Origin of the sequence: Rhizobium sp. BK538, from assembly GCF_014197575.1 — a bacterium.
In the GTDB taxonomy this organism is placed as follows: Bacteria; Pseudomonadota; Alphaproteobacteria; order Rhizobiales; family Rhizobiaceae; genus Rhizobium.
This window is the reverse complement of record NZ_JACIFT010000004.1, coordinates 170,406-226,941: the sequence shown is the minus strand read 5'-3', so window position 1 is coordinate 226,941 and position 56,536 is coordinate 170,406. Positions and strand designations below refer to the sequence as shown.

The window sequence follows — 56,536 nt, the reverse complement described above, 5'->3', positions numbered from 1 at the left end:
GCCTGTATCAATTCGGAATAGGATGCGATACGACAGGAACGCTTAAGTCAAGTCTGCAGGAGCCAGGGAGGGGAGAATGCAGTCGCTGGTAACGCCGGTGCACAAGCCGGTGGCCGTAGAGGTTCTGCAGGAGGAAATCCGGAAAGTTTGCGGTGCGTTCGATGTCGAACCCATGGCCCGCACCAATGTGATGGCCGGCGATGTGGCAACGCGTCGTATGGGGCTTTTCGATACTGCGATCGTCGCACTTGATGCCCGCCACGTGCAGCGTGGGATGAAATCAATCCGGCAGGACCCCGGTGAGCATCTGTTCTTGCTGATCCAGGACGAGGGACACTGTCGCGTGGAGCAGGGCGAGCGTTCAGCCCGGCTGGCCCCGGGAGACATGTTCCTTGTCGATTCCGTTCGGCCGTCGTCGTTCGTTTATGACGGTGAGCGCTCCAGCCAGTTGTCAGTCCATATGCCACGCGCCGAGATGCTTCATCGGTTTGGCAAGCCCTGTACTGATGGCGTCGCCATCAGTCGGGACGATCCCCTTTGGCTGGCAATGCGGGCCGTGATTACCAAGATGCTCACAGAGCCTGGAGCGTCGGCGCAGCTCGGTGAGGCGATGTTGTCGCTTTTGGGCGCCTACCTTCACAGTACCAAGACAGCCGAAGCTGCGGGACCCAGCGAAACCCTGCTGTCGCGAGCGCTCGCCATGATTGATCGGCACCGTGCCGATCCGACGTTCGGGCCCGGCGAGTTGGCAAGGCGGCTCAATGTTTCGGAGCGCATGTTGCAGCGGCATTTCCGCCTGCTTGGCGAGACGCCAGGCCATCGGCTGCTCAGCCGTCGCCTGGAACTTGCGCATGCAACGCTGACGCAGCCGCGTACCACCAAGCCTGCCGACGGGATTGCCGCAGTCGCCTACGACGCCGGTTTCAACGACCTTTCCTATTTCTATCGCGAGTTCCGAAAGAAATACGGCTGTGCACCGGGCGTTGTTGCGCGCCGCCACTGACGGATTTGTCCATAGATGCAGACGGCTCAGTCCAAGTCCTGATGCCTGTAATCGCCTAGTCTCCGCTTCCAGTCCTGCCCGATGGTCGGACCTCATTCGGAGGAGGTGAGAATGACGATCCATAGCGCCACGATCGACGGAAAGCCGATGACCGGCGAGCACAGTTTCAGCGTGCTCAACCCGGCCACGGGAGGCGAAGTTGGCCGTGCGCCAAACATGGGCGCTGCCGAGCTCAACGCTGCCGTTGCTGCCGCCAAGGCAGCTTTTCCCGCATGGTCGGCCAAAAGCGAGCAGGAATTGCAAGCCGCCTGTGCGGCCGCTACCGCCCACATTGAAGCACACGCCGACGAACTCGCGCGGCTGATCACGCTCGAGCAGGGCAAGCCACTGAACGGGCTCGGCTCGCGCTGGGAGCTGGGAGGTGCTGTTGCCTGGGCAGGCTATACGACCGCGTTGTCGCTGCCGCCGAAAATCCTCCAGGACAACAACGAAGGGCGTATCGAACTTCATCGCAAGCCGCTCGGCGTCGTCGGCTCGATCACCCCTTGGAACTTCCCGGTCATGATCGCCATCTGGCACGTCATGCCGGCTCTGCGCACCGGCAACACCGTCGTCATCAAGCCGTCGCCGCTGACGCCGCTTGCGACGCTTCGCCTGGTCGAAATCATGAACGAGGTGCTGCCGCCCGGCGTACTGAATGTCGTGACTGGCGACGACGGCGAGTTCAACATCGGCGCGGCAATGTCGGCCCATCCCGACATCAGCAAGATCGTGTTTACGGGCTCGTGTGCGACAGGCCAGAAAGTCATGCGCTCTGCCGCAGAGACGATGAAGCGCCTGACGCTCGAACTCGGCGGCAACGATGCCGGGATCGTCCTGCCCGATGCCGATCCGCAGGCAATTGCCGAGGGCCTGTTCTGGGGCGCCTTTATCAACAACGGCCAGACCTGCGCGGCGATGAAGCGCCTCTATGTCCATGAGTCGATTCACGATGCCGTCTGCGATGCCCTTGTCGCCTATGCACGCAACATTCCTATCGGTGACGGCATGGAGGAGGGCAGCGTTCTCGGCCCCGTGCAGAACCGCATGCAGTTCGAAAAGCTCTCGCGTCTCGTCATGGATGCCAAAGAGCGAGGAGCGGTGTTGCTGGGCGGTGAGCCGGGCGAGGGGCTTTTCTTTCCGCCGACCATCATTGCTGGTTTGAAGAACGGCGATCCGCTTGTCGACGAGGAACAGTTCGGTCCTGCGCTTCCTGTCATCAAGTACAGCAGCGTCGACGAGGCAATTGCACTTGCAAACGACAGCGCCAATGGCCTTGGAGGTTCCGTCTGGTCGTGCGACATCTCAGCCGCGAAGGTGGTTGCCAGCCGCATGGAGTGCGGTTCGGTCTGGATCAACAAGCATGGCGCCATTCAGCCGAACGCACCGTTCGGCGGCGTGAAGGCTTCCGGGTTCGGCGTCGAATTCGCCGAGGAAGGGCTGCAGGAATACACGAATATCCAGGTGGTATTCGCTTGATTAGTGAAGGCATGCAATAGGGAGGATGCAATGAACATAAAGCGATATCTGGCTTCGGCCGGCTTGCTTCTGGCGCTGGGCGCGCCAGCTGCTATCGCTCATCCGTTGGATGGGCTGACGGCAGAGGAATATCAGAAGATCAACAAGATCCTGCGCGACCAGAAAGTGGTCGACGACAATACGCTTTATCCGCTGATCGAGCTCAAGGAGCCCAGCAAGGAGGAGGTTCTCTCCTTTAAGGAAGGCGACGACCAGATCGACCGCGAGGCGAAGGTCCAGTTGACGAGCCCCCAGGGGTTCAAGGAGACAGTCGTCAACATCACCAAGGGCACGGTTGAGAGCACGACGCCGATCAAAGGGCAGCCGATGGTGCTGTTCACCGAGTTCATGGACGCTCTTCAGGGTGCGCTTGCCAATCCGGACATGATCGCCGGCCTGAAGAAGCGTGGCCTGACGCCGGAACAGGCTTTCTGCTTGCCGTTGACTGCTGGTAACTTCTTCACCGATGAATACGAGAACTCGCGTCTGATGAAGGTGCCTTGCTACAAGGTGCCCGAGGGATCGAACTTCTACGCAAAGCCCATCGAGGGCCTGTTTGCCGTTTACGATATCGGTAAGAGGCAAGTCCTTCGCGTCATCGACACCGGTGTGATCGACGGCCCAAAGGACAATTGGGGTTACACCGAGAAGGAAGTTGCCGAGCGCGAGCCGCTGCGCCCTGAGATGAACCCTGCGAAGCTGTCCCAGCCCGGCGGCCCGAACTACAAGATCACAGGCAGCCACCTCGAATGGGATATGTGGCGGATGAACTTCCGCGTTGACAAGCGCCCCGGCCTCGTCGTCTCCAACCTCGACGTGAAGGATGGGGGCACGTGGCGTTCGGTGATCTACCAGTCGCATCTGTCCGAGGTGTTCGTACCTTACATGGATCCGACAGAAGGCTGGTATTGGCGTACCTATATGGACAGCGGGGAGTATGGCTTCGGCTTGTTCTTAAGCCCGCTGCGCTCTGGCGTCGATTGCCCCGACTATGCGACCTTCCTGCCCGCAACGATTGCCGACGACAAGGGCAATCCGCTGACCATTCCGAATGCAATCTGCGTCTTCGAGCGCAGCATCGGCGATCCGGCATGGCGCCATTTCGAAGTCTTCGCACAGACTCCCGAAAAGCCGATCCCGGCCGAAGGCCGTCCGGCGAGCGAGCTCGTCGTCCGCACTGCCTCCGAAGTCGGAAACTATGACTACCTGATCGACTATCGCCTGCAGCAGGACGGTCAGATCAGGATCATGATCGGGGCAACGGGTCTGGACGCAGTAAAGGGCGTTGCATCGACCTCGATGAGCGATCCGACAGCCGCGCAAGACACTGCGCATGGAACGCTGATCGCACCGAACCTGGTGGCGGCAAACCATGACCATTACTTCAACTTCCGCATCGACTTCGACGTCGACCAGCCGGACAACCATTTCGGGACGATGGATATCGTTCCGGCCAAGGTCGACGCGAAGAACCCGCGGCGCTCGATGTGGACGGTGCAGCACACGATGCCGAAGACCGAGATGGAGGCGCGCTATCAACTGTCGGCGATGAAGCCGCGCTACTTCATGATTTCCGATCCCTCCCGCGAAGGCTATCTCGGCCAAGAGCCGGGCTGGATGATCCATCATGGCGACGTTGCCTACGGCCCGTTCGACTTTGCCAAGGACCCGCCGATGAAGCGCAACGCCTATATCGAGTATTCGGTCTGGAACACCGTCTACAACATCGATCAGCAGTATGCGGGCGGCAAGTATGCGATGCAGAGCGATGGCTCGGATACGCTGCCGCAATGGGTCAAGGCCAACAAGCCGCTGATGGGCAAGGATATCGTGACCTGGTTCACGGCCGGCTTCCACCATATCCCGCGCATGGAGGATTGGCCCGTGATGTCGACCGAATGGAAAACGATCCATATCGAGCCGCACAATTTCTTTGCGCATAATCCGGCGCTGACGATCCGCAACGCCAGATGATAGCAAAGGGGCGCCTCACGGTGCCCCATTCCTTTGCGCGGCCGCCGGCGCTATGCCGGCCAGCCTTCGAGGGTTTCGACGAAACGCGTCAGCCAGGCGTTTGTCTGATGAGCGTCCAGCGCGCGATGATCGATCGTCAAGGACACATAGGTCATTGGTCGGATTTGGATAGTATCGACGCCATCGACCTCTCGCACGACGACACGCTTTTCCATTTTTCCTACGCCAAGGATCGCCGATTGCGGCTGATTGATGATGATGGGTGCAGCGATCAGGGAGCCTGACACCCCGTGGTTTGAGATCGTGAAGGTACCGCCGCGCATATCGGCGTTGGTGAGGCCGCCGGCCCGCCCACGGATGGTCAGGTCCTGAAGTCTGGCGGCAATCGCAGCCAGCGAGAGATCCTGGACTTGCCGAACGACCGGAACGACCAAGCCCTTGTCGCCAAGCGCCATGCCGACGCCGATGTTGATATCGTCGAAGACCTCCAAATGATCGTCATGCCAACGGCTGTTGATCTCAGGCACAGCCCGCATCGCCGCGACGCAGGCGGCGATGATATAGGCCGTAAAGGAAAGATTGATGCCGTCGGCGGCAAATGCCGCCTTGCTCTTGTCGCGATGCTTGATGATCGCGCTGAAATCGGCCTCGAAGATCGCCGTGACATGTGGGGCAGTCGTAACCGATTCCAGCATGTGCCGGGCGATGGAAAGCCGCATGGGAGTATGAGCAGCCATGTGCGAGCGGTGAGTGATCTGATCGCGGGTGATCGGGGTCCTGATGGAAGATGGCATCTCATCGCGCTCGATCTTCTGTTTCAGCGCGAACGCCGCATCCATATCAATGCGCGTAACACGTCCATCCCTGCCGGTGCCGACGACCTCAGCCGGGTCGATGCCGTATTGCTCGCCAGCACTGCGAACTGCCGGCGAGAAGCGGTCGCCGCTCTCATTGCCAGTCTCGCCAGATGGCAAAGGTGGAAGCTCCGGCGCATGGTCATCTCCGGCAGTGCTTGCCCTCAGACGAATGCGGCACAGAACCGCGCCGGGCGCTGCATCCGTGCCTGATGCCATGACGATCTCGTCGAGGATTCCTGCTGCGGGTGCGGAAATCTCCTGCGTGACCTTGTCCGTTTCGAGCTCGACGAGCGGGTCGTCCACGGCGACGATCTCGCCTGGCTGCTTCAGCCAGTTGCGGACAACTGCCTTCGTTCCCTCCTGTTCGACGGGGACGAGGACTTCGGAAAAATCGGCCATGTCTTAGTACTCCACGAGCGTCGTGATCTTCTGCCTGATGCGGTCGACCGACGGCACCGCCCAGTCGAGCAAGGCCGGGTTGTGTGGGCTTGGGATATCCGGCATCGTCAATCGCGACACTGGTGCGTCGAGATCCATGAAGGCCTCGTCGGCAACGATGGCGGCAATTTCCGCGCCGAAGCCACCGGTCCCAAGATCCTCATGGACGATGAGACACCGTCGCGTGCGACGGACGGAGGAAACGATGCTTGCGCGGTCGAAGGGCATCAACGTGCGAAGATCGATGACATCAGCAGAGATGCCTTCCGCCGCCTCCTCGCAGCGGGGAACCATGGCACCCCAGGTGACGATCGTGATCGCATTGCCCTTGCGCGTAAAGCGTGCCTTGCCAAAGGGCAGGGCGTAGTTGTCACCCGGGTAAGGGCGGCGTGCCCACGGATGATCGAGCATGGCGCGATGCTCGAAGAAGATGACAGGATCGTTGCCGCGCAAGGCGGTGCGCAGGAGCCCGACGGCATCTTCCGCATTCGAGGGTACGGCGACCTTCCAGCCCGGCTGGTGGACAAAGGCGACCTCGTTCGTCTGGCTGTGCCAGGGATCGCCACATTTGAAAAAGCCGCCCGGCATGCGCAGGACAACAGGTGCGGCGAACCGGTTGTTGGTGCGCCAGCGGATCGTGCCGCAATCATTGATCTGTTCGGTCGCGGGTTCGGCATATTTGCGGAACTGAATTTCAGGAACGGGAACGAGACCCGCAAGCGCCATCCCGACGGCGCGGCCGACGATGCCTTCCTCCGAGAGCGATGTGTCAAAGACCCGTTCCTTGCCGAACTTGTCCTGCAGTCCCAGCGTGACGGCATGAACGCCGCCCTTCGGGCCAATGTCCTCGCCGAACAGCACCACGCGCTCGTTGATCGTCAATTCGTGATCGAGCGTACGCCTGATCGCCGTGACCATATTGATACGCTGGCCGTCCGGTGCCGCCTCGTCGCTGCATTCCGGGGCACGATAGCCGTCGCAATGCTGACCACCCATCGCCTGCATTTCGCCGTCGAAGAAGACATGGCGGGTGACCGTTTCGGGAGCGGCAACAACCCGGCCTTCGGCCTCGGCGCGCGCTTTTTCTGCCACGCCCTCCGCCTCAAGCCGGCAGGCTTCCCACTCGTTAGAGCTCATCACTGCGGGAACCAGGTAGTCTCGCAGGCGTGGTAGCGGATCGCGAGCCCATTCAGCCTTGACCAGCGCTTCACTCTTATACGACTGGGTGTCTTGGAAGCTGTGCCCCTCCAATCGGGGAACAGTAAGCCGCAAAAGAGCAGGCATTCTACGCTCGCGGACGAAGCCGACTGCCTGCTGCGTCAATCGCGCGACCGCTGCGGGATCGCACCCATCGCCTTCAAAGATCGTCAGGCCGCGCCAGCTCGCGAGATTGGCCGCGATGTTTCCGCCAGGCGTCTGCACGTCGGAAGGGACCGAGATTCCGAAGCCGTTATCCTCGACGTAAAACAACATCGGCAGCGACTGCGTCGTGGCAATCGTCAGCGCAGACCAGAAACCGTTCGATGCGACCGAACCGTCGCCGCCAAGCACGACGGCGATCGCATCACGATAGTCATGCTCGTGAAGCACGGTTGCGTAATATTGCAGCGCCTGGGCCCAGCCCGCCGTCGGGGTGTATTGAGCTCCGACACCGCCGCACATCGGCAGAGCCGAAGCGCCGTTGCGGTTCGGATAGTTGAAGACCACGCCGATATCGCGGCCATCCGAATAGCCGCCGGCGCGGCCCATGGCGGAACCGAGCGCATCGGCCGGGTCGACGCCGAGCGAAAGAAGCAGCGGGCGCGACCGATAATAGCCGCAGGTGGCGTCGTGGTGGTTCGTCAGCTGCAAGCCGAGCATGATCTGCGCCATGTCATGGCCACGGGCGGAGAATTGATAGAGGACCTTCTTCTCCGGGACGAGCCGCGTCTCCTCCATCTCGTCAAGAATTCGCGAGAGGTGCACAAGGTAGGTAACGCGTTGCCAGTCGATTCCCTCATCGGGTGCGTTCCTGCCGCGCAATAGAACCGCTGTTGCCTGCGCCATCGTCGATCCTCCCAAATCTCTGATCTCTGAAGAGTTTAGTGCGATTTATCGGGGACTGCGTTTCAGTTTTGAGAGAAAAATGCGGCAAGGTGAAACGTTCATTTCGCCGGAGCGCGAAACTGCGATGAATCAATTCGAAATCTTTGTTCTGGTTTGCTGATTGGTTCGCTGTCCGACGGGTGCTGAGTCGGGCGGTGAGGGTGACGGCAAATCGGGCGTGAGGCGCGCCAAGTGCCTTGCCCCCGTGCTTCTCCTCAACCTGCATGTCGAGATTGCAATTTCGAGATGCCTCTTATGCGGTTTTCGAAGTGCTCATTGAGGAAGCAATGAGCTATATAATTGTGCAACGCACAAGGAGATATGACATGAAAATCGGCAACAGGATCGGAGAGTTCCTTCAGCTCCGTAAGGCATACCGGGATCTTTCCAGACTCGACGACGCAGCACTGAAGGACATTGGCGTCACCCGTGGCGATATCAAGCGCCTGGTTTACGGTCGCTAAGACCTCCGGAAGACCAAGAGATCAAGGCCCGCTCGAGCGGGCCTTTGCTATTTTGGGGTGCCGCGTCAGCTCCAGCGAATACGCTTGTTGCGGATCTCACCCGATGCGCCATTTCAGCCCGATCCTTCGCGGCAGGGGGCAAGCTTGAGCCTCTCGAGGCGAGTTTCGTCTCGCTTGTTCACGCGAAGCGTTTCGACCTGGCATCTAACCCAAAGATATGGCTGCCTGATACGATGTGTCGAGCGCTAATCAGACGCTCAGTTGCGAGTTTTGGGAGTGTGCGAACTGAGATTTGTTAACGATCCGGGCATCGGAAATTAACCATTTGTTAACCAAATCAGACGTAGAAATGTTCAACGATTTCTTAACCTAGATGACCAAAGTGCTAACAGACGCTCGCTCGATCCGCATCAAGGGCCGCTCTTTCCTGGCGGTCATGCTTTCGCCAGATCTTCCCTTCGATGACTGGCTCGTAAGACTAGACGATCTTGCCGCGCGCTCCGCCGGCTTCTTCCTGGGGCGACCGGTCGTCCTTGATGTCAGCGACCTGGAGATTGACCGGGCGCAGCTCAAGGGTTTGATCGCTGAGCTGGCGCAGCGCAACGTCAGTATCATGGGCATCGAGGGGTGCCGGCCTTCGCTGATCGGGCCTGGGATGCCGCCGGCTCTCAAGGGCGGGCGCCCGGTCTCGGACTTCGAGGTTCCGCAACAGGAACCGGTCATCGATGTTCGCACGCAGTCAGCGGCCGTCGAGACACGGCCGGCGCTGCAGTCGATCGTCATTCGCGAGCCGATTCGCTCGGGTCAGTCGCTGATCTTTCCGGAAGGCGACGTCACGGTCATCGGCTCCGTCGCATCCGGTTCGGAAATTATCGCCGGGGGCTCGGTCCATGTCTACGGCACGCTCAGGGGGCGCGCGATGGCGGGATCGGTCGGGAATACTTCGGCGCGCATCTTCTGCCGCAAGCTTGAAGCCGAACTGGTCGCGATCGACGGTATCTACAAGATGGCGGAAGACATAGCGCCGAACCTTCGCGGACAGGCCGTCCAGCTTTGGCTGGAAGGCGACTCGATCAAGGCAGAGAAACTTATCTAGGCCCGAAGCTGGCTATCACACAGGAGAGAAAGATGGGGAAAGTCATCGTCGTCACTTCGGGCAAGGGCGGGGTGGGCAAGACCACATCCACTGCAGCCCTCGGAGCGGCCTTAGCACAGAGGAACGAGAAGGTGGCCGTGGTCGACTTCGATGTCGGCCTGCGCAATCTCGATCTCGTCATGGGCGCTGAGCGCAGAGTCGTTTACGACCTTGTCAATGTCATCCAGGGCGACGCCAAGCTTTCTCAGGCGCTGATCCGCGACAAGCGGCTGGAGACACTCTTCCTGTTGCCGGCTTCGCAAACGCGGGACAAGGACAACCTCACGGCCGAGGGTGTCGAGCGCGTGATCAACGATCTGAAGCGTCATTTCGACTGGATCATCTGCGATAGCCCCGCCGGGATCGAACGCGGCGCAACGCTTGCCATGCGCCACGCCGACGTCGCCGTGGTCGTCACCAATCCCGAAGTCTCTTCAGTCCGTGATTCCGATCGCATCATCGGGCTGCTCGACTCGAAGACTGCGAAGGCCGAACGCGGAGAACGGATGGAAAAACATCTGCTCTTGACGCGTTACGACCCCAACCGCGCTGAACGCGGTGATATGCTGAAAGTCGATGACGTGCTGGAGATCCTCTCCATTCCACTCCTCGGCATCATTCCTGAAAGCACGGATGTGCTGCGTGCGTCCAATATCGGTGCCCCAGTCACCCTGGCTGACAGCCGCAGCGCACCCGCCATGGCTTATTTCGATGCTGCGCGCAGACTGGCCGGCGAAGAGCTGCCGGTCACCATCCCGGGAGAGAAGCGGGGCATCTTCGGCAAGATCTTCGGACGGAGGGCCGCTGCATGAGCATCTTCAACTTCTTTGGCAAACAGAGGACCGCGCCGGCGGCCCGCGAACGCCTGCAGGTGCTGCTCGCGCATGAGCGCGTCTCGGCGGGATCCGATCTCGTATCCTTGCTGCGCGAGGAAATCCTCGCCGTTATCGCCAAGCACGTACAAGTCGATAGCGAAAGGGTTCGAGTGACGATGGATCGCGACGAGCATATGTCCATCCTCGAAATCGATGTGGAAATTCCGTTGGGCGCGAGCGTTCGGGCGGCCTAAAAGACGAGAGCGGCGCCACGAGCGCCGCTTCTTTTTTGCCTCGAGAGAGCACATATGCAATCCGGCGGTGCCACGTCGTCTCACGGAGAGTGAGGCGACTATTTTTGTGTCCGCAACCCGTCCATCAGCAAGCCGATAAGCCGGTTCGAGCGGTCCCGCCAATCTGGCGACGCCGGTAGCGAGTAGATGCTCGAAAGGGCATGCAGAAGGTCGGTCGTATCGATATCGCTTCGAACGAGGCCTTGCTCAGCGGCTGCCTTGAGGAGCCCGTCGACGGCACCTCGCAAAAGGCCGCTGCCTTCAGCAAACAGAGAGGCATTGGAGTTCATCAGGATCTTCAGGCTGGTCGCCATCCCGCGCTTGGCGGCGATATAACCGACAAAGCGGCGCATCCATTCTTCGAGTGCAGCATCAGGCGCATGGCTTTCAGCCAGTTCCCTTGCTGCAGCCGCTAGGCTTTCCAACTCACGGCGGTAAACCACCTCAACCAGATGCTCACGCGTCGGAAAATGCCGGTAGAGCGTACCGATGCCGACGCCGGCCCTGCGGGCAATGTCTTCCAGCGAAGTTTCGACGCCTGCCTCCGCAAAGGCGGCTGCTGCGACGTCGACGAGTTTCTCGCGATTGCGGCGTGCATCCGCGCGCATTGGCGGCAGTGTGGACGGTTCCGTCTTCGGCGGGGCCGAGGCCAAAATAAGCTCCAAGCACATTCTGGACTTGACGCTCGGCGGCAAGTCACTAGATTAAACGGAGGCGCCTCCGTTTATGTGGAGTGCCTTTTACCTCTTAATCCAGAACGGGGCGGGATGTCATGCCCAAAGGTGCCCAGGCTTGCTTCCCATGAGCTTAGCTAGCGCGCTGATCCTGAGCGGCCACCCCTTTTTTGGATTTCGACCTCCAATCTCGTGACGATAGCAGGAGCTTATCATGACACGAACGGTTCATCTCTCCTTGGACATCAATGCGCGGCTGCATGAGCTCGATGTCGATGCGCGCACGACGCTACTCGACGCGTTGCGTGAGCAACTCTGTCTTACCGGAACAAAGAAGGGCTGCGACCAGGGACAATGCGGTGCCTGCACCGTCCATGTCGACGGCAAGCGCGTGCTTGCCTGTCTGACGCTTGCCGCACAGGTTGAAGGGCGCAACATCACGACGATTGAAGGGCTTGCGGCCGAAAGCGGCGACCTGCATCCGGTCCAGGCGGCCTTCCTGGAGCATGACGCGTTCCAATGCGGCTATTGCACACCTGGCCAGATCATGTCGGCCGTTGCCTGCATCCGTGAGGGGCGGGTCGGCTCGGACGAAGAGATCCGAGAATACATGGCCGGCAATCTCTGTCGGTGCGGTGCCTATAATCACATCGTGGCGGCAGTGCGCGAAGCGGCGGAGATGGCGTGATGAGAGACTTCAGCTACTTCCGAGCTGGCTCGCTCGACGATGCCCGCCAGTTCGCTATGCAATCAGGCGCAATGTTGCTCGCCGGTGGTACGACGCTTCTCGATCTTGCCAAATGCGGTGTTGCCGAACCCGATTCCGTTGTCGACATCACTCACCTTTCCGGCCTGTCGCAGATTTCGGCCGATGCCGATGGCATTACGATCGGCGCGCTTGCGAAAATGGAAGATGTGGCCGGTAGCCCGGGGATCCGGGCAAATTATCCCGCCATTTCGCAGTCGCTTTTGCTGGCAGCATCTCCGCAGTTGCGCAACATGGCGACGATCGGCGGTAATCTTCTGCAGCGGACGCGCTGTCCCTACTTCCGCGATCCCGGAACGTTTTCCGCGTGTAACAAGCGTAATCCCGGCTCCGGTTGCTCTGCGATCGGTGGTGTGACCCGCAATCACGCGGTGCTTGGCACCAGCGGGGCCTGCATTGCCTCCTATCCGGGTGATCTTGCCGTTGCACTGGTTGCCCTGGAGGCAACGATCGATCTCAGTGACCGCAAAGTCACTGCGGAAGACTTCTTCGTGCTTCCCGGCGACACACCAGAACGTGAGACGATCCTTGAGCGTGGCGAGATGGTGATGGCCATCAACATTCCTGCGTCGCCGGTCGCCAGAACCTCGACCTACCTCAAGGTTCGCGATCGGCAGTCCTATGAGTTCGCTGCCGCAAGCGCAGCCGTCGGGCTGGAGTTGGAGGCGGACGACAAGACGATCTGCGACATCCGCGTTGCATTGGGTGGCGTTGCCACCAAGCCGTGGCGCGCACGGTCGGTCGAGAAGGCGCTGATCGGTAAGGTCCTCGATGCCGGCACAGTCGAGAAAGCAAGCCGACTGGCCATGGAAGGCGCCGTCGCTAACGGCGGCAATCGTTACAAGATCGAACTTGCGCCGCGTGTCGTTGCGCGCGCCATTCTGAATATGGGAGGTCTCGCATGACCATCATGGAACCCCGCAAACGCGGCGACGCCTCTGACGGTACGATCGGCAGTCGCCTCTCGCGCTTCGATGGAAGGCTGAAAATAACCGGCGGAGCGACCTATGCTTTGGAACAACCGGTCGAGGGTCTGGTCTACGCGGTCCTCGTGCAGAGCCGGATCGCCGCCGGTCGGGTTGTGAAGGTTGACGCCACAAAGGCGCAAGCGGCGCCCGGTACGCTGTTGGTGCTGACACCCGATGTCGAACTCGGCTTGAAGATGGCTTCCGACTGGTACGGAAACCGGCCCGACAACCAGCCTTACTCTCCTCTGTCCAACGATATCACCTTCAACGGCCAGGCCGTCGCTGCCGTGATCTGTGAAACGCTGGAGCAGGCTGCCGAAGCTGCCCGGCTGGTCGACGTCACCTATGAGGAGGTGTCGGCGATCGTTGACTTCGATGATCCCAAGGCGAGTGAGGAAAGGCCGCTCGATGCGCTTACGGTGACTTGGGGCGACGCAGAGACCGCGCTTGCCACTTCGCCGGTCCGCATCGAGGCTGAGTACCGAACGCCGCGCGAATATCATGTGGCGATCGAGCCGCATGGCCTCGTTGCGAGGTGGGAAGGCGACCAACTGACCATCTGGGAACCCAGCCAGTGGACGCACGGGATGGCGCGCACCTATGCCGAGTGGTACGGGCTCCCATATGAGAATGTTCGTATTGTCTCGCCGTTTATCGGTGGGGGCTTCGGTTCCAAGGCCACAGCCTACGCCTATGGCGCTATCGCAACGGCTGCAGCCCGCAAGCTTGGCCGGCCGGTGAAGCTCGCTGTAACGCGCCCGCAGACGTTCACGGCTTATGGCGGCCGCGCCGCGACAAGACAAACGATCGCGCTCGGCGCCAATGCCGATGGCGTGCTGCAATCGATCGTACATGAGGGTGCCAGCGAGACCGCCACCTATGCGGATTTTCCCGAGCAGACAAGCGCGGCGACCCCATTGATGTATGCCGTGGAAAATTTCAGCGCGAAACACAGCCTCGTGCGGGTGAACACGGTCATGCCTGGAGCCCTGCGCGCGCCCGGCAAGAACCCCAGTGCCTTTGGCCTGGAAAGCGCCATGGATGAGCTTGCCTATGCGGTCGGGATCGATCCGGTTGAGATTAGGCTTCGCAATTACGCGGAGCGTGATCCGCAATCAGGCAAGCCGTGGTCGACCCGCCGGTTGCGCGAGGCGCTTTCCAAGGGCGGCGAGGCGTTCGGTTGGTCACACCGCAGCTTTGCCCCGCGCTCGATGCGGGATGGCAGGCAACTGATCGGCTGGGGCGTTGCGTGCGGCACATTCCCCGTCCTGCGCGCATCCAGCGAGGCACTGATCCGGATCCTCGCCGATGGTTCCGTGGAAGTCGTCAGCGGCGCGATCGACATGGGGCAGGGTACCTATACGATACTCGCGCAGACCGCCGCCGAGGTGCTCGGCGTCCCGGCCGAGAGCATCAATGTCCGACTTGGCGATTCATCGCTTCCCGGCGCCACGGTCGCTGGCGGCTCGATGCTTGCCGGCGCCATCACCGGAGCCGTTCACAAGGCGGCATCGGCTGCTCGCGACGAACTGATCGAACTTGCTCTCAACGACGGCGCCTCTCCCTTCCGCGATACGGGCGCCAATACGCTGATGGTCGCGGATGGCCGGATCTTTGTGCCCCGCGATGGGGGACTGTCCGTCTCCATTTCGGAACTCATGACGGCCCTTGGTCGCGACAGCATCGACACACGGCGAAACACCCTTCCAGAAGGAGAGCAGGGGCCCGAGGGTCACAAGAAGGCCTGGACGACCATGGGAAGCATCCAAGGGCCGACCGCGGGTGAATTCTCCATGCACAGTTGGTGCGCGCATTTCGTCGAGGTCAAGGTGGACGAAGACTTCGGCACGATCCGCGTGTCGCGAATGGTCTCGGCATTCGATTGCGGCAGGATCTACAACCCCAAGCTTGCCGAAAGCCAGTGGCGCGGCGGCATCATCATGGGGATCGGTCAGGCGTTGCTCGAAGAAGGTTTGGTCGATTCGCGCAACGGACGAGTCATCAACAACAATCTCGGTGACTACCTCGTTGCGACGAATGCCGACATCCCGCCGATCCAGGTGATCTCGGTTGGTATCCCCGACCTCAATGCCTCGGTTCTGGGAGGCAAAGGCGTTGGCGAGGTCGGAATCGTCGGTGTCGCGCCGGCAATCGCCAATGCCGTCTTTCACGCAACCGGAAAACGCGTCCGCGACCTGCCGATAACACTCGAAAAGCTGCTGTGACTTGAACGTTTCATCGGTTGCGTTGATACTCGGGCGATGGAGCGTGCAGCATAAAGTCGTACGCAATAGCGAGTTCTCGCGCGCCATGATTGGAGCGCGCGGGAGCAAAATTTAATACGGAATAAAGGAACGGGTAAGTCAGCGCCTTTGCTTGCCGACCGTCGGGCGACCCGACCCCAAGGGATCACAAGAGCCGGTGCTTTCAGCCTCTCAGAGGCCCTCTACAAGCTGTAGTATCTGGGGAGAATCGACGGCGCTCGGCATCTGCGATCTGCAAGATGCCCCTCAGCTGGGATCGACAGGGTGGGCATCTTCAGCGAGCTTGAGTTCATGCCGGGCATCGTGCCGATGATGGAAATCGGCGCGCGCTATCACAACGAACAGAGCGCGTCACTCCAGCGTGCCAAGAGCCTCATCGCGTTGAACGGTAACCGCAGCCGCAGTGCGGGGCTGCCGAATATCCCACTTATTGCCCTTTCTCCGGACATGAATGCGTCGCGCGGCCTGTCCGAAAGTCCCGCTTCAAGTCAGCTGCGGTGACTGAAGGTCAAGCGTGAGTTGCTGGCCTCGGACTGTCGGTCGCGGGCGGCTGACATCGAGTTTACCGAAGACCCGCTTTCGCCTTTCGGCATCTCGCTCCCGCTCGGACCGGATGTTGGCAACCACAGCCAGGGCCTTCGCAATGACTTGTTCCGTATGGGTCATGAGAACCTCCGTCTGAATGTTCTCAGTTTGTTCTTATCTTGGCACGTCGTCAAACGTGATGTTGCGCAACGGCACTGGACGAAACGAATCGCTTTTCCATTTACTGGATTCTGTGATGTCAAGGGGTTTAGGAGATGGCCAGCGAGATTCCCGTTTTTATCAACCCGATGGAGGTTGGATTTGAAGGCAATACCGGCCGCTATCGGCATGCTGATACAGTCGAGGACCTCGCCGCCATTCTCCTAAGCAGCAAATGGGATTGGTCCAATGTCCCATCCTTCCATCACGCACTCATGTCGGTTCTGGAAGCCTTGGAATTCTATACGGACGCGGCAAGCGCTCGAGCGGCCTTCGTTGTAGCCGCCCACGAGGCAGGTCTTAAGGTCTTGCCGGATGACGCAGCAAAGGTGCGGAAGGCCGGCTGAAAAAGAGAGCCCTGCAGAGGGCAGGGCTAAAGAATGATGAGCAGTGCCCTAGAGCGGGCAACAAACGGACGATACGCCTCGCATTCGAGGCCTTCAAGGTAAGCAGTTCTCATCTTTGTTTCGTGACAAGCATCAATGATCAAATGTTCGCTGCTCAGCCAAGGGCATGGCTGCCGGCAGAGCGCGATGAGTAGGCGCCTTTCTCAGCCAAGAAAATGCAACGGCATGTCGGCTCCCGACCGCTGCAGTGGTTTCAAGATGACACTGCGTTTCGGGCTGTCTGATGAAGGCTCTGATCTCGTCGAGGCTCGTGGAAAAGAGAGGGGTTGGTCGAGCAACCTTGGGGACGTCCTGAAAAATAGAGCTTGTTTTGAGCCTTCGCCAAGGCCTCGCGGTCGTTCCACTACCAGCGCGCCTCCTCGGTGCCCGTTGTGCAAAGCGAAAGAGGGAAATTGCACTCAGCCGTGTTTGATGGATGGCTGCACTTTAGTGCCGTCTTAAATAAAATCGTTGCGTTATGCATGATATCGCGTCACGTTTGCTGGTGCCGCAAAGGATTTGACAACTAGTCGGCGCGCACGGGCGTCCTATTTTGAGGGAATGCGATGTCAATTGAAGGTCGGCGCGCAATTATCGCTAGGGCATTCAACCGTGCCAAAGAGGTTGGGCTGCCCTGGAGGGATCCGCGCAATTCGAAAGTTGGTTGGAGGAGTGGACAAAAGGCGCCATTGACATCCCGATCCTTCGACGCAGGTACGTCGAACTGCCGCGAGCGCGGGACATTGCATGGCGAAACAGACACGTCTTGGTGGAGTAGACGTATTTGAAAGGTCGTCTGAGGAGGGGACATTAATGAGTGATCGCGCGATTGGCTACTTGGTGGCGGCAGAAGTGTGTGCGCTGTTCTGGATTGCCATTGGAATGTTGGTGCTTGGGAGTATTTAGCCGTCTTCCAACGCGAGCGATGGCCGGAGCGGTTTGCAGGAACACTGGGCTGATACCCCAGCGCAGGAAGACTGCGCGCAGAACGGTGGATACAACTGATCCCATCAGAATTCCGATCTTGACGTGATCCTGCACGCTTGGATCGCTGAACGCCAGCAGGCCGATGAAAAGGGACATTGTGAGGCCGATACCACACAGCAGAGCAACTCCGGTCATCTGACCCCAACTGGCCTTTGCAGGAAGATCGGCCCGGCCAAGCTCTACCAGGACTGCCACCGTTCCCGGAACGCCGACCAGCGTCGAGGAACTGACGGAGAGTGGTCGAATGCGGCCCTTGGAACATGTCGAAGACATGGGGTCGCGCTCCTTGTGAGAGGTTGATCGAAGTCTCCGTCGATTTCGGGGGAACCCGCAGCACACGCTATCAACTTGACCCTAGGGTAACTGCTACTCGATTTCCAGAGAATTAGACCCCCTCAAGACCCAAAATGATTAGGGTGCGGTACTGCCTGACCGCGTGCGCTTGGGATCTTGCCAAACGGGACTTTCGTCATGACGCATCATTCGATCACAAACGAGATCGGCAAGTTTTTCGAAGCATCGGATGTGCGCAGGAAAATCTCTAGCCGCTGACACGCGGCACGCAAAGGCGCGCATCGTTTGGGGGCGATCGCCTGCCCCGACCGCCAAATGCTCCAAGGCCCGAGGCCGTCTCTGCTTACTCGAGAATCTTGGGGACCAGGAAGAAGTTGCGCTCACTGAGCGGTGCATTCGCCACGATCTCTTCGGCATTATTGCCTTCGGTCACGACGTCCTGGCGCATTTTCATGGTTGTCGGCACAACCGAGGTCATCGGAGGGATACCTTGGACATCAACCTCCAAAAGTTGCTCGACAAAGGTCAGAATTTCGTTCAGCTCGCCGCACATTTTTTCAGCCTCGTCTTCGCTGAGTGCGAGGCGGGCAAGGCGGGCAATACGTCTAACGGTCGCGATATCTATCGACATAGTCTGCGTCCGATTTGATGGCTGACCCCGATCAGCTTGCCGTCAAGCGTCATCAGCGCTCCGCCTGAATTGCCGGGATTGATCGAGGCATCGGTTTGGATGAAGTCTTCATAGCCTTCGATATTGAGCCCGCTGCGTCCGAGCGCACTGACAATGCCCGAGGTGACCGTCTGGCCGAGTCCGAATGGGTTGCCCATGGCGACGACATAATCACCGACCTTGAGAGCATCGGAACCTCCGATCTGGATCGCGGTGAGGTTCTTCGCGTCGATCTGCAGCAGCGCAATGTCGGTCTCCTTGTCGCTGCCGATCAGTTTTGCGAGCAGCTGCCGGCCATCGGCGGTCTCCTGGAGCGCAAGTTCGCTGTCATTTATGCCCGGCAGATCGAGCCTTAGCTTCGCACCACGGTTGAGGGCGCGGCAGCGCGCGGCTGCCGTAACAGCTAGCGCGAACTTGTTTGGCAGGATCCTCCGGCAATCGAAGCCGACATGTGGGTCCATGGGCGCACCTCACGCGGCTTTTCGACCGACCATACTATCGTCCCGCCTGTTCGCGGTTTCTCGGTCGAGCGCGAGCAGCGCCTCCTCGATCTCATGAAGGCGCGAGGACCGGTTGTTCTCCGGCGTGCCTTCGTTCATCGCGTGACTGGCTAGATATTCTGTCCAGGCCCAGTTCATCAGGATCGAACGCTTCGCTTCAAGGGACAGCGTTAGATCGCGGGCGACGCCTATCAGAAGTGACCACATCGACGGGCCGCAGGCATCGTCCTGGTTCGCCTTCCCATCCAGTGCCCGCCTATAGTTTTGCTGAAGCGCGGCAAGGCCAAGCCCCTCCAGTGTCGCATCAGCGAAGGCATCAGACGGTTGGTGCGACCGCTGGCCGATGCCTTGCTTTATCTGTGCAGCCGCTTTGCTTGGCTGGCGTTGCACCACGTAGGTAAGTCCCTGCCGCTCGGCATAGTGGATGGCGGATTCGAGCGTGAGGAATTTCAGCTTCACCTGGGTAAGCGTGTCGGCACTTCCCGTGTAGCCCATCAAAGGTTCGATGAATGGCGCGCTGCGGCGGTCGAAAACAAGCCGCCAGCCCTTCGTCCGCGCGGTCCCTGATGTTGTCACCGAGCGCGACGGTTTGAAGATCCGGGCAACGGCATTGTCGGGAAAACGTGAGTGCCCGAAACAAGGATGGCTCCACCGGTTGTCGTTCGAGACGCGCAAACCGGAAGCCGTTGCTATTCTCTCGTTATGTGTGTGTCTGACAGTCTCCATCATTTGTCCTCCCCATGTTGGCGAAGGATGCGCGGCCGCCGCCAGGTGGCCGGCGCCGCGCATTCGTCTCGATCAGCTCTTGATGGCGATGCGCTTGACCTGCGACTGCGCCTTCTCGGTCTTCGGCAAGGTGACAGTCAGCACGCCGTTCCTGAAGGTGGCGTCGACTTGGTCTTCCTTGACCTCGACACCGAGCGGAATGCGGCGCTCGAAGCGGCCGTAGTAGCGCTCGGAGAACTGCCGATCCTTATCCTCGCTCTCGGAGCGCTTTTCGCCCTTCAGCGTCAGCACGCCATCATTGAGCAGGACCTCGATGTCCTTCTCTTCAAGGCCGGGGACTTCGGCGGTCACCTTGATCTCCTTGTCGGCGTCGGAGATCTCGACACTCGGCCAGCCGCCCCTGAACGTGGCGCTGTTGCCGAAGGAAGGCAGGCCGGAGCCAAAGCCGCGGAAGACATCATCGAACAGACGGTTCACCTCGCGATGAAGCGACAGGAAGGGATCACGGTCGTCATCGCGCAAGAGACTTGGAACCTGGTTGCCATTGTTGCGGCCCCAGGGAATCAGATCACGAACACTCATGTTTCTTCTCCTTTCTGTTGGGTCGGTTGGCGAAGCTTTCCTCCCGGCTCCGGACCATGTCCGGTGCCTTGTTTGCGCTCTGCTGGGGAAGGCTTAAGCCGCCTGCTGCTTGGCCTCGATCTGCTTGGTCTCGGCCTTCGGCATTATCTGGCCCGTTCGGATCTCGATCTGGCGCGGCTTCATCTCTTCGGGGATTTCGCGCTTGAGATCGATGGTCAGCAAACCGTTGACGAGACCCGCACTCACGACCCTGACATGGTCGGCTAGTTCGAAGCGACGCTGGAACGAACCGCTGGCGATGCCGCGATGCAGATATTGGAGGTCATCGCCGCTTGCCTTCTGTCCCGAGACGATGAGCATGTTCTGCTCTTGGGTCATCGCCAGTTCGTCCTTTGAGAAGCCCGCCACTGCCATGACAATGCGGTAATCATTCTCGCCAGCTTTGACGATATCGTAAGGCGGCCAACTGTCGCTCGTCTCGGCGCGGCTTGCAGCCTCGAGCGCGTTCAACATCCGGTCGAAGCCGATGCTCGACCGGAATAGGGGGGAGAAATCGAGGTTTGTCCTCATAGCCATATCCTCCTTATAAGCAACATGGATACAAGGAGACGCCAAGAGCGACCGGCGTCTCCTGGACCTTATGTCGATCCCCATTGGGCAATCGACTAATATTGATATAATTCAGGGAGTTAATGTTTCAAGGGGAGTGGATTTTCTCGGTGGAAAAATTGAATTTTTCCGAGGCGCCACCATATTTGAGCCGAGGTATAGAAAGGGAGCAGTGGCTATGCCCATGACTTCAGACCACGTCATTGCCGTCCTTGGGCCTGCCGACGAAACGCTGGTGGCCGAGGTCATCGCGACAGGTGCTACGCAGGCTGAGCTTGCCGAGGCATTTGCGTGGGCCAGCAACGACGAAGCCTTGTTGGGTGAAGGCCGGCATCTGCCGACAGGCAAGGTTGCCGCGCTCGTTGATCTGCTGTCTGCCGACCAGGAAGAGCAGGACAAATAGCATGGTTGGGACTTGACCGCCGGAGCGGTCGATCCAACCGGTCATGCCGTCGTGAGTACGCGGATATCGCCCTTGCGATCGATCACGTCCACCACGACATTGCGACCGGAGCGTCGAATGGCAATATCGGCCGAACCATTGCCGATCAGCAGGTGCCGCAACGTGACCTCGTCGAGGAAGCTCGGAAGCCGCGGTTCGTTCAAACTGATCTGCAAGGCGTTCGGATCGAACTCGAGACCGAGGCACGATCGCAACAACGACAAAGGCGTTGCCGCCGCCCATGCCTGCGGCGAGCAGGCGACCGGATAGAAGGTCGGTCCCTGCGGGCGCCTGCGCGGCAGGCCGCAGAAGAGTTCGGGAAGCCGCCGCAAGTCGATATAGGTCGAAGCGGCAAATAGTCCCTCGAAGATCCGCGCGGCTTCAGCCCGATAGCCATAGCGAGCAAGACCGCTGGCGATCAGAGCATTGTCATGCGGCCAGATCGAGCCGTTGTGGTAGCTCATGGGATTGTAGCGCGCCTCTGTGGAGGCAATAGTGCGGATGCCCCAGCCACAGAACGATGAGGCACTCATCAAAGTAAGGGTGAGCTGTGCGGCCCGTTCGGGATAGGCGATGCCGGTGTACAGGGCATGGCCGGCATTGGAGGAGCGGACCCTGCAGGGTCGCTTGTCCCCGTCGAGCGCCAGCACGTATGTGCCAAGTTCCTCGTCGAAGAAGCTCGTATCGAAGGCGCGACGCAGGCCCTCCGCCCGCGCTAAGAAGCCGGCGGCCCGTTCCGGCCGGCCGAGGACGAGAAAGATCTCGGCCGCCGCATGCCAGGCGCCATAGACATAGGCCTGAACTTCGGCGATCGCGATCGGACCCTTGGCCAGCGTACCGTCCGCGTGGAAAATGGAGTCGTGGCTGTCCTTCCATGCCTGGTTAACCAACCCTTCTTCCGTCTGCCGCCCATATTCAATGAAGCCGTCGCCGTCGCGATCGCCATGGTCGTCAATCCATGTCAGTGCGGCTTCGATATGCGGCTGGAGACGGTCGATGGTTAAAAGATCACCAGTTCGTCTGAGATATTCGCCGGCCAGCATCACGAACAAAGGCGTCGAATCGATGCTGCCATAGTAGCGGCGAAAAGGAACCTCGCCGAGCTCGGCCATTTCGCCACAGCGCACCTCGTGCAGGATCTTGCCGGGTTCCGCATCCGCGACTGGATCGATCTCCGCTGCCTGGTTGGCTGCCAAGTGGCCAAGAACTCCGCGGGCGACCTCCGGGTCCAGCCAGAGCGTCTCCAGCGCCGTAATCAGAGCATCGCGCCCGAAGACCGTGCTGAACCAGGGAATGCCGGCATAGGGATAGGGGCCTTCCGGCTTGTCGGTCATCAGCATGTAGAGGTCGGAGATGCTGCGTCGGGCGACTTCGTTGAAGATTTCGTTCGACGTTGCGATCGAGGCGGCGCGCGACGAAGAAGCGCGCAGGGCTCTGCGTGAATCCCGCAGGGCATGGAAAAACGAACGGTGGCCGGGTTTTCGAGGTTCCCTCTGGTCACAGCCGATTTCTATGAACAAAGAGCGGCTCTCATGCGGGGCCAAATGGAGATCATAAATGACATGGTCGGTGCCAAGTTCGTCCGGCTGCGGATCGAAGGAAAGCCGCGTCGATCGACCTCGGTTGTCGAGGCCGATATAGCAGAGAGAGACACAATCCTGCCCGATGACAGGGGAAAGATGGCGCCCTCCTTTCGCCCTGACCGTTCCGCGAACTTCGAACAGATCGGCGAAATCTGCTCCGAAAGCAATCTCGATACGAATAAGCTGCGGCCGGTCGTCAAAATTCCTTATCGATAGTCGCTCGTAGCAGTGAGCATTCCAGAGGAAGCGAGACCTGCGCAGGTGGATGAGGTCGTGGCCGAGGACAAGCCGTTCCTTGTCGTCGAAGAGGTCGGGATTGGTGAGATCGCAGGTGAGCGTCGCGTTGTCGTCGCGCAGTGCCGACGACAACAGCATCGGCCGCTTGCCGTTGATCGTCAGGGAGAGATGCGAGAGATATCGGGTATCGCAATGAAACAGGCCTTCCGGGCTGCCTGACCCGGAAACTGCGTCGCCATTGTGATCAAAGACGGCGAAGGTATCGCCGTGCTTGAGAGTGCGCGGCCGGCGCTCTTGCAGCGATGTGGTAGCCGGAATGAAAAATTGCGCGACCGGTGCCGCCGGGCCGGCCGATGCGGGCGCTGGACTGTTGCCTGCGGAAGCGATCGACATTGCTCCTCCTGAAGTCTCAGGCGACCACCTGCAGGTCGAGTGGCTGCCCATTCGACCGGCGAAGTGGAGCGGCTTTGGTACGGACGCCGGGTAGGTTGCGGTAGAGGTCGAGGTAGTCGCGCGCCATCCGTTCCGCGGTGAAGCGCTTCTCGAATGTGGCCCGCACTCTGCGGCGATCAATCCGAAGCGCCCATTCGACGTTCTCGGCCGCCTCGGTGACGCTGTCGACCATAAGGCCGGACACGCCGTTGTCGATCACCTCCGGAACCGAGCCGCAGCCGAAGGCGATGACCGGGGTGCCGCAAGCCATTGCCTCGATCATCACCAGTCCGAACGGCTCCGGCCAATCGATCGGAAAAAGCAAGGCTCCAGCATTTCCAAGGAACGCTGCTTTCTGATGCTCATTGATCTCGCCGAGGAACTCGACATTGGAATGACGTTTCACCATCGGCTCGACGACCGTTTCCCAGTAGGCCCGGTCGGCATTGTCGATCTTGGCGGCGATCTTCAGCTGCATGCCGACTTTTGCCGCGATCTCTATGGCGCGATCGGGTCGCTTTTCTGGCGAAATGCGCCCGAGAAACGCGAGGTAATTGCCCTTTGGTTTTTCCGTGAAGGGCAGCAGATCGGCGGGTAGACCGTGGTAAACCGTCCCCGCCCAGTTGACCGGTGGCATAGGCCGGCGCTGGTCATTGGAGATCGATACGAGCGGAATATCTGCGAAGGCCTGGTAGAAGGGCTTGAGATCCGGCAGATCGAGACGGCCGTGCAAGGTCGTCAACGTGCGGTCGGCAAAATCCCGGATCAGCGGGAAATGCAATAGATCGATGTGGAAATGCAGCACGTCGAACTCATGGGCGCGGCGGCGAATTTCCTCAAGCATCACGACCTGATGCGGCAGGTGGTCCTTGATCGCCGGGTTGAGCCGCAGCGCAAGGTCGCAGCAGGGCACCAGTCTTGCATCTGTGACGGAGTCGCCACTGGCAAAGAGCGTGACGTCATGGCCCTGTGCAACAAGCTCTTCGGTGAGATAGAAGACAATCCGCTCCGTTCCTCCATAGAGTTTGGGCGGAACGCTTTCGGCGAGCGGTGCGATCTGAGCGATCTTCATCGGCAAAACCTCCTCAAGTGAGCAAAGAATCGTCGGTAAAAATCTTCTCCGCGTCCGAAACAGGCACGCGGCGGTCAGAGGGAATGGCTAGATCTCGAATGGTTGCTTGCGACGCCCTCCTTTCCAGTAGCTGCACAGGCCGAAGCCGCCGCCAGATCGGTGCGACAGGGGTCTGCGGCGGCGGCTTTTGCTGTCATTAAAGAAAACCATAGGCTTCTGCGTCGACGTGCTTTGATCGTCATCATCGAGGGCCTTCAAGGCCGCAAGAACCTCATCATAGGCGACGATCCGTTGCGTACCCGGATAACTTCGCCAGGCCGGCATGGATTCGATTGCACATATATCGGACGCCCATGAGGCCAGAATGGCCCGCTTCTCGTCCTTGCTGATATTGCCCGCCATCAGCACGTCGCGGGGATGATCGAAATGCATTTCCGGGTGCAACAGATGAGCGGCGCTGGTCGCGGCTACGGCATCGTGCTGGGATTTAATATTGTTGCTGTCCTTTCTCATCTCCTGGCTCCATGGATAAATAGATGGCACCTGGATTCCTTTTTTCGCGGCTCAGTAAGATGCGCCGCGATCATCATGAGTTCTCGGTATCTCGGCTACTCTTATCGCCTCTGACAAAAGTGTGTCGCGGTCTCGCACGCCCTTATTGTATAATCTGGCGACCGTTATCGTCAGCGTTCCGATAGCGGTTGGATTGTCCGCTATGCCCGTCATCCGGACAATCTCCCTAAGGACACCTGCGCATAGACGTGCATCTTCTTTTGACGGCAAGCTCATGTTTTACTCCGCAGGTGGCTCGCCCCCTCGAACAGGGGCGAGCCAGAATGATCGTTTAGAAATCCATGCCGGCGCCGGCGGGGATCGCCGGAGCGGCTTCCTTCTTGGGCTTTTCGGCGATCATGGCCTCCGTCGTTACCAGCAGGCCGGCAACGGAGGCTGCATCCTGAAGCGCGGTGCGCACGACCTTGGCCGGATCGATAACGCCCTGCGCATAGAGATCGCCATACTCTCCGGTCTGGGCATTCCAGCCGTAGGAGAAGTCGGACTTTTCGCGCAGCTTGCCGACGATGATCGAACCTTCGGCGCCGGAATTCTCGGCGATCTGACGGACAGGTGCCTCGATTGCGCGACGGACGATCTCGACGCCGACCCGCTGATCCCGGTTGGCCGTGTTGAGATTGTCGAGCGCTTTGACGGCCCGCAGCAGCGCGACGCCGCCACCCGGTAGAATGCCTTCCTCGACGGCCGCACGGGTGGCATGCAGCGCATCGTCGACGCGGTCCTTCTTTTCCTTCACTTCGACTTCCGTCAAACCGCCGACGCGGATGACGGCAACGCCGCCGGCGAGCTTGGCGAGGCGTTCCTGCAGTTTCTCGCGGTCATAATCGGAGGTGGTTTCCTCGATCTGCGCGCGGATCTGGGCAACGCGGCCGTCGATCTCGGCCTTGGAGCCGACGCCATCGATGATCGTGGTGTTTTCCTTCTCGATCGCGATCTTCTTGGCACGGCCAAGCATGTTCAGCGTCACGTTCTCCAGCTTGACACCGAGGTCTTCGGAAATGACAGTGCCGCCTGTCAAAATAGCGATGTCTTCCAGCATGGCCTTGCGGCGGTCACCGAAGCCCGGAGCCTTGACGGCAGCGATCTTCAGGCCGCCACGCAGCTTGTTGACGACGAGCGTGGCGAGAGCCTCGCCTTCGACGTCTTCGGCAATGATAAGGAGCGGCTTGCCGGACTGCACGACGGCTTCGAGAACCGGTAGCATCGATTGCAGGTTCGAAAGCTTCTTCTCGTGGATGAGGATATAAGGATCCTCGAACTCGACGCGCATCTTCTCGGCATTGGTGACGAAGTAAGGGCTGAGGTAGCCGCGGTCGAACTGCATGCCTTCGACGACTTGGAGTTCGGTTTCGGCCGTCTTGGCTTCCTCGACGGTGATGACGCCCTCGTTGCCAACCTTTTCCATTGCCTCGGCAAGGTAACGGCCGATCTCTTCGTCGCCATTGGCCGAAATCGTGCCGACCTGGGCGATCTCCGAATTGTGGGAGATCTTGCGCGCGTTGGTCTTCAGTTCGTTGACCACGGCGTCGACGGCAAGGTCGATGCCGCGCTTCAGGTCCATCGGGTTCATGCCGGACGCCACCGCCTTGGCGCCTTCCTTGACGATCGCCTGGGCGAGAACGGTCGCGGTGGTCGTGCCGTCGCCGGCGCGATCATTGGTCTTGGAGGCGACTTCGCGCAGCATCTGGGCGCCCATGTTCTCGAACTTGTCTTCCAGTTCGATTTCCTTGGCGACCGAAACGCCGTCCTTGGTTATGCGCGGTGCGCCGAAGGACTTGTCGATAACGACGTTGCGGCCTTTCGGGCCAAGCGTCACCTTCACAGCATTGGCAAGCACATCGACCCCACGCAGCATGCGTTCACGGGCATCGGTGTGGAACTTGACTTCTTTCGCAGCCATTTCTTTAACTCCTCAATAGGCAGCTAATTTAACTGATCGGTCGGCCTTCAGGCGGCCTGCTTCTGCTCTGCCGGGGCTTCGATGATGCCCATGACATCGCTTTCTTTCATGATCAGCAGGTCTTCGCCGTTGATCTTGATCTCGGTGCCGGACCATTTGCCGAACAGGATGCGATCGCCAGCCTTGACGTCGAGCGGCTGGACCTGGCCGGCATCGTTACGCGCGCCGGGTCCGACGGCGATGACCTCGCCTTCCTGCGGTTTTTCCTTAGCGGTATCGGGAATGATGATTCCGCCCTTGGTTTTCTCTTCGGACTCAACCCGGCGGACAAGAATGCGATCATGAAGCGGTCGGAACGACATGTTTTCCTCCGATGGACAAACAATGATGACGTTGTTCCCCTGGCCGGACCGGATGACCAGTCCGGGTGGGTGCAAAACCTCAGTCGAGCGTTTTGCGCAAAATGATCTGGTTTGGCGGTTTTTTGATTTCAAGAGGTCAAAACAAAAAAATCAGCACTCCTCGGAGGCGGCTGCTAACTTTCTGGAAAGAAACAAGAACCTGGCCTCGAGCGTCTAAAAATTCGTTGATGGCCGCAAAAAATTACGCCACGTTCAGGCTGTCACGAAACGGAGATGAAGCATGCGATTTTCATCGGATCTGGAGCGTCAGCTCAACGGTTATGGCCTTACCACCGCGCATATCCTCTACCGCATTCCCGATTTCGAATCCGTCCTTCAGACTTATGTCTGGCAGGATTACGATCTGGCTCCCGATTTCCCTGAGATGCAGAAGTTCCTCAATTACTGGCAGGCCAACCTCGACGGGCCGCTGCATTCCGTCCGCTATACGCATCAGCGCCTGATCGGACCGAACGAATGGTGCCGCGTCGAAGGCGAGTTCAAGCTGCACTGAGACTTGAATCCGGATTTTTCGTTTCCTGGTTCTTTTTCCGACCGAGGCTTGATGAGCTCGGCAGCACGTCATCCCGGTCTCCGTTTGACGATGTCAAAAGCGAGTCGGGATCGCGCAAGCCAGTTGCTCCCAGCGCTGCAAAATAGAATTGAGTGGCAAAGCCTCGAAGCATCGGAGCACCAGAGATGGCCTGAAGACGAGATCGCTGATTGTGCCGTTGAAGGGTAAGCGTTGTTTTTCTGCGCAGCCCACGTTTGATTGCCGGCTTTGAATTCCGCAGTTGGACCGACGGCGGCAATCTGCGCCCGCCTGTTGTGAAAGCCTGCGCGATATACAGAATATAGCTGCAGGTTAGGAGCTCGATCGAGTGGTTCGCTAGGACTGAAGACACCCAAATTTTTCTCAGGCGCAGCCCTTGAATCCGAAATTCTCAAAAACCAAATCGATAGCTGCCAGCCGCTGAGGATAGGGCTGGCCTTGCTGGAAGCGCCATCTTTCGGCGCTCCGTACCCATGTTGCTTCAAGGAGGATATGGCTATGGCAACATCCTACGACTATGCACCGCTGTTCCGATCCAGCGTCGGTTTCGATCGGGTCTTCAATCTCCTCGAAAATGCTCAGCGCGCCCGCTCGATCAGCGACTGGCCGCCCTATGACATTGTCAAGACCGGCGATGACAGCTATCGGATTTCGATAGCGGTGGCAGGTTTCGCTCAAGACGATCTCGACATCACATTCCAGTCCAACCTTCTGATCGTGGCCGGCAAGAAGCAGGAGGCGGCTGCCGAAGCCTACCTTCATCGCGGCATAGCCGGCCGGCCGTTCGAACACCGGTTCGAGCTCGCCGACCATGTTAGGGTGAACGGAGCGGATCTAAAGAACGGTCTCCTGTCCGTGGATCTCGTTCGTGAGGTTCCCGAGGAAATGAAGCCGCGGAAAATCGCCATCGAGACTGCGCCGACTGTTGAGCCGTCGGCTCCTTGCGCGCAGATCGACGCGCAGAAGGCCGCTTAAGCAGAACCCATCAAGGAGGGCGTCGCGGCGGCGGCGCCCGTCAACATCGCGGGTTGGGAAGGAGAGCGTAATGAAACCCGATATGTTCAAAGAGCCAGTTTCTATTCTTGTCGGCCTCGGCTTTCCGGCGGAGGTTCGCAGCGTGATGGACGCCTACCGGCATCTCGTCGAGTGGCCGGCGGCGCTCAGAGATAACGCGCACTCAGTTGCGCTTAAGGCGTGTGGAGCTGCGCTGCGCGGTGAAATCGAAGCGGAGACCGCCCGCGGCCTATTTGCCGCCTTTGCGGAGAAACACGAGCTGCTGGCTCCGGAAACCAACGTCAACGTTGCGTCTCGCCTGCGACGGGACAGGGATCCGCACGTACGCTGAGGTAAATCCGATGATGGACAACATGTTGGAGCAGGCTGCCAGCAATGCCATGACGATCGGGCAAACAGTTCTAGCGCCGCAAGGGCTGCTGTTTCGACGGCCAATCGATGTGGTAAGGGCGCCAGCACTTTCTGCCTGTCGACGATAAGCGAACGATCCTCGCGGCATGGGCTTCGGACTTTTATGCGATCGATTCGACCGATCGCCATGAAGAGTTTTAACCCGCCGCGAAACAGATCAAGCACGATCGCGCTCCCGGCACTCGTTAAGGCGGCCGCGCGTTTCGCCACGGTCGCGACGGTTCAACGGAGTGAGGATGTTCTTCGAGTTTATCGGTGCGAGTGCGCATTGGGGTAAATCTCCACTGTGCCGCCAGCCTAAGGCTTCCAGCGGCGATGGGCGTCGGTCGCGACATCGTGCTCGATCCACCGCGGGACGCGGATACAAGCGATCCGTTCCTCTCGATCGCGGTCGAGATACGGCCGCACGTGTTCAAACAGATGATCCGTCACGGGCTACCAGTCCTCCACCGGTAGCCGACGCTTCGGGCGTGCCGGATGTTCGGTGGGATCCGGTGCTTGTGGCCCCATGGCTTCGTACGGCTTTGCGGCCGGGGCAGCGTGCGCGTTGCGCACTGCGCACACGCAGCTGACGCTTTGTGGGTTTCGCGGCTGCCGCAATTGCCGTGATCTCACGCCGTATGACGTTTGTCGGTTTGAAATCACAAACTAAAAGCCACAGAGGTTGACAACGTCGAAGCCGGAGAGCCAGTCCTGCGCAGCAACGCTAGGGCCTCCAATGAATGGGTAGCCAAAACCGAGCAGGAACGAACCCGTCCCTGGTGGTTGACGCCTTCTATGGCGGAGAACGTCAAACCTTGCGACGATAAGACCGGACGAACGTACGTCATTTCTCACTTCGCACCTGCGGTAATTGTCATACGATTTAAAACGCTAAATAATGACAAAAATCAGTTGCTTGCTCGAATTTTCTCGACTACGTTTTTGCAGAAGAGTTCCGAAATATAGGTCCTTGCCGACGATACTCAGCCGTGGTTTGACCCCGCTTGAGGGAGGATGGTGACGTTGTTTGTCCGACTTCGTTTCTTCGCAATGGTGCAGCGAGCGCCTGATCTCGTCTTGATCCGATACCGACCTACGACGGCAATCTGACGCGTCGTAAATCCGTTATCCACTTTTCTAAGATGGTGCTCCCGTGTGGCGTGCCCGAGGTTTGTCATGCAAAAGCAAGCTGTCGTATTTAACGGTCAGGAAGTTGGGATCGCGGTTCCTGTCGAGAACCGCCTCAAGTTCATCGCTGTCCGGTTCAATGTCATCGGCCTGGACAACAGGCTCTTCGACACGGTTACCGAAATCCGGCGCGCGATTATAGAGCACCTGGCGTCTGATGAGCGACGTGCGATCACTTCGCACTGAATGCCGAAACGCTTTGCGCTATCAGCAGGGGACTTTGAGCTCCAATAGGCGGCCAATAACTCCTGTTTGCCAAACAGGCCCAACCAGGGAGAGATATAGTGGCACTTGACTTGTTTGATGCGCCGATTTTTGCGCAGCGTAAGCACTTTATCCAGGAAATCGCGGGCCTGGACGACGTGTTCGATTTTCTCGATGAATGGCCGACCAGCAAGCGAGATTTGACCTACGAAACGGTCGTGAAAGTTGTCCGGGAAGCCGCCTGCAGGGAACGCCCAATCGCCGTCGCGAAAGAGCGTTTCAGGCAATTTCTGAAGAGCCACGAGCAGTTTGTCAGCGTCGAAGATGTGCCTGCGCGTTTCCAGCAGTTGTCCGATGGCAATCTCGGCGGTACTTGAACTGACAGATCGCGGTCGTCGCCTCTGCTTACGTCCCTCTTCTTTGTACGATATCGAACGGGACCGTAAGTGTAGTGCTCACGCAACGAACGTTTACAGCCCGAAGCTCCGGCTTGCGAGCCCATGCACGGGTGGGGTGCCCAGCCGCGCGGTGCCTGCCGGCAAGAACCTGAAGCCTTGCAGACGGGGCGAGACCTAATTCATCTGACCTGCGCCGTTCTGGCCAGCCATTGCTGGCCGGACAAACTCCGCGGCTAGGCAAGGGATGGTGTTCAGCGAGTTCCAAAGGTCGCTCTGTAGATTGTTGGGTTCCGAGCAGGCGCGCCGTCGTTCGTGCCAATTTTCTACACTGCGCGAGCTTGTTAATTGGATATTCAGCATGTCTACAGGCGCGTTAAGCGCAGTCTCAGCGCTCGCTGTAAGTCCATGGTTGAGTGAGTCTTCAACCAATCTATCGGTCGTGAGCACGTGAACCCACCTTTTGATGAGACCGCCCTGGGAAGGGAGTTTGATCTTTTCGCAGCTGAATTGACCATGCTGCCAAGGTCACCGGAGATCACTGCGTTGGAACTCCGCTTTGCCCTGTTGCGAGAAGCTGTGGCAATGCGTCTTGCAGAACCGAACCGAATAACCGTTGAGTTGCCTTCATCGCTATTTGACGCCTAGAATCCTTGTCGGATCACACTTTGGCGTATGGTGGTCCTGCCCCTTCGGTGGTCTTAACAATTCATTCGACGATGATGTTCATCGATTATCTACAGACGGTGGAATGAAGAGTGGAAAGCAAGCTGCCTGAACCAGTCGATCTGGCTGCGGACTTGGAGTTCTTCAAGCTGTTGACCGATAGCTTTCACCGGCTCGTCGGCAAGGCGCTTGTTCAACCGGGGCAGGGCCCCGACTGGCTCTATCGTGAAGCGCTTTTTGTCGTTCTGGTCCACAATACGGATCCTGATCCGCGCTTCATTTATGCCAATATCGCCGCCCAGACGCGCTTCGAATATACGTGGGATGAGTTCACGAAGCTGCCGTCGCGCTTGTCTGCCGAGGCTCCGGATCGAAAAGAACGGCAATTGCTTCTCGATGCCGTCGAACGTCAAGGCTATGTCGCGGACTACCGGGGCTTGCGCGTCACCAAGTCTGGAAAACACTTCTGGATGGAGAATGGAATTGTCTGGCAGTTGCTTGATGAGCGCGGCAGGTCGCGAGGCCAAGCAGCAGCTTTTTCCAACTGGACCGATGTCTAATCGGCTTCACTGCGCCGCCATCGCGACAATGGCTTGCACAGCTGTGCAATTTATCGCTGAGATCGCCCCGCTGTCATGACTCTGTTACGCTTAAGGCGTAGCACGGCCTTCTACATCCGAGCCAATGGAGAGGGCTATGAACAGACGCGATTTCCTTGTCACCACCACCGCAGCCGCGGGCATGCTGATGCTGCCACGCCTTGCATCGGCCGCGACAACGACGATCGATCTCTACAGCGGATCGGACGCGAACATTATCGATTTCTGGAATAACATCGTTCGCCCGGCTTTCGAAAAGGCTCATCCGGATCTGGTCGTGAAGATCACCGACGCCGGTGACAACACTGGCTTGCGCGCGATTGCAGACCGCGCCCTTGCGGCGCTAAAGACGAAGACGGATCCGCAAGCCGATATCTTTGAGCATTTTGATCCTCGCCTTCCACCAGCTGGCGCGGAGGCCGGTCTATGGGTGGAGTTCTCCGCGCAGAACATCGAAGGGTTTGACCACGTCAACCCGTTGGCGGTCGACAGCAAGTATTCTCTCCCTTATCGCGGATCGCAGGTGCTGCTCGCCTATGACAAGACCAAGCTCGATCCGAAGGATGCTCCGAAGAGCTGGGAGCAACTCTCGGCGTGGATCAAGGCCAATCCGGGCCAGTTCATCTACAACCGCCCCGATAAGGGCGGTTCCGGCGGAAACTTCGTGCGCCGCGCAATTCATGAAGCCAACGGCAGTGACCCGAAGAAGTTCACGATCGACAACTTCACAGCCGACTACGCCAACCAGACGTTGACGCCAGCCTGGGCGCTTCTTAACGATCTGGCGCCGTCGCTTTACGAAAAGGGCGCCTATACGGCCGGAAACACGCAGTCGATCCAGCTTCTTGCGCAAGGCGTCGTAACAATGACGCCAGTCTGGTCCGACCAGGTGTTGCAAGCGATTTTTCAGGGCGTGCTGCCGGAAACGACTGGCCTCGTCCAGCTGGGTGACCTGGCGCTCTGCGGTGGCTTTTCTCGCATGGCGATATTTTCGAATGGCGCCAACAAAGACGCAGCGATGAAGCTTGCGGCCTTCCTGCTGACCAAGGAGATGCAGGAAGCGATCATCACCGAAATCGGCGGCTTCCCCGGCGTCTCCTGGGATCACATTTCGGATGAGCTGCGCCAGAAGTATGCGGACGTCATTCCGGCGACGATCCCCACCTTCCCGGCTGGTGACTGGGAAACCACCATCAACGACGGCTGGTATCGCAACGTCGCGCCGGGCATCAGCCGCACCTGATGCGCAGGTCCATGACACTTCCGCCGCTGGCGCGGCTTTCCGCGCCGGCGAGTGGGCAGGGCTGGGTGGGGCTTCCGTTGGTTGCCCTGCCTGTGCTTCTTCTGGCTTGGTTGATCCTTTACCCGATCCTGTCGGCGGTGGCGAGCACGGTCTTCGTCGCCCAACCGGACGGAGCATCGGTGCTTTCGTTGGCCTCCTACCGCTTCTTCTTCAGCGACCAGTACAGTCGTGCCAATCTTTGGATCACGCTTTGGACGACGCTGGTTTGCGGCGTTCTGCTGCTGGCCATCGGTCTGCCGATCGCGCTCTACCTTCGCTTTTCTCGTGGGCCGCTCTGCGCCTATGTGCAAGGGCTCGCCATCTTCCCGATGTTCGTGCCGTCGATCATCCTGTCCTACGCGCTCATCCGCACCATTGGTCCAAACGGCGCCGTCGACGTGCTGCTGAATGCGGTCGGATTACCAAAGCTGCCATCCCCCTATCTGACGCCATGGGGACCGGTCATTGGGCTCGTCTGGGACAACCTGCCGCTCACGGTCCTGATGCTCACGGCGGGGTTGGGCAATATTCCGAAGAGCTCAATCGAGGCAGCGCGCGATGTCGGTGCTTCGCCACTACGCGTCTTCTTGTCGATCATCATGCCGCGAATGGGCAATTCGCTGCTCGTCACGACCTCTTTTGCGATCCTCGGTATCTTCTCTTCCTTCACGCTCCCTTATCTTCTCGGGCCGGCTTCACCAGAGATGATGGGTCCCTTCATGCAGCGGACGTTCTCGGACATGAACGACCCCGTCAACGCCCTGACGCAAGCGGTTATCGCTTTCGGCTTTTGCCTCCTATTCGGGATCTTCTACGTGCGCTCTATCGCCCGAAACAGGGGAGGCGTGTGATGAAGCCTGTAAGGCTTGCCGTCGCGGAGGCGGATTGGATCGGCGCCTTGCTGGCATTGCTGTTGACGCTGTTTATCGCTTTGCCGCTCATTGTTGTCGGAACCTGGGCCTTCAGCGAAGTCTGGCGCTACCCCTTCGTGATCCCGCAACAATTCGGACTTCGCTACTGGTCGCTGACATTGTCGCGAACCGATGTCTGGGAGGCCCTTTTCCTCAGCCTGCGCTTGGCAACCACTGTGACAATTCTTTCCGCCGTCATTTGTCTTCCCGCCGCCTATGCCTTCGCGCGCATGAAGTTTCCGGGCAGGAATGTCCTTTTTCTGTCGTTCCTCGCCTCGCATGCATTTCCGAAATTCGGGCTCTTGGTCGCAATTGCTGGCATCTTTTTGCAAATCGGGCTGATCAGCACGTTCTGGGGCGTCGTCCTCATCCAGCTGGTAGGAACCTTGATGCTGATGATCTGGATTCCGGTCGCTGCCTTCCAAAACGTCGATCGCCGGATGGAGGAGGCCGCGCGCGATGCCGGGGCCGCCCCTTTGCGCGTCTTCTGGTCGATTACGCTGCCGCAAGCGGCGCCGACGATTGTAGCGGCCGTCTTGCTGACTTTTGTCGGGACGTTCTACGAAACAGAGGGGGCATGGCTGATCGGAGCGCCGGAAATCCGAACGATGCCGGTGCTGATGGTCACCTTCATCAACAATCAGATCGTCGTTCAATACGGCGCCGTGCTCTCAGTGATGCTGTGGGTTCCCTCTTTTGTCGCGCTCATGTTTGCTCGCAGGGTGGTCGGCACAGGAACCTTCGCAAAGGGGTTGGGGGCATGAGGCTCATTGCGGCGAATGAAGCCAGGAAGGGATTCACATGGCACGCTTGACCATAAAGGGCGTCTCGAAGAGCTTCGGCGCCTCCCATGCCGTTCGCGATGTCTCGCTCGATGTCGAAGACGGCGAACTGGTCTGCCTGCTTGGTCCTTCCGGCTCGGGCAAGTCGACGTTGTTGCGCATGATTGGCGGCTTCGAAGCGCCGACTGCGGGAAGCATCCTGATCGATGCAAAGGATGTTACGTCAATGCCGCCGGAAAAGCGGCCGACAGGGATGGTGTTCCAGAGCCATGCGCTGTGGACGCACATGGACGTCTTCAACAACATTGCGTTCGGTCTCAAGCTTCGCCGCCTGCCGAGAGCAGAGATCCGGGAACGCGCCGAACAGGCGCTGGCGCTCGTCGGCCTTGCCGACTACGGCAAACGCATGACCACGCAGCTGTCTGGTGGTCAGCAGCAACGTGTAGCGCTTGCCCGCTCGCTTGTCCTCGAACCCAAGATCCTTCTGCTCGACGAACCCTTCGCAAGCCTCGACCAGCACTTGCGCGAGCGGTTGCGCGAGGAGGTGCGTGATATCCAGCAACGGCTTGGCATTACCACGCTCTTCGTCACGCACGGGCAGGACGAGGCGCTGGCGCTTGCTGACCGGATCGTCGTCATGCGTGATGGTCGCACCGAGCAGATCGGGCCGCCCGATCGTATCTATCGAGAACCAGAGACGGAATTCGTCGCCGGGTTCATCGGTTCGATGAACTTCATTCGCACGACTGTGAAGGGCGGTTTGAGCCAGCATGCAGCCTTTGCGCTCCCGGTTCCCGTTGCAGACGGCGAGGTCGTGCTTGCCGTTCGGCCCGAAGCCCTCTCGCTTGCCGTGACGAAGGGTGCAGCTAGCGGCATCGTTCATCGCAGCATCGATTTTGGCACCCATAAGGTCGTCGATGTCGATCTCGCCGACGGAACAAGGTTGAAGGTAATGACATCGAGCGACAGCGACTGGACAAAGGGCGCGCCGGTGGAGCCAGTGGCCGCGGCCTTCAGGGCGTTCCGCGACAATCGGCTTGTCTACGAATTCGCCCCCGTATCGGCTCGACAAAACGATCGGGTGTTTGGGCATGCTTGAAGGCCGCGGAATTGCAATTGAAAGAGCGGGGCATCGCACCTGGCTGAAGTGGCACCGCGGCCACCGTTTTGCCGGTGATATTTCCTTTACAGGCGAGCGCATCGTTGAAGGTATGGAACTCGGGGCAAGCGTCGAGATCGATCTTGTGCGCTTTGGCGGGGTTGGCTTCGCTGTTTTGCATGACGAGACCCTTGACGCGGCGACAACAGGGTCGGGTTCGGTTCGCGAGGCGTCCGAGGCCTATTTGCGTGGCCTTTATCTACGGGATCCTTTCGGGGCGCCAAGTGGGCACAAGGTCATGATGCTTGGCGATCTTGCGCAACTTCTGGCTCAGATCAACCGGGATCCTGGCGCTGTGTTGCAGCTTGACCTCAAGGAGAGTTCAAACACCATACGCGACGTTGACATTGCCGCGTTTACGGCAGCCATTTCGCCGGTCGCGGGGACCGTCATCCTCTCAGGCGGCGATTCGGTTGCCGTCGCGCGGCTATCAACGGCTGTGCCTGACATGGCAATCGGCTACGACCCATGTCACGGTGGCGCTATCGAAAGGTTGATGGAAACCCGCGATTTCGCAGGCTTCGTTGCTGACGCTCAACGCGCCGTGCCCCGCGCACGGATGATCTATCTCGATCGCCGCCTGGTATTCTTCGCCGATCAGTCCGGCTATGATCTGATCGGTGCTTTTCATGATGCTGGACGGGTCGTTGACGCCTACACGATCAACGCGGCCGTTCCATCCGCCCTGCCGGGCGTCAGGCGCCTTATCGAGCTGAAGGCTGACCAGATCACGACGGATGACCCGGTCGGCCTGGATCGGCTTCTGATGGAAGATCAGGCCTGAAAGCCTTCAACGAGCCAGGGGTGTAGAACCCGGTTGCCAGCAAGGATGTCTCCGTTTGAGGTGACGGGCCCACCATTGAAAGCGGAAACCACGCCACCCGCTTCGTGCACCAGCAAGGCGGAAGCGCCATAATCGTGCATTGAGAGACCATCCTCGAAGAAGCCGTCCAGGCGGCCACAGGCGACATAGGCGATCGATAATGCCGCTGAACCAAGCCTGCGCACGCCAGCGGTGGTTGCCATCAACCGCTTGAGCGCGTTGAAATAGACGTCCTCGGGCACGGCCTTGAGTTGACCCGGAATCGGCAAGCCAGCCCCGACGAGAACGTCTTCGATCCCCTTGGAACTCACGCACCCGATCCGCTCGCCGTTCAGGTACGATCCGCCGCCGAGCTCCGCACTGAAGAGCTCATCCAGCATTGCGTCATAGACGACGCCGGCGACGATCTCAGCGCCTTCGACGATCGAGATCGTCATGCCGAAATGCGGGATGCCCCAGGCGAAATTTGTCGTCCCGTCGATTGGATCGATGTAGATGACAGGCACGCCATCCTTTGCATTCCGGTTGCCAACCGCTTCCTCGCCTTTGATCGCGTAGGAGGGAAAGGACCTGTTCACTTCGTCGACGATGATCTGCTCGACGGCAATGTCGATCTCGGTCTGATAATCCCTTTGCGCTTTTGCCACCAACTCGCCATCCAAGCGACGGCGCAGCGATGAGCGCGCTTTAGCGCCTCCGATAAGAACAGCTTCGGCTAATGCCGCCAGGCGCGGAGAGGCAGTTGGTGAGATGCGGGAGGACGCAGGAGAGAATTCGGCGGGTTTTGGATTCGACATCGTTGTCAGGTCATGGCAGGCTCGTATGAAACTTTGATGACGAAAACGCCGGCTCCAGCGTTGGCGCTCTCCTGCAGCGGTGGCATTGGCAAAGAGCGTCCAGACGCCAGACAGCCCTTGGCGATCGAGGCTCTATGTGCCCGACACGTGGGTTTGGCAGTATCACCGCTGGACGATCACACGGGTTCCCGGTCGGACCATATCGTAAAGCTCCTCGACATCTTCCCGGTACATGCGAAAACATCCGCTCGATGCGTTGGTGCCGATGGAAGATGGGTCGTTGGTACCGTGGATACGCAGCAAGCCGTCGGCAAGATAGATGGCGCGTGTACCGAGCGGATTGGAAGGCCCCGGCTTCACGACTACGGGCAGCCTCGGGTTCTTCCGGCGCATGCTCGCCGTCGGTCGCCACTCGGGATGTCTGCGCTTCGACGTGACATGTGTCGTACCGTACCATTGTTTTCCCTCGCGCCCGACAGCAATCGGATAGGCGAGCTGCTCGCCTCGAGGCGTCGTATAGACCAGCGTGTGCTCCCGCGTGGCAATGACAATTGTTCCCCCGCCGCTTCTCGTTCGGCGTTGGCGCTCCGGCATTGGCTCGCCATAGTCGGGTGGGGGGCCATATGGCCCATACGGGTCATAGTAGCCATAATCGCCGTAGTCGTCATACGGTCCGTAAATCTGGGCCTGAGCCTGAAAGGCAATAAGCAAAAGCGCTGTTGCAAATAGAGCCAGGAGTTTCATTTCAGCTATCCGCTTGTTTTACAAGCAAGATAGCCTCGAAATCTATGGCGGCATTGTGGCGACCGTTGTTCTGACTATGGGGGCAAAGCGCAAGATGATGTGACCGCCTCGCCGCCGGCCTATCTCTCTGATTTATCCTGCTAAAACAGCGAAAGGTCTTTCAGTGCTTCAGCGCCCGGCGATCATCGACGAACTGCAGGTCATTCTCTCCGAATGGGTCGTCGGATTTGGAATCCCCAAAGCCGATTGGAGCCTATCTCTTCGGCAGCACGGTCAATGATGGGGGGCTCGTTTCAATCCGGAGGCCGGGGACCTCGACGTCATCGTCGTCCTGGATTGGGATAGGGTGCCTCCCGGCGCCCCTGATCTTCCCGAGAAAAACTCACGCAAGATAAAGTGGGTGCCGATGGCGATCGCAGCTCATGAGGTCGCAAACCGCGCGCTCGGCGGGGGTACTCGGTGACGTTGTTTCGCACTTCCGATGCATGCCTCGAGCGCCGCTGAACGGAAAAGCTCAAGGCAGTCGCTGATAAGGCCGTTGAACTGCTACCCATATTTCCACGCACATTCTATTAGCCTTATTCGGTCCCTGATGTGCACCCCGAATTTGGGCCAGCGGGAGCTGGAATTTTCCGGGGTTAAGGCTCAGTTCGGCGGGGGTGCCGATGAGCCGTTCATGAGCGAAATCGGCACCTTGTTGCCGATCGCGTTGTGTGGCCGGAACTCGTTATAGATCCTATGCAAGCTCGCCGCGGAGCTTGACAATTCGTCTCGCTTTTCCACGGAGGATGATCATGAGCGCACACACGCGCGCCGGATCGAGACCTTCCAGTCTGCCTTGATCGTGTCGACATCCCCGATTTGCTATCAGGCCGAAAATGCTCAAATGGGGATTGTTAGCATCTTGTTGGCGATAGGCTCGACTACCCTATTGCGCGGATTAACGAAACATCATACTCCCGATATACTTGTTTTCTGAAATATCTCGCGCTATTGGGGAATTAAGTGCATCGTTCTCAGGGCCTACCGGCTCCGTTGTCATGGTTCTTCCAGTCGACATTTCGCTATTCGCCACTGATGGCTGAGCTCATGCTTTTAGCTATCGCGATCCGCTTGCTGGGCATTGTTCAACCATTTGTTTTTCAGGCAATAATTGATCGGGTCCTACCGTTCCAGCGCGAAGCCACTTTACTGCTGATCGTCGCGATTTTGGTCGCAACCACGATCTTTGTTGCTATATTGGACATCATCGTCGGCTACCTGAGCGCCTTTGTCGCCAACCAACTGACGGCCGAATTCGCGAGAAGAATCTTAAACCATGTCCTGAATCTCAGATTGTCGTTCTTGCAAAGGTGGCAGGTAGGCGAAACATTGGCGCGGATCGGCGAAATCGACGTTGTGCGCGCGTTCCTGACCACGACCGTCAGTGGCGTGGTGCTCGATGTCTTATTTGCACTCGTTTATGTTGGCGCCCTGCTGTCAATAAGTCCGTTGCTTACGCTTATCGTTGTCGTTGCGTTGCCTCTGCAGGCAGCAGGCTTTGCCATTTTCGGTCCCTTTATCCGAAAACGCATGCAGGACACGTTCCTAGCGGAGACTGTCTACCAATCGCGCCTCGTCGAAGTGATTGGAAATCTTGTGACCGTCAAGGCAATGTCGTCCGAGGCGGCCCACGAAGATGCGTTGCATGCTGCATTAAGCGACGGGTTAGCCCGGCGTTTTGATACGACCAAGCTAACCTTATTGAGTGACGCCCTACGTGAAGTACTCAGCAACGGAACAGTGATACTCATTATTTTCGTAGGCTCCACGCTTGTGCTGAATAGTACGATCACGCTGGGAGAGCTCATTGCCTTTCACCTACTGGCCGACAAGATATCAGGGCCCATTCTCTCGCTGTCGACTGTTTGGGAACATTGGCTGGGCTTGAAAGTTGCCCGATATCGCCTGGGGGATCTCCTTAATCATCCGGCCGAGAATGCGGACGAACGGCCGCTTCTCCGCTTGGAGGGGCGTCCAAGAATTCAATTGGAAGCCGTGTCCTTCGCCTACACACCTGAACAGCCGATTCTCAGTTCATACGATCTATGCATTACAGGCGACCGACCAACGCTTCTTGTGGGACCTTCAGGATGCGGCAAGTCAACACTCGGAAAGCTGATTTGCGGACTTTATCAAGCCGACGCCGGCACGGTACTGATTAATCGGCAGGAGCTCCACGACTTTGACCCTGCAAGCGTACGGCGGAAGGTGACCTATATGCCGCAGGAGCCAGCGCTGTTCACCGGTTCCATCCGCGAGAACCTGCTCATGGCGGATAGCAGCGCATCGGAAGAGGATCTGATATCGGCGATCAAAAGCAGTGGCTGTGAGCGTTTTGTCAGCAGCTTTCCCAACGGTTTGGAGCACCAGGTTGGAGAGGGAGGACGTTATTTGTCGGGAGGCCAGCGCCAGCGGCTCGCGTTGGCAAGGGCGTTGATTCCCAAGCCGGCGGTTCTGATTTTGGACGAACCGACGAGTGCACTCGATGAAGCTTCAGCGCAAATTATCGTAGAGACGTTGAATAACCTAAGGTCGATGATGACCCTTGTCATCATCACACACAGTCCGGATCTCCTCGGATCGGACGTCACCATTATCGATCTGGCAAACGCCGGACAGCCCCCCACAGAGCAGACATGACGACGTATACGGTAGCCGCACCGGTCTCACCAACCGTCAGGGCAACAGGATGGACATTGCTGACGATACTCACTCTCGTGATCATCGGAAGCATGGTTTTCCGGGTCGAGATTGTTGCGCGGGGCGAAGGCCGAATTATTCCCGTCTCTCGTGTGCAGTCGATCCAATCTGCCTACAAAGGCAAAATCACCAACATCCAGGTCGGCGAAGGTGATTTTGTAAAGGCAGGAACACCTTTAATCATGTTGGATTCCGCGGACGCGGAAAGCAATGTGCGGCGCGTCCGGGTCAATCTTGACAACGCGCTGCAAGAGCAGGCGGTCGCATCGGCTATCCTTGCCCCGCTAAGTGTGGGCGATACGTTTTCTTTGGAAGACGTGACAGAACCTGTTTCGTTCGTTGCGGGCCTGACAGACGCATCGCAGCAGTCTGCGGAAGCGCTGGCTGTCGCAACTCTGAACTCTATCAGGGACGAAGCCCGTCAGCTTGATTCCGATTGGCGCAAACTCGTGCTTTCGCGGAAAGTGGCCGAGGCACGATTGGCGAATGCCAAAGCCGACTCAAATATTGTTTCCGACAAATTCAGGTCTGTTGCGTCGCTGGAAAGACAAGGGGTCATCAGCCGGTCGGACTATCTCGACCGGCTGCGTCAGACTACTGCCGCACAGGGTGAGGTGACGGTGGCCGAACGCACGATCGAGGAATTGGCGGCGGCAGAGGAATCAAACCGACGGGAACGTCAGATGCTCGTGTCATCGAATTTGATGAAGTACAGAAAGCAGCTCAATGACTCGACCAACGCGATCGCAAGTCTGCAGGCCGAACTGAATGCCGCCGAGAACGTCCTTCGAAACATGACGCTTACCGCCCCAATTGACGGTGTGGTTGAGAACCTCACCACTTTTACGGTGGGTGGTTTCCTCGATGAGGGAACGGTCGTGATGCGTTTGGTCCCGGAAAGCTCTCCCTTGGAGATTGAAGCTTTCTTCGACAACCGCGATATCGGTTTTCTATCTCGCGGACAAAAAGCCTACGTAAAATTCGACGCATTTCCATCCGAGAGATTTGGGATTGTCAACGCGAACGTCAGTGCTGTGGGTGCCGATGCCCGCGAAGATCCCGTTGCAAGAAAATGGATTTATGCTGCCCGGCTTCGACTGGAGCGGGCGTACATTGTCGTGGGCCATGAGAAGCTCAAATTTACTTCCGGCATGACAGCCAAAGTCGATGTTATCACCGGCGACCGACGGATCATTAGCTATTTCTTTGATCCTATCGTTAAAGTTCTTCAGGACGCATTTGGGGAACGCTAATAGTCTTATTAGGAGTTGTATCCATTTTGCGCGAAAATCTAAAAAACTAAACTTATAAGGGCATTTTCCAATTGACAGATGAACAGAAATTGAAAGAATCGCTCTGGTTGCGCAGAACGAGGCTTATTCATGCTCCATTGGGATTAGCTACTTTAACATAATTCAACTTTTCCGAGTTGAAACATACCTACGAAGGAAGCCTCTCAATGAAACGTGTATCGTCCAAAATTGCCCTCTTGGTCCTGCTTGCAGCCGTCAATGTATCGCCCGTCTTCGCGGCCGACGCAGCCAAACCAAAAGGAGGGGCGCAGGAACAGACCGAAAGCATGAAAGATTTCATAAAGGCCAATCCGGACTGCCTGGAAATGAATGATCAATGCTCATTCTGCTCGGTCGTGGATGGAGAGGCTGAATGCTCCACGCCTCAAATCGCATGCGTAAAGCGAAAATATCAGTGCACGATGCGATCAAGCAAATAGAAGGGAATATCTATGAATCTGAATGGTCGCCGTCAGTCAACCAACGTTGAGTCCCGTACAGGTAACGGCACATATGACGGCAATGGCAACCGTATCCACGGTTACGGAGAAAGTGGTCAGCTGACCCGAAACGGTAAGACCTATAACTCCAACTACGACGCTCGCGGTAAGACGTATGGCGGCTCTAGCAGCAGCTCCAGTCGTGTGATTTGCACCCACTTCTTCAAGAAGGGCATGCTCGAGCGTGATGTCTGGAAGGCCGATCTTTCATTCACGTTCCAGAACCTCTCGGCACAAACAATCCGCGGCTATCACTTTTGGGCAATTCCCTATGTCCGCTTGATGCGGAAATCCCGCGTGGCGGAAGCCATCATGTATCCGATTGCCAAAGCACGCGCTGAGGAATTGGCATATCAGATGGGTATGCGAGCAGAGCCCAATTTTGCGGGCAAACTCGTACGTTTGATCGGCGAACCCATTTGCTTCGCTTTGGGCGCCATGGTTGGCGAACAGAATTGGCAGGGCCTTTGGGGTTCTACGGAGGCTCAAGACTAAAATTGAGAGGTGGGGCGTAACCGCCTCACCTTTCGCAGGCGGTAAATGCTCTTCGAAACGGCGTTGGTGTGCGGATCGATAGGCGCGATTCGGTCTTTGAGATGTTGGTTATTCAATGTCGCTGCCGTTGCGTTGCGCCGAACGGATTTCGGGCGATCCTGACCAGATTGGCGGGAACACGCGATGCTCCTCAGCCCCCTTTTGGTCTCGGTCTACCGAAACAGCTCCGCCGTGCAGTCGATCTCGACGGCCGCGCCGGCTGAGAGCTTGATTTTCTGCCGCGCATCGGCAAATCGGACAATCGTTTCGACATCGCGGGGCGCCGAGAGCTTCAGCTTCGTCGGTCGTCCGTCCTTCCAGTGGAGATCGAGCGTCATACCGCCCCGAACGCGGAGGCCGATCAATGATCCGACGGGCCATTCCCTTGGAAGGGCCGGAAGAAGGCGGAGCTCGTGCGGACGCGACTGCGCAAGCATCTCCAGGATACCGGCGGCGCCGCCGAAGTTTCCGTCGATCTGGAATGGCGGATGAGAGTCGAACAGATTGGTGTAGGTGCGCTGCGGACGAAGAAGGAGCTTGACCACATCGAGCGCGTGCTCGCCGTCACGAAGCCGCGCCCAAAGATTGATGCGCCAACCGATGCCCCATCCCGTTGCGGCGTCGCCGCGGATTTCCAGGGAGCGTCGGGCTGCCGCGGCGAGGTCGGGAGTCCTGTCCATATCGATCTGCCAGCTCGGATAGAGGCCGTAGAGATGGGAGACGTGCCGGTGATGGATTTCCGGCGCCTGCAGGTCCCAGTCCTCGAGCCATTCCTGCAATTGGCCCGCAGAACCGATCCTGTCGGGAGCAAGACGCGGAAGCACGTGGTCGATCTCTGAAACGAGTTTGTCCTCTCCACCCACCTCGACCGCCAAAGGCCGTAGAAGGCTAAGGAAGTCCCTGATGAGCTGGTTGTCCATGGCAGGGCCGGCGCAAATCGAGGCGCCATGGGGATGGACGTTCTCCGGAGAGAGGGAAGGATTCGTCACCAAGTAGTCAGAACCGGGCATTGGGATCAGGACGTCGAACAGGAACTCGGCCGCGCCCTTGGCCACTGGAAACAAGCGCCGGCGCATCTTGTCCGGATCGTCGAGATAGTCGCACAGATCGAGTAGTTGGGTCATCAGCCACACACCACCGGTCGGCCACAGCCCCCACTGTGCGCCATCGATCGGTCCCGTTGCACGCCACAGATCGGTGTTGTGGTGCAGCACCCAGCCACGGGCGCGGTAATGGACTTGTGCCGTCGTTCGCCCCGTTTCCGAAAGTTCCTCTACCATCTCGACGAGCGGAGCGATGCATTCAGGAAGATTGGCCGGTCCAGGCAGCCAGTAGTTCATCTGCAGATTGATATTGGCCGTGTACTTGCTGCCCCAGGGAGGATCGGTCTCTTCGTTCCATATTCCCTGCAGGTTAGCCGGCTGGGTTCCCGGCCGGGAGGAGGAGATCATGAGATAGCGGGCGAACTGGACGTAGAGCGCGGCGAGCGCGGGATCCTCCACTTGAGCGAATCCTTCGATGCGGCGATCGGTGGACAGGGAGGCCGCCGGCGTGGAGCCGAGATCAATCGAGAACCCGTGGAACAGCCTCCGATGTTCGGCGACATGGGCTTCGCGCAGCGCGTCGAAGCTGCGTTGGCCCGCACGTGCGAGCCGCCTGGCGACGTCGCCGTCCGGATCCCCCGTGACGTCGTCGTAACGCCTGAAGCTCGTCGCGGCGTCGAGGAGTATCAGCAAATCGGCCGCGCCCTCCACCAAGAGTGAGCCGTCGGCGGAAGCGATCGAGCCGCCGGTGCTGACGACCCTGATTCCGAAAGCGAAGCGGAGGGCTGAAGGAATTCCCATCTCGGCCTTGCCGGTCCCAGAGAACGTCAGTCCTTCAGCTCCATTCACCGCAGACCGCCCCTGCTGAGGGCTATTCAGGGATATTCGGCAGTTCACCGAGTTGGGCCGGTCGGCCCAAAGCCGAAGGGCAAGAATACCGTCCACAGGCGAAACAAATGCATCGCGGACAAACCTTGTTCCACCAGCCACGTAGGAGATGGTCGCTGTCGCCGTGTCGAGGTCGAGCGTCCGGCGATATTCGGTGACACCATCCGGATGCAGAAGGTCGATGCGAAGGTCACCGATCGGCTGGTAGGACATCTGTTTGATTGGCCGAGCCATCAGATGCTTCTCCGCCAACGCTTCCGCTTCCGCATAGCTACCGGCAAAGACGAGTTCGCGCACCTCTTGCAAATGGTCGAACGCTTCCGGATTTACCGGCTGGTATGGGCCGCCAGCCCAAAACGTGGACTCATTGATCTGCAGACGCTCGGACAGCGGATCGCCGAAAACCATCGCGCCAAGCCGGCCGTTGCCGAGCGGCAGAGCGTCGGTCCATAGCCGGGCAGGGGAGTCGTACCACAGGAGGTTGTCCGTCATGATCATTATGCTGGTATCGCATTGGCAGATTGGGCGTCGCGAACGCGGACTCCGTCAGCGTCGAAGAGCAGGGCTCGCCGAACCGGAAAGCCTGCGGTCACCGTCTCGCCCGGACGAAGCGTCCTTTCTGAACGATCTTCGACGATCACGGGCTGGCCCGATATTAGCGTGCCGTAGATGAAACGTGTTCCACCCAGGTTCTCGACGACGTCAACCTTGATGTCGATCGCGCCACCGGCGTCGTCCTGGCCGGTGAAATGCTCCGGTCGAATGCCGACCTTGACCGGGCTCTCGACACCGCCGCCAAGTAGGCCAGTTCCGAAAACCGCACCGCAATCGAGTTTCACTGTACCGTCTGCTTGAAGTCGGCCATCGAGAAAGTTCATGCGCGGCGAACCGATGAAGCCGGCGACGAAGAGATTGTCCGGATCACTGTAGAGCGTGTCAGGAGTGCCGGCCTGCTCGATCTTGCCGGCGCGCATGACGACGATCTTATCGGCGAGCGTCATCGCCTCCGTCTGGTCATGGGTGACGTAGATCATCGTCGCGCCGATGCGACGGTGCAGCTTGGCGATTTCGACGCGCATGGAAACCCTGAGTTCGGCGTCGAGGTTCGACAAGGGCTCGTCGAAAAGAAACACCGCGGGATTGCGGACGATCGCGCGACCTATTGCCACTCTCTGGCGCTGGCCGCCGGAAAGCTGCGCCGGCTTGCGTTTCAGGAGTTGCTCGATCTGCAGGGTGGCGGCCGCCGAAGCGACGTTCCTATTGATTTCCGCCTTGGCCATCCCCGCCATGCGGAGCGAGAAGCCGATGTTCTGCTCGACGGTCATATGCGGATAGAGCGCGTAGTTCTGAAATACCATAGCGACGCCGCGCTGGATCGGGTCGGCGTCGTTCATTCGCCGTCCGTCGACCCTCAGGTCCCCGGCGGATATTTCCTCCAGCCCGGCGATCATCCGCAGGAGCGTCGACTTTCCGCAGCCGGAGGGACCAACGAACACTGTGAACGAGCCGTCTTCGACGCTCAGGTTCAGGCCTTCGATCGCCTGAAAGCTTCCATAGGACTTGTCGATGTTCTGCAGTTCTACGCTGGCCAAGGCTTCCTCCCTTTAACCGGTTAGCGGGTCGAGCACGTCAGTTGATCCGTCGCGTCGAACCCCGCAGGATGATGTCGCACTCCAGCGCGACGTTGCGCGTCGTGCCCGTCGGCTCTTCGGTCAGACGCTCCACGAGAATATTCGTGATGGTCTCTGCGATGCGGGCGAGTGGCTGTGCGACGGCCGTGATACCTGCCTCGTAAAGCCGGAAAATCGGGACATCGTCAAAGCTCGCGAGCGAGACGTCGCCGGGGACATTCAGACCGTTCTCCTTGAGCCAGGTCAGCGCGCCGATTGCCATGCCATAGTTCGCGCAGAAGATAGCGGTCGGCGAGTTCTCCAGCGACATCAGACGCTTCGCCCCCTCGTAGCCGCCTTCGACCTTCCAGTTCGCGCGCATCGTCAGCGCGGGATCCGGCTCAATACCTCGGTCACGTAGGGCCTGCTGATAACCTGCAAGCCGCTCGATGCCCGAGGAATTCCGCGGATCGCCCGCCAGCATTCCGATGCGGGTGTGGCCTAGGTCGATCAGGTGGCTGATCATGCGGTGGCTTGCGCGGTGGTTCTCCACCATCACGCGGTCGGCGGCGAGGCCGCGGACATCGTTGTTGTAGAAGATGATCGGCACGTCGTGCTCGATCAGATCGTCGACGCGGTCGTAAACTTCCGCCGTGCCGTCCATGATGATCGCGTCGACCCGCTGAGCCGCGAAAAAGTCCAGCGCCTCGGCGACGACGCGCGGGTCACCGCTGTGGCAGTAGGTCAACAGCGCTCGCCCGGTCTGGCGCACGGAGTTGGCGAGATGTTCCAAAATTCGGGCATGGTATTCGTCGAAGGTCGGGACAAGGAAACCGATCATGTGCGTCAGGTCGGTGCGGATAGAGGCCGCTGCGGCGTTGCGCCGATATCCGAGGGCCTGGATCGCCTGCTCGATCTGCTCGCGGTTGGACCGACGGATCGGCTGGCCGTTGAGGTATCGCGACACCGTACCGATCGCGACGTCCGCCGCCTTGGCGACGTCGATGATCGTGGCTCCTCGTCTCCTTCCGGCAATCTGGTCCGTATCTCGCATTTCGTGCGGGCTCCTGCACTTGTTCGTGGGAATTGGCGCCCGGCCGGGCGCTTTCCGTCGTATAACCCAGCGCCCTGCCGCCCACCAGTATTGCAGGCAGCAAGAGCGAAGTTGGACGGTCCCGTCGCCTCGATCTGCATCAAGCGCCTTCAAATACGACCGCGCTGTGGATGCGCAGACGCGGAACCGTAATGCTGACAGCGCCGTCGCCCGTATCGTTCCACGCAACGTCCTCGCCTGTCATCGCATCGAAGACGCGCCTTGGCCGCGTCGGCAGGCGAACTGTGGCGGTGACAGGGCCGATCGCTGGGATGTCCTCGATCATCTCCATGACACGGCTCGAACCATCATCACCGCGGACCTCCTTGCCGCGAATCTGCGGCGGGCCGTACAGAAGATGGAGAACATGGCGATCATGCTCGACCTGGCGCGTCAGCGTCGCGCGACCGGATGAGGGAAGGTCGGTGACCATAGCGGGATTGGGAACAAGGCGATGGATCAGGCCACGAACAAGGTATTTGTAGAGGGGCTGTCCCATGGCCCGGTAGAGACGGAAGATCGGATAGGCGACATAAGCCGCTCCGTTGTGCTCCGTCGCCGCCGCACCCAGCATTGCGGAATCAGGATCGTCCGGCGCATGCTGGTGCGAGCAGAAATGCCTGTAGGAGCGATTGAAGTAGGACGGATAGATGCCCGCAAGGACGTTAGCTCCGGCTGCACGCACCGTTTCGGCCTCGTCATAGAAGACGAAGGCCGTTTCCGGCATCGACGGATCCAGGTCCTTTTTCGCCTTCACGTAACTCGGCTTGAAAGCAACCGGCGTCGGATCACGTTCTATGCCGAAGTCGATCGCAAAGCTGCCGTCCTCCCCGATGCCCGAATGCCAGGAGGCGAGGATCTTGCCACCGCTGGCGAGATAGGAATTCAGCCGTGCGGCGAGCGCGGCGTCGACAGGAATCTCGTCCGGGAGGATCAGCAGGCGGTAGTCTTCAAAGCGACCAGACAGGTCCAGCACGTCGAACGGACGCTTCAATTCCTGCAGCATCTGCGCGGCGCCGTCGTCGCTCGGATGATTGCGGGTGCCCCGCGGGTTCATATGTTCGGCCGAGAGGATGGCGATCTCGGAAATCTGCTTGGCGCCTTCGAGGAAGGGCTCAAGCTTCTCGACGCGACGGTAGGCTGGCGCGATCGAGGCGTAGGTGTCGGGGTTGATCGCCCCGTTGGGGTGAAGCTGGTCGCCCACCAGGCACTTGGAGCCGAGCGCGATCATCTGCGCGCACTCGTACTCAAGTGCGTCAGGGTGTTTGAAGCCACCGAATTCGCCCCATGAGGTGTGGAACTTGCCGGTATGGGCGAGGAAGTCCATGCCAAGCGTCGCCGCATAGCGAGCGCTCGAAGGGAAGTGGTCGTAACCCCAGCCGCCGGTCGGCAAGCTTTCAAGTTCGAGATGGGAATATGTGACGAACCGTCCCGGACCCTGTTTGTGGATGTGGCCGCAGTTATAGAAGACGCGCAGGCCGGGGAACTCCTCGAAGAGCGCCTTGCTCGTTTCGCTACGGAACTGTTCGTTGACCGCTTCGTCGTTCTTGAGGCGGTCGTCCGGGTTCTCCGGATCGAGGCCTTCGCAAAGCATGCGCTCGACGCAGGCGGAGCAAACGCAGTCCGGCGTCAGAATGATATCGAAGAAGAGACCCTGCGTCGGATAGAGCCGGGCGACCTCGCGCGCCTGTTCGAGGATGTAGTGCCGCAGTCCCGCATGGTTGAGGCAGAGCGTATGCCACGCGGGGCTGAGTTGCTTGCCCGCCGAAGGATCTGTCGGGATTGCGTGCTGGTATCGGTTCGAAGCGTTCATCGCACGCCACTCGGGATGCTCTCGTGCTGTCAGCTCGTCCCACTGCACGGAGATGTAGATCGGGCTTTCGATATCGGCTGCCGAGAGAGCCGTCACCATCTCCCCGAGGAGATCCGGGCGCGCGAGTTGCGGATGCGGCTTGCCGACCTTGGTCGGGTAGTAGGACCAACCATGGTGGCACTTGGCGAAAATCGTGATGGAATCGACGTGCGCGTCCTTCAGCGTCGAAACGAAGGCGTCCGGATCGAAATCGGCGCCGATGCCTGGGATGTGTTCCGACGTATGGAAGTCGAGATGGATCTGGCGGTAGCGCAATGGCTTGTTCGTATTCTTGGGCATGATCCTATTCCTTTGCTCCGGTGCGCGTCTGCGATCCGGCGGCGAACTGACGTTGGAAGACGAGGAAGACGAGGAGGGGAACGATGGTGGTGACGATGGCGGCCACCGATCGCTGGTCCCAGTTGATTTCGTAGCTTCCCGAGATGCGTGCGAGCAGAACGGGAAGGGGGACGTTGTTGCGAAGGAAAAGCATCGGCAGCAGCAAGGAGTTCCAGGTCCAGAGAAACTGCAGAATTCCGACGGCGAAGATCGGCGACAGACTGTTGGGCAGCACGACGTACCAGAACGTTGCCAGCGGGCCGCACCCGTCGATTTTTGCGGCCTCCACCAACTCGTGCGGGAAGTCTTCGAAGAAGTTCTTCACGAGGAATATCGACCACGCGAAGGACAACCCGACATAGGGGATGAGGATCGAGAAGATGTTGTCGATCAGGCCGAGGTCGCGCCAGAGCGTGAAGAGCGGAATGATCACCACCTGCTGGGGTAGCACAAACGCATTGATGATGATGATCAGCAGCAGGCGCCGCGACGGAAATTTCAGGAAGTGGAAGGCATAGGCCGCAGCCGGCGTGAGTAACATCGTCAGCACCGTGGAGATTCCCGCAAGCTTCACGGTGGTCCACATGGACTGCGCGAGCGGATACTTAACCCAAACCTGCCGCCACGCGTTCAGCGTGAAGTCGAAGTGTTCGAAGCGCCACCAGCCAAGCGACACGCCCTGCGGCGGCCGCAGCGAGGTGACGACGATGCCGACGATCGGAATGACCCAGATGAAGGCGACGATCCCCACCACGACGATGATCCAGCGCGGAGCCTTACCGATCATCTCGCACCTGCCGTTCGCTGAAGGATTGCGGGAGTGGAAATGATAAGGACGGCGAGGAGGAGAATAACCGTCGCCGCCGCCCCATAGCCGAGTTTGAATTGCGTCATGGACTCACGGTACATGAAGTAACCGACCGTCTCGGTCGAGCGGACAGGCCCGCCGCCGGTTAGGATGTAGATGATGTCGAAGGCGCGTAGCGCGCCGAGCAAGTTTATAAAGACGGCGACGCGCACGCCTGGCATCGACAGCGGCATCATGATGTGGCGCATCGTCGAGACTGGCCTGGCACCGTCCATGTAGGCGGCCTCGAGGACTGACTTGGGGATCGCCTGGATAGCGGCAAAGATCAGCATTAACGGCAGCCCGACGCCACTCCACGACGCCGCAATGATCAATGCCCATAGGGCCGTGTTGGCGTCGCCGAGCCACGCGTGCGCAAATCCCGGAAATCCAAAGAGCTGTATGAGCGAATTCAGGAGGCCGCCGGCATCCGCTCGGTAAATTCCGATCCACATATAGCCGGAGACCGCCTCGGAGATTCCGAAGGCCGCGAAAATCATGACGCGGAATGGCAACGTCTGACGCGGTGCAAAGGCGCACATCATGGCGAGCACCCAACCGATCGCGACCGAGATCACCGTCGTACCAATCGTGAATATCAGGGTCGTCAGAAGGGTGTTTCGGAACGCTGGATCGGCAAAGAGCTTCGCGTAGTTCCCGAGACCCACGTATGCCGGCTTCCTCAGCCCTTGGATATCCCAGAAGCTCAGCCGGATTGTCTCCGCGAGCGGATAGACCACGGAGATCGCAAATAGCACGATTACCGGTGCGATGAGGATCAGTGCGGCGGGCGTTTCCCTGAGCCGACGGCGGCTTTTGACAGCGGTCGCCGGCGAAGAACCGTGAAACAGGCCCGCCGCTTCCCGCAGGTGGGAAACAGAGGTGCCGGCCATCAGTAGGATTCCTTCGCCTTCGCTTCGATGGCGGCGAGAACCGTGTCGGCATTGGTGTCGGACGGATCCTGCAAGAACTTCTGGAGCTGTACACGGTACTCGTCGACGAGATCACCAGGCAGCAAGTCGCCGAGGACGAACTGCAGCTTCGAACTTGCGACGGCCTGCGTCGCCGTCTTCTGGGCCTCGCCATAAAGCGACGCGTCAATGTTGCTGCTGGGAGAGGCGTAGCCCGCCTTGGCCAGGATGTTGGCGGCCTGCGCGCTGGTCCAGAAGTCGAGGAAGGCATCGGCCGCCTTGGGGTTGGGACCATTCGCGGTGACGAGAAGCTCCTTGGCGTCGATGCTCGAGGTGTCGTCATGCCCCATACCAAGGGTGGGAAATTGGAAGAAACCGTAGTCCTTGCCCTCGGCGAGCTTGTAATCGTTCTTGGCGCGGTTGTTCATCCACATGCCGATCAGCAGATAATTCTTTGCATTCGCCTGGAAGATCTGATCCGCTTCGCCGTCCCAGTCGTTGGCCAGCATCGAATTGGTCGCACCACAGCAATGCGCTTGGAGCATCTGTCCGTATTTTGAAAGAGCCGTCTTCACGGCCGGATCGGTCCAGGGAATCTCATGCGCCGCAAGCTTAGTCGCCGTCTCCACTCCCGCCGTCCTGAGCAGCAGGGTCTCGAACCACTCTGCATGTGCCCAATATTTTCCAGGAATGGCGACTGGCGCGGTGTAGCCGGCCTTTGTCAGCTTGTCGAAGCTCGCAATAAACTCGTCCCAAGTCTTCGGTGGCGCAGCGATGCCAGCCTTGGCGAGATGTTCTTTCATGTACCAGATACCGGAGCGGTCACCGAAAGTGTAGGTGAGGCCATAAGGGGCGCCGCCAATCGAACCAAGTTCCTTCCAGGCGGGGCTGATGACCTTGTCCCAGCCGTAGGACTTCCACTGATCGTCGATAGGGCGGAGCATTCCTGCGTCCGCGAGTTCCTTGCGGAAGGCCGGCCAGGTGTTGAAAAGGACGTCCACCACTTCTCCGCCCATTAATGCGGTGCGGATACCGCCGCGCATATCGCCCTGGCCGGTGATCGCGACCTCGCGGATCGTCACATTGGGATATTTCGCGAGAAACGCCTTCTGGATCTCGCGCATCATTTCAAGTTCGGAACCGCCGATCCAGTTGAGAACCACGAGTTCGCCGCTAACGGTCTCCTGCGCGCGAGCCAATCCGCCGGTCATGGCGAGCAGAGCGGCGCCACCAACCCCCGCAAGCAGGGTGCGGCGACGGATTTCTGGCATAAATTCGATGCTGCTGGTCATGTCACGTCCTCCCAAACGTTGACTAATGCCTGTCGGCTCTCAAATTACTTGAAACGTTATCATCTATCTTGGCGTTGACAAGTGTTTTTTGTCGATAAACATACGAATTTACCGATGAGTGCGTTTGTCGCGTGCAATTGGCGACCGTGGTTCAGTCACCGCCACTTTGGAGGCCGCCGGGGCATTGTGGCGACTGTTATTCTGACGCTGGGGCATAAATCAATGTTGGTTGGCGGATTCATACCCTAAGCAGAGTTCTCAGCCATCTGTCCGAGCCGCGGTCAGCAATTTGACAGTCGAGGGCTTCGGGATGGAGCGCGATACTTAGTCCCATGCTGGTCAAACTCGTCCGATCGCTTGGTGCAGGCGTTTGTTGCTCGCCAATCAGCTGCATAACGCAGATCATTTGAACGGGATCGCGCTCGGCGAGACTTGCAGAGCCCTCGAACCCGCGGCTCGAAACGCAAATCCAAGCGCAAATGCAACCGAAATTTTATTCAATTCCTGAGGTTCGCTTACAAGTACTGGTCGATTGGGCAGCAATCACGCGATTGCGCTTGGAAGAAGACAGTCGTTTAACGACGTGACTGGGATACGACTTAGCGCTTAACACCTCGTTTGGTGACTTAGCGCTCAGTGGAACAGAAACCGCCGTTTGCGGTCGTCATCCGGTCCCTTTTGGCTCAGTCTAGGCAAACGATCTCGATTTCGCGTGTCGCCGACGCTTCGGCCACGGTGCGTCTGCGCTATGACCCCAAGGAGCCCATTTGTCTGAAGCCGGATCCCTTTCTCAGCCTCGATCTCTCTTTGGCCTCTTCTCGTCGTTGCGCTTAGGTGCTGTCGGACTTGGTGTCAGCAGTTGCCTTGTCAACGTCCTGGCGCTCACTGGTTCGTTCTTCATGCTGCAGGTCTATGATCGCGTCATTCCCAGCCGCAGCCTGCCGACCCTCGTCGGTTTGGTGGTCATCGTTGTGGCCCTCTTCACCTTCCAGTGGCTGCTTGATCTCACGCGATCCCTGCTTTTAGGGCAGATCGGACGGGCGGTGGACGAGCACTTCTCAGGGCGTGCCTTTCTCTCAGTCGCCCTGTCAGCATCGCGCAAACCGTCGCCGGGAGATGGTCTGCAGACGATCCGCGATATCGATACAGTTCGTGGATTCCTGTCCGGCCCGGGTCCGGGATCGTTGTTCGATCTGCCCTGGATGCCATTCTATCTCGCGCTCTGCTTCCTGTTTCACCACTGGATTGGCGTCACAGCCGCGGCAGGCGCCGTGATCTTGACGGGTCTGGCGCTGCTGGCCGAGCTCAAGTCGCGCGAACCTGTAAGGGCGACGGCCAAGATCCTGGCTGAGCGAATGGAATTTGCTGAAACCGCGAGGCGCAACTCCGAAGCGGTCGTTGGAATGGGTTTTGCAGCTGCGCTTTCGGCGCGCTGGGCTGAGGTCAACCGGCGCCACCTCGACAGTCACTTGCGCACCGCCACTTTCGTCAACTCGCTTTCGACGCTGTCGCGGTCGGCGCGCATGTTGCTGCAGTCTGCCGTGCTGGCGGTGGGCGCCATACTGGTCATTCGCCAGGAAGCAACCGGCGGCATCATGATTGCAAGCTCGATTCTCGTCAGCCGTGCGCTCGCCCCGATCGAGCTTGCCATCGCACATTGGAGAGGATTTGCAACTGCGCGCCAAGCATGGTCTCGGCTCGACCGGGAGGTCCGGCTCACGGAGGAGACGCTGCACGACGTCGCGCTGCCGGCGCCGCGGCAATCGTTAATGGTGGACAACCTTCACCTCGCAGCTCCGGGCTCGAAAGTGCCAATCATTCGCGGCGTGTCTTTCGAGGTCAAAGCGGGTGAGGCAGTTGGCATTATCGGCCCGAGCGCTTCGGGCAAGTCTTCGCTGGCGCGCGGTGTCGTCGGGCTGTGGCCGGCCTTTGCCGGAGATATCAGGCTGGACGGAGCGTCGCTTTCACAATGGGCGCCCGAAGCGCTCGGCCACCACATCGGCTATCTGCCGCAAGACGTGTCCTTGTTCGAGGGGACTATTGCCGACAACATCGCCCGGTTTGACCCGGAAGCCTCTTCGGAGTTGATCATCGCTGCCGCCCGGGCCGCGGGCGTCTACGATATGATTGTGGGTTTTTCTGATGGCTTCGACACACGGATCGGTGCGCAGGGAACGGCGCTATCTGCGGGCCAGCGACAGCGCATCGGGTTGGCGAGGGCACTCTACGACGATCCATTCCTCGTTGTGCTCGATGAACCGAATTCCAATCTCGACATTCAGGGTGAGCTGGCACTCGCGCAGGCGATCGAGGGTATCCGCTCGCGGCAAGGGGTGGTGTTGATCATCGCCCACCGATCGAGCGCGCTTTCTGTCGTCGACAAGGTGCTGGTTCTCGACGGCGGTCGTGCCAAAGCGTTCGGTCAAAAGAGCGATGTTCTCAAGACGGGACCAAAGCCCGTCTCCGCTACCGGTTCCTTTGTCAGACTGTTGCGCGCTGGCGAGGGGCTTTCGTCATGATCAGAGCAGCCGTTACATCGACAGAAGGGGCGATCCGCCGCCTCACTTTTCTCGCTCTGGCAACTGGCATCCTTCTTGTCGGCGTGCTTGGGGGGCTTGCCTCGGCGATCCGCATAAACGGCGCAGTGATCGC

General features: G+C 59.1%; 52 protein-coding genes and 3 pseudogenes (1 of these 55 running past the window's edge). 30 read left to right on the top strand and 25 right to left on the bottom strand.

What is annotated here, in order from left to right; genetic code table 11:
- Window positions 1–76 precede the first annotated feature (76 nt).
- The 3 genes from FHX09_RS06755 to FHX09_RS06745 all read left to right on the top strand — a co-directional run bounded on the left by FHX09_RS06755 (window position 77) and on the right by FHX09_RS06745 (window position 4,534).
- Window positions 77–1,003: a helix-turn-helix domain-containing protein gene (locus FHX09_RS06755; protein WP_132588899.1), complete on the top strand. Its 927-nt coding sequence runs from the start codon at window positions 77–79 to the stop codon at window positions 1,001–1,003.
- A gap of 111 nt (window positions 1,004–1,114) precedes the next feature.
- Entirely contained in the window at window positions 1,115–2,521 is a 1,407-nt protein-coding gene (locus FHX09_RS06750) for an aldehyde dehydrogenase family protein (RefSeq protein ID WP_184449564.1), read from the top strand.
- 30 nt (window positions 2,522–2,551) lie between these two features.
- Window positions 2,552–4,534 (top strand): tyramine oxidase, encoded by a 1,983-nt coding sequence (locus FHX09_RS06745; protein ID WP_183719347.1) that lies wholly within the window; start codon window positions 2,552–2,554, stop codon window positions 4,532–4,534.
- A 50-nt stretch (window positions 4,535–4,584) separates the two neighbouring features.
- On the opposite strand, the gene FHX09_RS06740 is transcribed toward FHX09_RS06745, so the two are convergent.
- Window positions 4,585–5,790: a 2-oxo acid dehydrogenase subunit E2 gene (locus tag FHX09_RS06740; protein ID WP_132588901.1), complete on the bottom strand. Its 1,206-nt coding sequence runs from the start codon at window positions 5,788–5,790 to the stop codon at window positions 4,585–4,587.
- Window positions 5,791–5,793: 3 nt separating this feature from the next.
- Entirely contained in the window at window positions 5,794–7,875 is a 2,082-nt protein-coding gene (locus FHX09_RS06735; protein ID WP_132588902.1) for a transketolase C-terminal domain-containing protein, read from the bottom strand.
- A 365-nt stretch (window positions 7,876–8,240) separates the two neighbouring features.
- Between FHX09_RS06735 and FHX09_RS06730 the strand changes: the two genes are divergently transcribed.
- The 4 genes from FHX09_RS06730 (at window position 8,241) to minE (ending at window position 10,582) form a co-directional block, all read left to right on the top strand.
- Complete coding sequence (locus FHX09_RS06730) at window positions 8,241–8,378, top strand: DUF1127 domain-containing protein (protein ID WP_007797120.1); 138 nt, start codon at window positions 8,241–8,243, stop codon at window positions 8,376–8,378.
- 373 nt (window positions 8,379–8,751) lie between these two features.
- Window positions 8,752–9,474: a septum site-determining protein MinC gene (minC, locus tag FHX09_RS06725; protein WP_132588903.1), complete on the top strand. Its 723-nt coding sequence runs from the start codon at window positions 8,752–8,754 to the stop codon at window positions 9,472–9,474.
- A gap of 32 nt (window positions 9,475–9,506) precedes the next feature.
- A complete protein-coding gene (minD, locus tag FHX09_RS06720; RefSeq protein WP_007797127.1) occupies window positions 9,507–10,325 on the top strand; it encodes a septum site-determining protein MinD in 819 nt (272 codons plus the stop codon).
- Window positions 10,322–10,582, top strand: a complete 261-nt coding sequence (gene minE / locus FHX09_RS06715) for a cell division topological specificity factor MinE (protein WP_132588904.1) — start codon at window positions 10,322–10,324, stop codon at window positions 10,580–10,582. Before minD ends, minE begins: the two co-directional genes overlap by 4 nt.
- A gap of 98 nt (window positions 10,583–10,680) precedes the next feature.
- On the opposite strand, the gene FHX09_RS06710 is transcribed toward minE, so the two are convergent.
- On the bottom strand, window positions 10,681–11,274 hold the full coding sequence (locus tag FHX09_RS06710; RefSeq protein WP_132588905.1) for a TetR/AcrR family transcriptional regulator: 594 nt from the start codon (window positions 11,272–11,274) through the stop codon (window positions 10,681–10,683).
- A 235-nt stretch (window positions 11,275–11,509) separates the two neighbouring features.
- Here FHX09_RS06710 and FHX09_RS06705 point away from each other — a divergent pair, with 235 nt between their 5' ends.
- The 4 genes from FHX09_RS06705 to FHX09_RS06690 all read left to right on the top strand — a co-directional run bounded on the left by FHX09_RS06705 (window position 11,510) and on the right by FHX09_RS06690 (window position 15,794).
- Window positions 11,510–11,983, top strand: a complete 474-nt coding sequence (locus tag FHX09_RS06705) for a (2Fe-2S)-binding protein (protein ID WP_132588906.1) — start codon at window positions 11,510–11,512, stop codon at window positions 11,981–11,983.
- Window positions 11,983–12,966, top strand: coding sequence for a xanthine dehydrogenase family protein subunit M (locus FHX09_RS06700; protein WP_132588907.1), 984 nt, complete (start codon window positions 11,983–11,985; stop codon window positions 12,964–12,966). The genes FHX09_RS06705 and FHX09_RS06700 overlap by 1 nt, the downstream gene beginning before the upstream one ends.
- Window positions 12,963–15,254: a xanthine dehydrogenase family protein molybdopterin-binding subunit gene (locus FHX09_RS06695; protein ID WP_132588908.1), complete on the top strand. Its 2,292-nt coding sequence runs from the start codon at window positions 12,963–12,965 to the stop codon at window positions 15,252–15,254. The genes FHX09_RS06700 and FHX09_RS06695 overlap by 4 nt, the downstream gene beginning before the upstream one ends.
- Before the next feature lie 303 nt (window positions 15,255–15,557).
- Entirely contained in the window at window positions 15,558–15,794 is a 237-nt protein-coding gene (locus FHX09_RS06690) for a hypothetical protein (RefSeq protein ID WP_183719349.1), read from the top strand.
- On the opposite strand, the gene FHX09_RS06685 is transcribed toward FHX09_RS06690, so the two are convergent.
- The gene (locus tag FHX09_RS06685) at window positions 15,777–15,959 is read right to left on the bottom strand and encodes a hypothetical protein (protein WP_132588909.1); all 183 of its coding nucleotides are present in this window, start codon (window positions 15,957–15,959) and stop codon (window positions 15,777–15,779) included. The genes FHX09_RS06690 and FHX09_RS06685 overlap by 18 nt on opposite strands.
- 134 nt (window positions 15,960–16,093) lie before the next feature.
- Here FHX09_RS06685 and FHX09_RS06680 point away from each other — a divergent pair, with 134 nt between their 5' ends.
- Window positions 16,094–16,384: a DUF982 domain-containing protein gene (locus tag FHX09_RS06680; RefSeq protein WP_132588910.1), complete on the top strand. Its 291-nt coding sequence runs from the start codon at window positions 16,094–16,096 to the stop codon at window positions 16,382–16,384.
- A 1,017-nt stretch (window positions 16,385–17,401) separates the two neighbouring features.
- On the opposite strand, the pseudogene FHX09_RS29690 reads toward FHX09_RS06680, so the two are convergent.
- From FHX09_RS29690 to FHX09_RS06650, 6 genes and pseudogenes are all read right to left on the bottom strand, one after another.
- Window positions 17,402–17,626 (bottom strand): annotated as a pseudogene (locus tag FHX09_RS29690) (Na+/H+ antiporter NhaA); the annotation flags it as partial.
- Window positions 17,627–18,047: 421 nt separating this feature from the next.
- Window positions 18,048–18,335 carry an Asp-tRNA(Asn)/Glu-tRNA(Gln) amidotransferase subunit GatC gene (gene gatC / locus FHX09_RS06670; RefSeq protein WP_132588911.1) on the bottom strand — a complete coding sequence of 96 codons (288 nt, stop codon included), beginning with the start codon at window positions 18,333–18,335 and terminating at the stop codon, window positions 18,048–18,050.
- Between the two features lie 20 nt (window positions 18,336–18,355).
- Window positions 18,356–18,673, bottom strand: a pseudogene (locus tag FHX09_RS29440) (trypsin-like peptidase domain-containing protein); the annotation flags it as partial.
- 171 nt (window positions 18,674–18,844) lie between these two features.
- Window positions 18,845–19,600, bottom strand: coding sequence for an ETC complex I subunit (locus tag FHX09_RS06660; RefSeq protein WP_165933064.1), 756 nt, complete (start codon window positions 19,598–19,600; stop codon window positions 18,845–18,847).
- A gap of 72 nt (window positions 19,601–19,672) precedes the next feature.
- A complete protein-coding gene (locus FHX09_RS06655; protein WP_132588914.1) occupies window positions 19,673–20,182 on the bottom strand; it encodes an Hsp20/alpha crystallin family protein in 510 nt (169 codons plus the stop codon).
- Window positions 20,183–20,275: 93 nt separating this feature from the next.
- Window positions 20,276–20,752, bottom strand: a complete 477-nt coding sequence (locus FHX09_RS06650; RefSeq protein WP_132588915.1) for an Hsp20 family protein — start codon at window positions 20,750–20,752, stop codon at window positions 20,276–20,278.
- Window positions 20,753–20,969: 217 nt separating this feature from the next.
- Here FHX09_RS06650 and FHX09_RS06645 point away from each other — a divergent pair, with 217 nt between their 5' ends.
- Window positions 20,970–21,194: a hypothetical protein gene (locus FHX09_RS06645; protein WP_132588916.1), complete on the top strand. Its 225-nt coding sequence runs from the start codon at window positions 20,970–20,972 to the stop codon at window positions 21,192–21,194.
- A gap of 41 nt (window positions 21,195–21,235) precedes the next feature.
- On the opposite strand, the gene FHX09_RS06640 is transcribed toward FHX09_RS06645, so the two are convergent.
- The 5 genes from FHX09_RS06640 to groES form a co-directional block, all read right to left on the bottom strand.
- Complete coding sequence (locus tag FHX09_RS06640; RefSeq protein ID WP_183719351.1) at window positions 21,236–23,446, bottom strand: amylo-alpha-1,6-glucosidase; 2,211 nt, start codon at window positions 23,444–23,446, stop codon at window positions 21,236–21,238.
- A 16-nt stretch (window positions 23,447–23,462) separates the two neighbouring features.
- Window positions 23,463–24,557, bottom strand: a complete 1,095-nt coding sequence (locus FHX09_RS06635; RefSeq protein ID WP_183719353.1) for a glycosyltransferase family 4 protein — start codon at window positions 24,555–24,557, stop codon at window positions 23,463–23,465.
- Window positions 24,558–24,644: 87 nt separating this feature from the next.
- A complete protein-coding gene (locus tag FHX09_RS06630) occupies window positions 24,645–25,070 on the bottom strand; it encodes a hypothetical protein (RefSeq protein WP_183719355.1) in 426 nt (141 codons plus the stop codon).
- 331 nt (window positions 25,071–25,401) lie between these two features.
- The gene (gene groL, locus FHX09_RS06625) at window positions 25,402–27,030 is read right to left on the bottom strand and encodes a chaperonin GroEL (protein WP_184449562.1); all 1,629 of its coding nucleotides are present in this window, start codon (window positions 27,028–27,030) and stop codon (window positions 25,402–25,404) included.
- Window positions 27,031–27,077: 47 nt separating this feature from the next.
- Complete coding sequence (gene groES / locus FHX09_RS06620) at window positions 27,078–27,392, bottom strand: co-chaperone GroES (RefSeq protein ID WP_132588922.1); 315 nt, start codon at window positions 27,390–27,392, stop codon at window positions 27,078–27,080.
- A gap of 280 nt (window positions 27,393–27,672) precedes the next feature.
- Between groES and FHX09_RS06615 the strand changes: the two genes are divergently transcribed.
- The 3 genes from FHX09_RS06615 to FHX09_RS06605 all read left to right on the top strand — a co-directional run bounded on the left by FHX09_RS06615 (window position 27,673) and on the right by FHX09_RS06605 (window position 29,329).
- Entirely contained in the window at window positions 27,673–27,945 is a 273-nt protein-coding gene (locus tag FHX09_RS06615; protein ID WP_132588924.1) for an usg protein, read from the top strand.
- Between the two features lie 537 nt (window positions 27,946–28,482).
- Window positions 28,483–28,959 carry an Hsp20 family protein gene (locus FHX09_RS06610; RefSeq protein WP_132588925.1) on the top strand — a complete coding sequence of 159 codons (477 nt, stop codon included), beginning with the start codon at window positions 28,483–28,485 and terminating at the stop codon, window positions 28,957–28,959.
- Window positions 28,960–29,029: 70 nt separating this feature from the next.
- Window positions 29,030–29,329, top strand: a complete 300-nt coding sequence (locus FHX09_RS06605; RefSeq protein ID WP_132588926.1) for a DUF982 domain-containing protein — start codon at window positions 29,030–29,032, stop codon at window positions 29,327–29,329.
- A 389-nt stretch (window positions 29,330–29,718) separates the two neighbouring features.
- On the opposite strand, the pseudogene FHX09_RS29680 reads toward FHX09_RS06605, so the two are convergent.
- A pseudogene (locus FHX09_RS29680) lies at window positions 29,719–29,841 on the bottom strand (NTP-binding protein); the annotation flags it as partial.
- A gap of 726 nt (window positions 29,842–30,567) precedes the next feature.
- Here FHX09_RS29680 and FHX09_RS06600 point away from each other — a divergent pair.
- The 8 genes from FHX09_RS06600 (at window position 30,568) to FHX09_RS06565 (ending at window position 37,361) form a co-directional block, all read left to right on the top strand.
- Window positions 30,568–30,765 (top strand): hypothetical protein, encoded by a 198-nt coding sequence (locus tag FHX09_RS06600; protein WP_165933053.1) that lies wholly within the window; start codon window positions 30,568–30,570, stop codon window positions 30,763–30,765.
- Between the two features lie 98 nt (window positions 30,766–30,863).
- Window positions 30,864–31,160, top strand: coding sequence for a DUF982 domain-containing protein (locus FHX09_RS06595; protein WP_132588928.1), 297 nt, complete (start codon window positions 30,864–30,866; stop codon window positions 31,158–31,160).
- A 776-nt stretch (window positions 31,161–31,936) separates the two neighbouring features.
- On the top strand, window positions 31,937–32,404 hold the full coding sequence (locus FHX09_RS06590) for an MEKHLA domain-containing protein (protein ID WP_184449560.1): 468 nt from the start codon (window positions 31,937–31,939) through the stop codon (window positions 32,402–32,404).
- 136 nt (window positions 32,405–32,540) lie between these two features.
- Complete coding sequence (locus tag FHX09_RS06585; protein WP_184449558.1) at window positions 32,541–33,686, top strand: extracellular solute-binding protein; 1,146 nt, start codon at window positions 32,541–32,543, stop codon at window positions 33,684–33,686.
- A gap of 11 nt (window positions 33,687–33,697) precedes the next feature.
- On the top strand, window positions 33,698–34,576 hold the full coding sequence (locus FHX09_RS06580; RefSeq protein WP_246699396.1) for an ABC transporter permease subunit: 879 nt from the start codon (window positions 33,698–33,700) through the stop codon (window positions 34,574–34,576).
- Complete coding sequence (locus FHX09_RS06575) at window positions 34,576–35,400, top strand: ABC transporter permease subunit (RefSeq protein ID WP_132588932.1); 825 nt, start codon at window positions 34,576–34,578, stop codon at window positions 35,398–35,400. The genes FHX09_RS06580 and FHX09_RS06575 overlap by 1 nt, the downstream gene beginning before the upstream one ends.
- Window positions 35,401–35,437: 37 nt before the next feature.
- Complete coding sequence (locus tag FHX09_RS06570) at window positions 35,438–36,517, top strand: ABC transporter ATP-binding protein (protein WP_184449554.1); 1,080 nt, start codon at window positions 35,438–35,440, stop codon at window positions 36,515–36,517.
- A complete protein-coding gene (locus FHX09_RS06565) occupies window positions 36,510–37,361 on the top strand; it encodes a glycerophosphodiester phosphodiesterase (RefSeq protein WP_184449552.1) in 852 nt (283 codons plus the stop codon). Before FHX09_RS06570 ends, FHX09_RS06565 begins: the two co-directional genes overlap by 8 nt.
- Here FHX09_RS06565 and FHX09_RS06560 read toward each other — a convergent pair.
- Window positions 37,352–38,197, bottom strand: coding sequence for an inositol monophosphatase family protein (locus FHX09_RS06560; protein WP_184449550.1), 846 nt, complete (start codon window positions 38,195–38,197; stop codon window positions 37,352–37,354). The two genes, FHX09_RS06565 and FHX09_RS06560, sit on opposite strands and share 10 nt — an antisense overlap.
- 162 nt (window positions 38,198–38,359) lie before the next feature.
- Window positions 38,360–38,941 carry a L,D-transpeptidase gene (locus FHX09_RS06555; RefSeq protein ID WP_132588936.1) on the bottom strand — a complete coding sequence of 194 codons (582 nt, stop codon included), beginning with the start codon at window positions 38,939–38,941 and terminating at the stop codon, window positions 38,360–38,362.
- A 1,005-nt stretch (window positions 38,942–39,946) separates the two neighbouring features.
- Between FHX09_RS06555 and FHX09_RS06550 the strand changes: the two genes are divergently transcribed.
- The 4 genes from FHX09_RS06550 (at window position 39,947) to FHX09_RS06535 (ending at window position 43,970) form a co-directional block, all read left to right on the top strand.
- Window positions 39,947–41,623: a peptidase domain-containing ABC transporter gene (locus FHX09_RS06550; RefSeq protein ID WP_348632813.1), complete on the top strand. Its 1,677-nt coding sequence runs from the start codon at window positions 39,947–39,949 to the stop codon at window positions 41,621–41,623.
- Window positions 41,620–42,936 carry an HlyD family type I secretion periplasmic adaptor subunit gene (locus tag FHX09_RS06545; RefSeq protein WP_132588937.1) on the top strand — a complete coding sequence of 439 codons (1,317 nt, stop codon included), beginning with the start codon at window positions 41,620–41,622 and terminating at the stop codon, window positions 42,934–42,936. The genes FHX09_RS06550 and FHX09_RS06545 overlap by 4 nt, the downstream gene beginning before the upstream one ends.
- Window positions 42,937–43,142: 206 nt before the next feature.
- The gene (locus FHX09_RS06540) at window positions 43,143–43,415 is read left to right on the top strand and encodes a hypothetical protein (RefSeq protein WP_132588938.1); all 273 of its coding nucleotides are present in this window, start codon (window positions 43,143–43,145) and stop codon (window positions 43,413–43,415) included.
- Window positions 43,416–43,427: 12 nt separating this feature from the next.
- A complete protein-coding gene (locus tag FHX09_RS06535) occupies window positions 43,428–43,970 on the top strand; it encodes a hypothetical protein (protein WP_132588939.1) in 543 nt (180 codons plus the stop codon).
- Window positions 43,971–44,182: 212 nt separating this feature from the next.
- Here FHX09_RS06535 and FHX09_RS06530 read toward each other — a convergent pair whose 3' ends face one another.
- The 7 genes from FHX09_RS06530 to FHX09_RS06500 all read right to left on the bottom strand — a co-directional run bounded on the left by FHX09_RS06530 (window position 44,183) and on the right by FHX09_RS06500 (window position 53,884).
- Entirely contained in the window at window positions 44,183–46,432 is a 2,250-nt protein-coding gene (locus FHX09_RS06530; RefSeq protein ID WP_183719357.1) for a glycoside hydrolase family 95 protein, read from the bottom strand.
- Window positions 46,433–46,437: 5 nt separating this feature from the next.
- Window positions 46,438–47,532: a sn-glycerol-3-phosphate ABC transporter ATP-binding protein UgpC gene (ugpC, locus tag FHX09_RS06525; protein WP_132588941.1), complete on the bottom strand. Its 1,095-nt coding sequence runs from the start codon at window positions 47,530–47,532 to the stop codon at window positions 46,438–46,440.
- 37 nt (window positions 47,533–47,569) lie between these two features.
- On the bottom strand, window positions 47,570–48,604 hold the full coding sequence (locus tag FHX09_RS06520) for a LacI family DNA-binding transcriptional regulator (protein WP_132588942.1): 1,035 nt from the start codon (window positions 48,602–48,604) through the stop codon (window positions 47,570–47,572).
- A gap of 139 nt (window positions 48,605–48,743) precedes the next feature.
- Window positions 48,744–50,795, bottom strand: a complete 2,052-nt coding sequence (locus FHX09_RS06515) for an alpha-L-fucosidase (RefSeq protein ID WP_184449548.1) — start codon at window positions 50,793–50,795, stop codon at window positions 48,744–48,746.
- A 4-nt stretch (window positions 50,796–50,799) separates the two neighbouring features.
- The gene (locus FHX09_RS06510; RefSeq protein WP_132588944.1) at window positions 50,800–51,621 is read right to left on the bottom strand and encodes a carbohydrate ABC transporter permease; all 822 of its coding nucleotides are present in this window, start codon (window positions 51,619–51,621) and stop codon (window positions 50,800–50,802) included.
- Window positions 51,618–52,574: a sugar ABC transporter permease gene (locus FHX09_RS06505; RefSeq protein WP_132588945.1), complete on the bottom strand. Its 957-nt coding sequence runs from the start codon at window positions 52,572–52,574 to the stop codon at window positions 51,618–51,620. Before FHX09_RS06505 ends, FHX09_RS06510 begins: the two co-directional genes overlap by 4 nt.
- Window positions 52,574–53,884 (bottom strand): extracellular solute-binding protein, encoded by a 1,311-nt coding sequence (locus tag FHX09_RS06500; RefSeq protein WP_132588946.1) that lies wholly within the window; start codon window positions 53,882–53,884, stop codon window positions 52,574–52,576. Before FHX09_RS06500 ends, FHX09_RS06505 begins: the two co-directional genes overlap by 1 nt.
- Before the next feature lie 767 nt (window positions 53,885–54,651).
- Between FHX09_RS06500 and FHX09_RS06495 the strand changes: the two genes are divergently transcribed.
- Together FHX09_RS06495 and FHX09_RS06490 are read left to right on the top strand one after the other, a co-directional pair.
- Window positions 54,652–56,403, top strand: coding sequence for a type I secretion system permease/ATPase (locus FHX09_RS06495; RefSeq protein WP_184449546.1), 1,752 nt, complete (start codon window positions 54,652–54,654; stop codon window positions 56,401–56,403).
- Window positions 56,400–56,536, top strand: the 5' portion of a protein-coding gene (locus FHX09_RS06490; protein WP_132588948.1) for an HlyD family type I secretion periplasmic adaptor subunit. 1,171 nt of this gene lie beyond the right edge of the window; only the first 137 of its 1,308 coding nucleotides appear in the window; its start codon is at window positions 56,400–56,402; its stop codon lies off the right edge, out of view. The genes FHX09_RS06495 and FHX09_RS06490 overlap by 4 nt, the downstream gene beginning before the upstream one ends.

Excerpts from the sequence above, each read along its gene's own strand:
- FHX09_RS06705 (WP_132588906.1), top strand. The coding sequence starts at position 11,510 with ATGACACGAACGGTTCATCTCTCCTTGGACATCAATGCGCGGCTGCAT.
- FHX09_RS06740 (WP_132588901.1), bottom strand. The coding sequence starts at position 5,790 with ATGGCCGATTTTTCCGAAGTCCTCGTCCCCGTCGAACAGGAGGGAACG.
- FHX09_RS06555 (WP_132588936.1), bottom strand. The coding sequence starts at position 38,941 with ATGAAACTCCTGGCTCTATTTGCAACAGCGCTTTTGCTTATTGCCTTT.
- FHX09_RS06615 (WP_132588924.1), top strand. The coding sequence starts at position 27,673 with ATGCGATTTTCATCGGATCTGGAGCGTCAGCTCAACGGTTATGGCCTT.
- groES (WP_132588922.1), bottom strand. The coding sequence starts at position 27,392 with ATGTCGTTCCGACCGCTTCATGATCGCATTCTTGTCCGCCGGGTTGAG.
- FHX09_RS06650 (WP_132588915.1), bottom strand. The coding sequence starts at position 20,752 with ATGAGGACAAACCTCGATTTCTCCCCCCTATTCCGGTCGAGCATCGGC.
- FHX09_RS06540 (WP_132588938.1), top strand. The coding sequence starts at position 43,143 with ATGAAACGTGTATCGTCCAAAATTGCCCTCTTGGTCCTGCTTGCAGCC.
- gatC (WP_132588911.1), bottom strand. The coding sequence starts at position 18,335 with ATGTCGATAGATATCGCGACCGTTAGACGTATTGCCCGCCTTGCCCGC.
- groL (WP_184449562.1), bottom strand. The coding sequence starts at position 27,030 with ATGGCTGCGAAAGAAGTCAAGTTCCACACCGATGCCCGTGAACGCATG.
- FHX09_RS06610 (WP_132588925.1), top strand. The coding sequence starts at position 28,483 with ATGGCAACATCCTACGACTATGCACCGCTGTTCCGATCCAGCGTCGGT.
- FHX09_RS06640 (WP_183719351.1), bottom strand. The coding sequence starts at position 23,446 with ATGTCGATCGCTTCCGCAGGCAACAGTCCAGCGCCCGCATCGGCCGGC.
- FHX09_RS06505 (WP_132588945.1), bottom strand. The coding sequence starts at position 52,574 with ATGGCCGGCACCTCTGTTTCCCACCTGCGGGAAGCGGCGGGCCTGTTT.
- FHX09_RS06530 (WP_183719357.1), bottom strand. The coding sequence starts at position 46,432 with ATGACGGACAACCTCCTGTGGTACGACTCCCCTGCCCGGCTATGGACC.
- FHX09_RS06680 (WP_132588910.1), top strand. The coding sequence starts at position 16,094 with ATGGCCAGCGAGATTCCCGTTTTTATCAACCCGATGGAGGTTGGATTT.
- FHX09_RS06580 (WP_246699396.1), top strand. The coding sequence starts at position 33,698 with ATGACACTTCCGCCGCTGGCGCGGCTTTCCGCGCCGGCGAGTGGGCAG.
- FHX09_RS06730 (WP_007797120.1), top strand. The coding sequence starts at position 8,241 with ATGAAAATCGGCAACAGGATCGGAGAGTTCCTTCAGCTCCGTAAGGCA.
- FHX09_RS06570 (WP_184449554.1), top strand. The coding sequence starts at position 35,438 with ATGGCACGCTTGACCATAAAGGGCGTCTCGAAGAGCTTCGGCGCCTCC.
- FHX09_RS06545 (WP_132588937.1), top strand. The coding sequence starts at position 41,620 with ATGACGACGTATACGGTAGCCGCACCGGTCTCACCAACCGTCAGGGCA.
- minD (WP_007797127.1), top strand. The coding sequence starts at position 9,507 with ATGGGGAAAGTCATCGTCGTCACTTCGGGCAAGGGCGGGGTGGGCAAG.
- FHX09_RS06510 (WP_132588944.1), bottom strand. The coding sequence starts at position 51,621 with ATGATCGGTAAGGCTCCGCGCTGGATCATCGTCGTGGTGGGGATCGTC.
- FHX09_RS06560 (WP_184449550.1), bottom strand. The coding sequence starts at position 38,197 with ATGTCGAATCCAAAACCCGCCGAATTCTCTCCTGCGTCCTCCCGCATC.
- FHX09_RS06750 (WP_184449564.1), top strand. The coding sequence starts at position 1,115 with ATGACGATCCATAGCGCCACGATCGACGGAAAGCCGATGACCGGCGAG.
- FHX09_RS06500 (WP_132588946.1), bottom strand. The coding sequence starts at position 53,884 with ATGACCAGCAGCATCGAATTTATGCCAGAAATCCGTCGCCGCACCCTG.
- FHX09_RS06515 (WP_184449548.1), bottom strand. The coding sequence starts at position 50,795 with ATGCCCAAGAATACGAACAAGCCATTGCGCTACCGCCAGATCCATCTC.
- FHX09_RS06745 (WP_183719347.1), top strand. The coding sequence starts at position 2,552 with ATGAACATAAAGCGATATCTGGCTTCGGCCGGCTTGCTTCTGGCGCTG.
- FHX09_RS06520 (WP_132588942.1), bottom strand. The coding sequence starts at position 48,604 with ATGCGAGATACGGACCAGATTGCCGGAAGGAGACGAGGAGCCACGATC.
- FHX09_RS06630 (WP_183719355.1), bottom strand. The coding sequence starts at position 25,070 with ATGAGAAAGGACAGCAACAATATTAAATCCCAGCACGATGCCGTAGCC.
- FHX09_RS06685 (WP_132588909.1), bottom strand. The coding sequence starts at position 15,959 with ATGACCCATACGGAACAAGTCATTGCGAAGGCCCTGGCTGTGGTTGCC.
- FHX09_RS06660 (WP_165933064.1), bottom strand. The coding sequence starts at position 19,600 with ATGGAGACTGTCAGACACACACATAACGAGAGAATAGCAACGGCTTCC.
- FHX09_RS06585 (WP_184449558.1), top strand. The coding sequence starts at position 32,541 with ATGAACAGACGCGATTTCCTTGTCACCACCACCGCAGCCGCGGGCATG.
- minE (WP_132588904.1), top strand. The coding sequence starts at position 10,322 with ATGAGCATCTTCAACTTCTTTGGCAAACAGAGGACCGCGCCGGCGGCC.
- FHX09_RS06600 (WP_165933053.1), top strand. The coding sequence starts at position 30,568 with ATGCAAAAGCAAGCTGTCGTATTTAACGGTCAGGAAGTTGGGATCGCG.
- FHX09_RS06535 (WP_132588939.1), top strand. The coding sequence starts at position 43,428 with ATGAATCTGAATGGTCGCCGTCAGTCAACCAACGTTGAGTCCCGTACA.
- FHX09_RS06735 (WP_132588902.1), bottom strand. The coding sequence starts at position 7,875 with ATGGCGCAGGCAACAGCGGTTCTATTGCGCGGCAGGAACGCACCCGAT.
- FHX09_RS06575 (WP_132588932.1), top strand. The coding sequence starts at position 34,576 with ATGAAGCCTGTAAGGCTTGCCGTCGCGGAGGCGGATTGGATCGGCGCC.
- FHX09_RS06635 (WP_183719353.1), bottom strand. The coding sequence starts at position 24,557 with ATGAAGATCGCTCAGATCGCACCGCTCGCCGAAAGCGTTCCGCCCAAA.
- FHX09_RS06565 (WP_184449552.1), top strand. The coding sequence starts at position 36,510 with ATGCTTGAAGGCCGCGGAATTGCAATTGAAAGAGCGGGGCATCGCACC.
- minC (WP_132588903.1), top strand. The coding sequence starts at position 8,752 with ATGACCAAAGTGCTAACAGACGCTCGCTCGATCCGCATCAAGGGCCGC.
- FHX09_RS06695 (WP_132588908.1), top strand. The coding sequence starts at position 12,963 with ATGACCATCATGGAACCCCGCAAACGCGGCGACGCCTCTGACGGTACG.
- FHX09_RS06700 (WP_132588907.1), top strand. The coding sequence starts at position 11,983 with ATGAGAGACTTCAGCTACTTCCGAGCTGGCTCGCTCGACGATGCCCGC.
- FHX09_RS06655 (WP_132588914.1), bottom strand. The coding sequence starts at position 20,182 with ATGAGTGTTCGTGATCTGATTCCCTGGGGCCGCAACAATGGCAACCAG.
- FHX09_RS06755 (WP_132588899.1), top strand. The coding sequence starts at position 77 with ATGCAGTCGCTGGTAACGCCGGTGCACAAGCCGGTGGCCGTAGAGGTT.
- FHX09_RS06645 (WP_132588916.1), top strand. The coding sequence starts at position 20,970 with ATGCCCATGACTTCAGACCACGTCATTGCCGTCCTTGGGCCTGCCGAC.
- FHX09_RS06605 (WP_132588926.1), top strand. The coding sequence starts at position 29,030 with ATGAAACCCGATATGTTCAAAGAGCCAGTTTCTATTCTTGTCGGCCTC.